The sequence below is a fragment of the Paenalicyclobacillus cellulosilyticus genome, assembly GCF_014647315.1.
In the GTDB taxonomy this organism is placed as follows: Bacteria; Bacillota; Bacilli; order Alicyclobacillales; family Alicyclobacillaceae; genus Alicyclobacillus_J; species Alicyclobacillus_J cellulosilyticus.
Map to the genome: position 1 here is coordinate 1 of NZ_BMOY01000007.1, position 57,671 is coordinate 57,671.

Annotated in this window: 51 protein-coding genes and 1 pseudogene; 31 read left to right on the forward strand and 21 right to left on the reverse strand. The window is 62.5% G+C overall.

The features are described from left to right. Positions 1 to 121: 121 nt before the first annotated feature. Positions 122 to 1,279, reverse strand: coding sequence for a radical SAM protein (locus IEX97_RS03340; protein ID WP_188881137.1), 1,158 nt, complete (start codon positions 1,277 to 1,279; stop codon positions 122 to 124). Positions 1,280 to 1,582: 303 nt separating this feature from the next. Here IEX97_RS03340 and IEX97_RS03345 point away from each other — a divergent pair, with 303 nt between their 5' ends. The 9 genes from IEX97_RS03345 (at position 1,583) to IEX97_RS03385 (ending at position 12,115) form a co-directional block, all read left to right on the forward strand. Then, positions 1,583 to 2,062, forward strand: coding sequence for a flavin reductase family protein (locus IEX97_RS03345; protein ID WP_188881138.1), 480 nt, complete (start codon positions 1,583 to 1,585; stop codon positions 2,060 to 2,062). A gap of 18 nt (positions 2,063 to 2,080) precedes the next feature. Beyond that, a complete protein-coding gene (locus IEX97_RS03350) occupies positions 2,081 to 3,043 on the forward strand; it encodes an NAD-dependent epimerase/dehydratase family protein (protein WP_188881140.1) in 963 nt (320 codons plus the stop codon). A gap of 238 nt (positions 3,044 to 3,281) precedes the next feature. After that, positions 3,282 to 4,607: an ABC transporter substrate-binding protein gene (locus tag IEX97_RS03355; RefSeq protein WP_188881141.1), complete on the forward strand. Its 1,326-nt coding sequence runs from the start codon at positions 3,282 to 3,284 to the stop codon at positions 4,605 to 4,607. A gap of 260 nt (positions 4,608 to 4,867) precedes the next feature. Next, on the forward strand, positions 4,868 to 5,725 hold the full coding sequence (locus tag IEX97_RS03360; RefSeq protein ID WP_188881199.1) for a carbohydrate ABC transporter permease: 858 nt from the start codon (positions 4,868 to 4,870) through the stop codon (positions 5,723 to 5,725). Positions 5,726 to 5,734: 9 nt separating this feature from the next. Then, the gene (locus tag IEX97_RS03365; RefSeq protein WP_229776346.1) at positions 5,735 to 6,574 is read left to right on the forward strand and encodes a carbohydrate ABC transporter permease; all 840 of its coding nucleotides are present in this window, start codon (positions 5,735 to 5,737) and stop codon (positions 6,572 to 6,574) included. 10 nt (positions 6,575 to 6,584) lie between these two features. Beyond that, entirely contained in the window at positions 6,585 to 8,663 is a 2,079-nt protein-coding gene (locus IEX97_RS03370; protein ID WP_188881142.1) for a glycoside hydrolase family 65, read from the forward strand. Between the two features lie 102 nt (positions 8,664 to 8,765). Then, positions 8,766 to 10,547, forward strand: coding sequence for a sensor histidine kinase (locus IEX97_RS03375; RefSeq protein WP_188881143.1), 1,782 nt, complete (start codon positions 8,766 to 8,768; stop codon positions 10,545 to 10,547). Between the two features lie 10 nt (positions 10,548 to 10,557). Next, on the forward strand, positions 10,558 to 11,316 hold the full coding sequence (locus tag IEX97_RS03380; RefSeq protein WP_188881144.1) for a response regulator: 759 nt from the start codon (positions 10,558 to 10,560) through the stop codon (positions 11,314 to 11,316). Beyond that, positions 11,285 to 12,115 carry a helix-turn-helix transcriptional regulator gene (locus tag IEX97_RS03385; RefSeq protein WP_188881146.1) on the forward strand — a complete coding sequence of 277 codons (831 nt, stop codon included), beginning with the start codon at positions 11,285 to 11,287 and terminating at the stop codon, positions 12,113 to 12,115. Before IEX97_RS03380 ends, IEX97_RS03385 begins: the two co-directional genes overlap by 32 nt. A gap of 2 nt (positions 12,116 to 12,117) precedes the next feature. Here IEX97_RS03385 and IEX97_RS03390 read toward each other — a convergent pair whose 3' ends face one another. Both IEX97_RS03390 and IEX97_RS03395 read right to left on the reverse strand, forming a co-directional pair. Beyond that, on the reverse strand, positions 12,118 to 12,693 hold the full coding sequence (locus IEX97_RS03390) for a Uma2 family endonuclease (protein ID WP_188881148.1): 576 nt from the start codon (positions 12,691 to 12,693) through the stop codon (positions 12,118 to 12,120). Positions 12,694 to 12,805: 112 nt separating this feature from the next. Then, positions 12,806 to 14,107, reverse strand: a complete 1,302-nt coding sequence (locus tag IEX97_RS03395) for a PucR family transcriptional regulator (RefSeq protein ID WP_188881149.1) — start codon at positions 14,105 to 14,107, stop codon at positions 12,806 to 12,808. 410 nt (positions 14,108 to 14,517) lie between these two features. On the opposite strand from IEX97_RS03395, the gene ald reads away from it, so the two are divergent. From ald to IEX97_RS03435, 8 genes are all read left to right on the forward strand, one after another. After that, a complete protein-coding gene (ald, locus tag IEX97_RS03400) occupies positions 14,518 to 15,645 on the forward strand; it encodes an alanine dehydrogenase (RefSeq protein WP_188881151.1) in 1,128 nt (375 codons plus the stop codon). Positions 15,646 to 15,662: 17 nt separating this feature from the next. Continuing rightward, on the forward strand, positions 15,663 to 17,075 hold the full coding sequence (locus IEX97_RS03405) for an aspartate aminotransferase family protein (RefSeq protein WP_188881152.1): 1,413 nt from the start codon (positions 15,663 to 15,665) through the stop codon (positions 17,073 to 17,075). Positions 17,076 to 17,183: 108 nt separating this feature from the next. Then, entirely contained in the window at positions 17,184 to 18,104 is a 921-nt protein-coding gene (locus IEX97_RS03410; RefSeq protein ID WP_188881153.1) for an NAD-dependent epimerase/dehydratase family protein, read from the forward strand. Positions 18,105 to 18,161: 57 nt separating this feature from the next. Beyond that, positions 18,162 to 18,920, forward strand: a complete 759-nt coding sequence (locus IEX97_RS03415; protein WP_188881154.1) for an SDR family NAD(P)-dependent oxidoreductase — start codon at positions 18,162 to 18,164, stop codon at positions 18,918 to 18,920. Positions 18,921 to 19,004: 84 nt separating this feature from the next. Further along, the gene (locus IEX97_RS03420; RefSeq protein WP_188881155.1) at positions 19,005 to 20,465 is read left to right on the forward strand and encodes an APC family permease; all 1,461 of its coding nucleotides are present in this window, start codon (positions 19,005 to 19,007) and stop codon (positions 20,463 to 20,465) included. After that, positions 20,462 to 21,295: a polysaccharide deacetylase family protein gene (locus IEX97_RS03425; RefSeq protein WP_229776328.1), complete on the forward strand. Its 834-nt coding sequence runs from the start codon at positions 20,462 to 20,464 to the stop codon at positions 21,293 to 21,295. The genes IEX97_RS03420 and IEX97_RS03425 overlap by 4 nt, the downstream gene beginning before the upstream one ends. 81 nt (positions 21,296 to 21,376) lie before the next feature. Beyond that, positions 21,377 to 22,339, forward strand: coding sequence for an agmatinase (gene speB, locus IEX97_RS03430; protein WP_188881156.1), 963 nt, complete (start codon positions 21,377 to 21,379; stop codon positions 22,337 to 22,339). 80 nt (positions 22,340 to 22,419) lie between these two features. Beyond that, on the forward strand, positions 22,420 to 23,892 hold the full coding sequence (locus tag IEX97_RS03435; RefSeq protein WP_308426178.1) for a CoA-acylating methylmalonate-semialdehyde dehydrogenase: 1,473 nt from the start codon (positions 22,420 to 22,422) through the stop codon (positions 23,890 to 23,892). A 45-nt stretch (positions 23,893 to 23,937) separates the two neighbouring features. On the opposite strand, the gene IEX97_RS03440 is transcribed toward IEX97_RS03435, so the two are convergent. The 3 genes from IEX97_RS03440 to IEX97_RS03450 form a co-directional block, all read right to left on the reverse strand. Then, the gene (locus tag IEX97_RS03440; RefSeq protein WP_229776330.1) at positions 23,938 to 25,101 is read right to left on the reverse strand and encodes a DUF2264 domain-containing protein; all 1,164 of its coding nucleotides are present in this window, start codon (positions 25,099 to 25,101) and stop codon (positions 23,938 to 23,940) included. 100 nt (positions 25,102 to 25,201) lie between these two features. After that, on the reverse strand, positions 25,202 to 26,401 hold the full coding sequence (locus IEX97_RS03445) for an MFS transporter (RefSeq protein ID WP_229776332.1): 1,200 nt from the start codon (positions 26,399 to 26,401) through the stop codon (positions 25,202 to 25,204). Further along, entirely contained in the window at positions 26,380 to 28,005 is a 1,626-nt protein-coding gene (locus IEX97_RS03450) for an MDR family MFS transporter (RefSeq protein WP_188881157.1), read from the reverse strand. Before IEX97_RS03450 ends, IEX97_RS03445 begins: the two co-directional genes overlap by 22 nt. A 198-nt stretch (positions 28,006 to 28,203) precedes the next feature. On the opposite strand from IEX97_RS03450, the gene IEX97_RS03455 reads away from it, so the two are divergent. The 4 genes from IEX97_RS03455 (at position 28,204) to IEX97_RS03470 (ending at position 32,821) form a co-directional block, all read left to right on the forward strand. Further along, a complete protein-coding gene (locus IEX97_RS03455; protein WP_188881158.1) occupies positions 28,204 to 29,160 on the forward strand; it encodes a hypothetical protein in 957 nt (318 codons plus the stop codon). 281 nt (positions 29,161 to 29,441) lie between these two features. Then, complete coding sequence (locus IEX97_RS03460) at positions 29,442 to 30,143, forward strand: response regulator transcription factor (RefSeq protein WP_229776334.1); 702 nt, start codon at positions 29,442 to 29,444, stop codon at positions 30,141 to 30,143. A 1-nt stretch (position 30,144) separates the two neighbouring features. Continuing rightward, positions 30,145 to 31,413, forward strand: coding sequence for a sensor histidine kinase (locus IEX97_RS03465; RefSeq protein ID WP_188881159.1), 1,269 nt, complete (start codon positions 30,145 to 30,147; stop codon positions 31,411 to 31,413). Between the two features lie 139 nt (positions 31,414 to 31,552). Further along, on the forward strand, positions 31,553 to 32,821 hold the full coding sequence (locus tag IEX97_RS03470; RefSeq protein ID WP_229776336.1) for an aminopeptidase: 1,269 nt from the start codon (positions 31,553 to 31,555) through the stop codon (positions 32,819 to 32,821). Positions 32,822 to 32,945: 124 nt separating this feature from the next. Here IEX97_RS03470 and IEX97_RS03475 read toward each other — a convergent pair whose 3' ends face one another. Further along, on the reverse strand, positions 32,946 to 33,407 hold the full coding sequence (locus tag IEX97_RS03475; protein WP_188881160.1) for a hypothetical protein: 462 nt from the start codon (positions 33,405 to 33,407) through the stop codon (positions 32,946 to 32,948). A 12-nt stretch (positions 33,408 to 33,419) separates the two neighbouring features. Further along, complete coding sequence (locus IEX97_RS03480) at positions 33,420 to 33,899, reverse strand: hypothetical protein (RefSeq protein WP_188881161.1); 480 nt, start codon at positions 33,897 to 33,899, stop codon at positions 33,420 to 33,422. A gap of 236 nt (positions 33,900 to 34,135) precedes the next feature. On the opposite strand from IEX97_RS03480, the gene IEX97_RS03485 reads away from it, so the two are divergent. The 3 genes from IEX97_RS03485 (at position 34,136) to IEX97_RS03495 (ending at position 35,952) form a co-directional block, all read left to right on the forward strand. Beyond that, positions 34,136 to 34,975, forward strand: coding sequence for an arginase family protein (locus IEX97_RS03485; protein ID WP_188881162.1), 840 nt, complete (start codon positions 34,136 to 34,138; stop codon positions 34,973 to 34,975). A gap of 254 nt (positions 34,976 to 35,229) precedes the next feature. Then, positions 35,230 to 35,421 (forward strand): hypothetical protein, encoded by a 192-nt coding sequence (locus IEX97_RS03490; protein ID WP_188881163.1) that lies wholly within the window; start codon positions 35,230 to 35,232, stop codon positions 35,419 to 35,421. Positions 35,422 to 35,628: 207 nt separating this feature from the next. Then, positions 35,629 to 35,952, forward strand: coding sequence for a thioredoxin family protein (locus IEX97_RS03495; protein WP_188881164.1), 324 nt, complete (start codon positions 35,629 to 35,631; stop codon positions 35,950 to 35,952). A gap of 136 nt (positions 35,953 to 36,088) precedes the next feature. On the opposite strand, the gene IEX97_RS03500 is transcribed toward IEX97_RS03495, so the two are convergent. Both IEX97_RS03500 and IEX97_RS03505 read right to left on the reverse strand, forming a co-directional pair. Beyond that, the gene (locus tag IEX97_RS03500) at positions 36,089 to 36,556 is read right to left on the reverse strand and encodes a TlpA family protein disulfide reductase (RefSeq protein WP_188881165.1); all 468 of its coding nucleotides are present in this window, start codon (positions 36,554 to 36,556) and stop codon (positions 36,089 to 36,091) included. A 13-nt stretch (positions 36,557 to 36,569) separates the two neighbouring features. Beyond that, positions 36,570 to 37,103 carry a peroxiredoxin gene (locus IEX97_RS03505; protein ID WP_188881166.1) on the reverse strand — a complete coding sequence of 178 codons (534 nt, stop codon included), beginning with the start codon at positions 37,101 to 37,103 and terminating at the stop codon, positions 36,570 to 36,572. Between the two features lie 454 nt (positions 37,104 to 37,557). Between IEX97_RS03505 and IEX97_RS03510 the strand changes: the two genes are divergently transcribed. Further along, positions 37,558 to 38,397 carry an aldo/keto reductase gene (locus IEX97_RS03510; RefSeq protein ID WP_188881167.1) on the forward strand — a complete coding sequence of 280 codons (840 nt, stop codon included), beginning with the start codon at positions 37,558 to 37,560 and terminating at the stop codon, positions 38,395 to 38,397. 71 nt (positions 38,398 to 38,468) lie between these two features. Here IEX97_RS03510 and IEX97_RS03515 read toward each other — a convergent pair whose 3' ends face one another. Then, positions 38,469 to 38,660 carry a hypothetical protein gene (locus IEX97_RS03515; protein ID WP_188881168.1) on the reverse strand — a complete coding sequence of 64 codons (192 nt, stop codon included), beginning with the start codon at positions 38,658 to 38,660 and terminating at the stop codon, positions 38,469 to 38,471. Positions 38,661 to 39,102: 442 nt separating this feature from the next. Between IEX97_RS03515 and IEX97_RS03520 the strand changes: the two genes are divergently transcribed. Together IEX97_RS03520 and IEX97_RS03525 are read left to right on the forward strand one after the other, a co-directional pair. Then, entirely contained in the window at positions 39,103 to 39,687 is a 585-nt protein-coding gene (locus tag IEX97_RS03520) for a DUF4850 domain-containing protein (RefSeq protein WP_188881169.1), read from the forward strand. A 75-nt stretch (positions 39,688 to 39,762) separates the two neighbouring features. Then, the gene (locus tag IEX97_RS03525) at positions 39,763 to 40,575 is read left to right on the forward strand and encodes a hypothetical protein (RefSeq protein ID WP_188881171.1); all 813 of its coding nucleotides are present in this window, start codon (positions 39,763 to 39,765) and stop codon (positions 40,573 to 40,575) included. Between the two features lie 62 nt (positions 40,576 to 40,637). Here the strand turns inward: IEX97_RS03525 and IEX97_RS03530 are convergent, their stop codons facing one another. From IEX97_RS03530 to IEX97_RS03555, 6 genes are all read right to left on the reverse strand, one after another. Next, positions 40,638 to 41,750, reverse strand: a complete 1,113-nt coding sequence (locus tag IEX97_RS03530) for a small ribosomal subunit Rsm22 family protein (RefSeq protein ID WP_188881172.1) — start codon at positions 41,748 to 41,750, stop codon at positions 40,638 to 40,640. 228 nt (positions 41,751 to 41,978) lie between these two features. Continuing rightward, positions 41,979 to 42,815 carry a carbohydrate ABC transporter permease gene (locus IEX97_RS03535; protein WP_188881173.1) on the reverse strand — a complete coding sequence of 279 codons (837 nt, stop codon included), beginning with the start codon at positions 42,813 to 42,815 and terminating at the stop codon, positions 41,979 to 41,981. Next, positions 42,812 to 43,696: a carbohydrate ABC transporter permease gene (locus IEX97_RS03540; RefSeq protein WP_229776338.1), complete on the reverse strand. Its 885-nt coding sequence runs from the start codon at positions 43,694 to 43,696 to the stop codon at positions 42,812 to 42,814. The genes IEX97_RS03535 and IEX97_RS03540 overlap by 4 nt, the downstream gene beginning before the upstream one ends. A gap of 149 nt (positions 43,697 to 43,845) precedes the next feature. Continuing rightward, entirely contained in the window at positions 43,846 to 45,117 is a 1,272-nt protein-coding gene (locus IEX97_RS03545) for an ABC transporter substrate-binding protein (protein WP_188881174.1), read from the reverse strand. Positions 45,118 to 45,269: 152 nt separating this feature from the next. After that, positions 45,270 to 45,926, reverse strand: a complete 657-nt coding sequence (locus IEX97_RS03550; RefSeq protein ID WP_188881175.1) for a helix-turn-helix transcriptional regulator — start codon at positions 45,924 to 45,926, stop codon at positions 45,270 to 45,272. Positions 45,927 to 46,425: 499 nt separating this feature from the next. Next, positions 46,426 to 47,544, reverse strand: coding sequence for a LacI family DNA-binding transcriptional regulator (locus tag IEX97_RS03555; protein WP_188881176.1), 1,119 nt, complete (start codon positions 47,542 to 47,544; stop codon positions 46,426 to 46,428). Between the two features lie 216 nt (positions 47,545 to 47,760). On the opposite strand from IEX97_RS03555, the pseudogene IEX97_RS13510 reads away from it, so the two are divergent. Then, positions 47,761 to 47,862: pseudogene (locus IEX97_RS13510) on the forward strand (MBL fold metallo-hydrolase); the annotation flags it as partial. An 8-nt stretch (positions 47,863 to 47,870) separates the two neighbouring features. Here IEX97_RS13510 and IEX97_RS03560 read toward each other — a convergent pair. After that, positions 47,871 to 48,485 (reverse strand): spore coat protein, encoded by a 615-nt coding sequence (locus tag IEX97_RS03560; RefSeq protein WP_188881208.1) that lies wholly within the window; start codon positions 48,483 to 48,485, stop codon positions 47,871 to 47,873. A 173-nt stretch (positions 48,486 to 48,658) separates the two neighbouring features. On the opposite strand from IEX97_RS03560, the gene IEX97_RS03565 reads away from it, so the two are divergent. Further along, entirely contained in the window at positions 48,659 to 49,804 is a 1,146-nt protein-coding gene (locus IEX97_RS03565; protein ID WP_188881177.1) for an MFS transporter, read from the forward strand. A 62-nt stretch (positions 49,805 to 49,866) separates the two neighbouring features. On the opposite strand, the gene IEX97_RS03570 is transcribed toward IEX97_RS03565, so the two are convergent. The 3 genes from IEX97_RS03570 to IEX97_RS03580 all read right to left on the reverse strand — a co-directional run bounded on the left by IEX97_RS03570 (position 49,867) and on the right by IEX97_RS03580 (position 52,955). Beyond that, the gene (locus IEX97_RS03570) at positions 49,867 to 51,561 is read right to left on the reverse strand and encodes a glycoside hydrolase family 9 protein (RefSeq protein ID WP_188881178.1); all 1,695 of its coding nucleotides are present in this window, start codon (positions 51,559 to 51,561) and stop codon (positions 49,867 to 49,869) included. A gap of 213 nt (positions 51,562 to 51,774) precedes the next feature. Next, positions 51,775 to 52,182, reverse strand: coding sequence for a Fur family transcriptional regulator (locus IEX97_RS03575; RefSeq protein WP_188881179.1), 408 nt, complete (start codon positions 52,180 to 52,182; stop codon positions 51,775 to 51,777). A 32-nt stretch (positions 52,183 to 52,214) separates the two neighbouring features. After that, complete coding sequence (locus tag IEX97_RS03580) at positions 52,215 to 52,955, reverse strand: rhamnogalacturonan acetylesterase (RefSeq protein ID WP_188881180.1); 741 nt, start codon at positions 52,953 to 52,955, stop codon at positions 52,215 to 52,217. A 181-nt stretch (positions 52,956 to 53,136) separates the two neighbouring features. Here IEX97_RS03580 and IEX97_RS03585 point away from each other — a divergent pair, with 181 nt between their 5' ends. Further along, a complete protein-coding gene (locus tag IEX97_RS03585) occupies positions 53,137 to 54,288 on the forward strand; it encodes an oligogalacturonate lyase family protein (RefSeq protein ID WP_188881181.1) in 1,152 nt (383 codons plus the stop codon). A 363-nt stretch (positions 54,289 to 54,651) separates the two neighbouring features. Continuing rightward, positions 54,652 to 57,600, forward strand: a complete 2,949-nt coding sequence (locus IEX97_RS03590) for a cadherin-like beta sandwich domain-containing protein (RefSeq protein WP_188881182.1) — start codon at positions 54,652 to 54,654, stop codon at positions 57,598 to 57,600. Positions 57,601 to 57,671: the final 71 nt, after the last annotated feature.

Consider the following 57,671-nt stretch of genomic DNA (forward strand, 5'->3'; position numbering starts at 1 on the left):
GCAGCGGGCAGCGGTCAGCGGTCGGGCAGCGGGCGACGACGGCCGGGCAGCGGGCGACGGCGGGCAGCGGGCAGCGGGCGGCGGGCGATTCGGGCCGCAGGTGGCGTGGCGACCGCTGCATTCAGTAGATGTGCTCCATGATGCTGTAAAGGGTCACCCTGGCCGGGTGGACGAACCACAGCGCCTTTTGCCAGCGCGCGAGTTCTTGCGCCAGTTCGTGCGGCGGCATCGGCTCAATGCCTGCCGCGCGCATCTGCTCCCGGTATGCAGGCAAATCCGGCTCGACGAACGGCGAAAGGTAGACCACATCCTCCGGCGCAAACGGCACGGCTCGCAGCACCTCGGCAGTGTGCTCCAAATGCGAGTCCGCAAACCGCCTGCCGCCCGCGCCGACGAGCAGGATGACGCCGACCTTCAGCCCGGCCTCCTTGCAGCGCCGGATCACGCCGATGGCCTCCTCCGCCTTGCCCGGCTTCTTGAGCAGCGCGCGCAGCTCGTCGTCGCCGGTCTCCAAGCCGATGTAGACGGCCGCAAGACCGGCTTGCCGCAGGGCGTTGAGTTCCGACACCGGCTTCATGCCGGCGTGGAACGTGTCCATGAAGGTGGCGATGTCAGGCGGTACGTCGGCGAGTTCCTGCCGAATCTGGCCGAGCGCGCGTAAAAGCCTTGCCGAGGGCGCGATGATGGCGTTGCCGTCGCCGAGGAAGATGCCGGTTCTGTCCTTGAGGCGCGGACCGAAAAACTGGCGGATGCGGGCGAGGTGGCTCGCCAGCTCCTGGTCCGTTTTGATGTGAAACGGCCTGTCACGGTAGAAGTCGCAAAACAGGCACCTGTTGTAGGAGCAGCCTTCGGTGACCTGGACCACGACCGCCTTGTACTGTTCCGGCGGCAAAATGCTGACGGGGAGGTACACCTGCCGGAATGCCGCGTTGTCTTCCGCCAGCTTGGCGGGGGTCCAGGCGGACAGCTTCGGCAACCAGCGTTGTCGGACGGGTTCCGGGCTGATGGCGACCGCCGCGAGGGCCTGCTCGTAGATCTCCCGTACGGTGCCGGACTTCTCCTCCGGCCGCAGGTCACGGTAGCGCCGTCCGGCGAGCCCGTGCGCATCCGTGGTGTCCACCAGGAGGGCGCGATCGTCAAGTCCCCGCCGGATGGCGTACGTGGGCGCGGTCACCCAGAGCCAGCGCCCGGTGCGGTCGAAGTACATCACTCGTTCGCCGGCCATCACGCGCAGGCCGCGATCTCGCTCCTGCACCGCCGTCTTTTGCACGGTTTGCATGGGGGTCACCTCGCCGCTCAGGATACCCTGCCTTCATCCATCATAAAGGAACGGCATGCTCGCCGGCAGTTCGTATTGGACCAAGGTCAACCGGTCCGTCCGGACCATGGGGCAAGCGCAGGGATCGAGGCCGGGCGGCGCGGCCATGCTTGGACCATCCTTGGACAAACCGGCCGGATGGCGGTAATCTAAGGGTGGTGCGTGGGATAGTCTACCTGGGGGAAGGGCGCTGGCACCCCTGGGGAAACGCCTGCCTGTCGGCGGGCGGGTGGATGCAGCAGGACCATCAAGGAGGGTACCCAAATGGACGAACAAGCGAAGAAGACCGCCTTGCGCGGCATCACGTACGGTTTGTACGTCATTGGCACGAAGATCGGCGAGGATGACGTGAACGCGTTCACCGGCAACTGGGTGACGCAGACCTCGTTCTCGCCGCCGCTCGTCGCCATTGGGGTCAAGAAAGGGACGACGTCCTGCGACGGGATTCTCACGAGCCGCGTGTTCTCCGTGAACATCCTCGAATCTGGGCAAAAGGATCTGGCGTTTAAGTTCTTCAAACCCATTTCCCGCGTCGGCAACAAGTTCGACGACGTGGAGTTCTACACCGCGACGACGGGCAGCCCCATCCTCAAGGACGCGCTGTCCTGGTTCGAGTGCAAGGTCGTGGACGTCAACGAGCGGGGCGATCACGTCCTGGTCGTGGGTGAAGTGGTCGACGCGGGCGTGCACCGCGAGGGGACGCCGCTCACGCTGCGCGAGACCGGCTTGTTCTACGGCGGTTGAGCGGGGAGGGGCCATCGTATGCGCGTCGTCATCATCGGGGGCAGCGGCCACATCGGCACCTACCTGGTGCCGCGCCTGGTGGCGGACGGCCATGAAGTCGTGAACGTCAGCCGCGGGCAGCGGGAGCCGTACCATCCTCACGGGGCGTGGCGAAAGGTCCGGCAGGTGCAGATGGACCGGGCCGAACTCGAACAAAGGGGCCAGTTCGGCGAACGCATCCGCGAGCTGCGGCCGGACGTCGTCATCGACCTCATCTGCTTCACGCTGGAGAGCGCGCGCCAATTGGCGGAGGCGCTGCGCGGGCAGGTGCAGCACTTCTTGCACTGCGGCACCATCTGGGTGCACGGGCCGAGTGTGCGTGTGCCGGCGACGGAAGACATGCCGCGCCGTCCGTTCGGTGAATACGGGATTCAGAAGGCGAAGATTGAGGCGTACCTGCTGGAAGAGGCGCGCCGCGGCCGATTGCCGGCGACGGTGCTGCATCCTGGGCACATCGTCGGCCCGGGCTGGGCGCCGCTCAATCCGGCGGGCCACTTCAATCCGGAGGTGTTCGCCCGGCTGGCGCGCGGAGACGAAGTGGCGTTGCCGAATCTGGGCATGGAGACGGTCCATCACGTGCACGCCGACGACGTGGCGCAGGCTTTCCAGCAGGCCATTCGCCACTGGAGCACGTCGGTGGGCGAGAGCTTTCACGTCGTGTCTCCGGCGGCGGTGACGCTGCGCGGCTACGCCGAGGCGGTGGCCGGGTGGTTCGGCCGCGAAGCCAACCTGCGCTACCTGCCGTGGGAGGAGTGGAAGCAGACCGTCTCATCCGAGGAGGCTCAGGCCACCTGGGACCATATCGCGCACAGCCCGAACTGCAGCATCGACAAGGCGCGGCGGCTCATCGCCTACAACCCGCGGTACGAGTCGCTCGACGCGGTGCGTGAAGCGGTGGATTGGCTCGTGGCGCACGGCGTGATCCGCATCCAAGCCGGTTGAGCAAACGGCAAGAGACGCGCGCGACGCATGGGCGTGACCGAGCGGGGAGTCCGCATCCCGCTCGCCACGCCTGTTTTTTTGCCAAAAGCACCGAAAAGCATGCTGAATCAAACATGGAAAACATGTGCAATCCGAAAAAGTTGAAAGACAAACACCCGAAGAAAGCGCATTCATCCAACGCCTGGGCCATGTTACGTTACGATTGCAAGCACAATCTGCATGAAATGAGGGGGTTCAGATGAAGCGATCCACAACCTTCGTCGGCGTCGCTTGCATCGGGTTATCCTTCGCCACGGTCTTTGGCGCGTCAGGTTCGGCCTTGGCGGCGCGCAAGGCTGTCCAGGCGCACCAAGCCGTGCAAAAGAAACAGGCGATCACGTTGACCATGATGTGGTGGGGTGACCCTTCGCGGGCGGAACGGATCCATCGGGTGATCCATGTGTTCGAGCATGAACACCCTGAGATCCACATCGTGGGGCAATTCACGCCCTTCTCAGCCTACTTCGACAAGCTCAACACCCAGTTGGCCACGCAGACCGCGCCTGACATCTTCTCTCTCGGTTCCAACATTAACGATTACGCGAACAAAGGCGTGCTGCTCAACCTGAATCCGTACGTGGGCAAGGTGTTGGATGTCAGCGGGGTACCCAAGAACTTGCTGACGTACAACACGTTCAACGGCCACCTCTACGGTGTGCCCTCCGGTGTCAACGCGTACGCCATCATCGCCAACAAGAACGTGTTTCAAAAGGCGGGTATTCCGCTGCCCAAAGACAACTGGACATGGAACGACTTCGAGAAGATCTGTGTGACTATTCATAAAAAATTGGGTAATTCCTATTATGGCGCCTACAACGACGCGGGTACCGGCGATGCGTTCGGCGTCTTTCTGGCACAGCGCGGACACGTGCTTTACGACGCGAAGACCAAGAAGGTTGGATTTACGCTCAAGGACGCGGAGGATTGGTTCACCTTCTGGAGCCGGCTGCAGAAAGAAGGCGCTGTGCTGCCGCCGGACTTGCAGAGCTCGAATCCGAACAACGCCGGCACGTCGCTGGTGGAATCGGGTAAAGTCGCGATGCAGTTCGCACCGGCCAACCAGATTGGCAGCTTTCAGGGTTATACCAAGGACCGGCTTGTGTTGTTGCCGGTTCCGGTCGGGCCCAAAGGACACGGGACATCGCTCGGCGAAAGCCAGATCCTCGTCGGGTACGCCAAGACCCAGCATCCGAAAGAAGTCGCGGAATTTATGAACTTCTGGGTCAATGACGCCAATGCCATTCAAATCATGGGCACGAACATCGGGGTGCCTGTGACGGCCAAGATGCGGGCGGTGTTGAAGAAACAAGCGACCGCGTCCGACCTGCAGCTCTACAACTACTGCGACCAGGTCGCCAAGTATCCTTCTCCCTCGACGCCGGTGTACAACATCCCTGGCCTCAATGAGTGGGCGAACGATCTGTCGGACATCAGCGGCAAGGTGGCCTACGGACAATTGACACCTGTCCAGGCGGCGCAACAACTCCTGGCGGACGCGCAACAAGTGGTCGCATCGAACCAGTGACATCGCATCCATAAGCCATTTTGGCGTTTGCGGGCAGGTACCGGTTGCTGCAAGGAAGGGTTGCGCAGGACGGCGGGATGGTTCGGCGGCGAAGCCGGCGGCGGAGCCGGCGGTGCGCTGCCGGCCCGGGTATCCCGCTGTCCCCACATCACGAGAAGGGCGGTGTGCGGCAGGTGGCCATCTCCTTGGAACGTTCCTTGGCTCGGCCACGCCGGCGAAGTGTGCGCTCGCTGCAGGAAGCGGTGGCGGCCTATGCCTTCATGTTGCCGTGGTTGGTTGGGTTTTTCGGTTTGGCCGTAGGCCCCATGGCCGCCTCCTTGTACTTGTCGTTGACGGATTACAGTCTCTTGGCACCGCCGCACTTCATCGGTGTGGCCAACTATGTACGGATCTTCACGCAGGACCCGAGTTTCTATCAATCGTTGCGGGTGACCACCCTGTACGTCCTGCTTTCGGTTCCGTGCCGGCTGCTGTTCGCGTTGGCCGTCGCCATGGCGCTTGACCAAGGGATTCGCGCGGTGGGCTTGTACCGGACCATTTATTACATCCCGTCGCTCATGGGCGGGAGTGTCGCGGTGGCTTTGGTGTGGAAGAAGGTGTTCGGCTACGACGGCGTGTTCAACCACTTTCTGTCGCTCTTCGGATGGCAGGGCATGGATTGGGTCGCCAATCCGAAGACGGTGCTTTATACCATCGTCGGCTTGTCGGTGTGGCAGTTCGGTTCGGCGATGCTCATCTTTCTGGCGGGATTGAAGCAGATTCCCGCCGAATTGTACGAGGCGGCCAGTGTGGATGGCGCTTCGCGGGTGCGGCGGTTCGTTTCCATCACCCTGCCGCTGCTCACCCCGACCATTCTGTTCAATCTGGTCATGGGCATCATTTCATCATTTCAAAACTTCACATCCGGATACATCATCGGCGACGGGCGCGGGGGCCCGCTGCAATCCACGTTGTTCTACACGCTCAACCTGTACCTGCAGGGATTTTCGTATTTCCACATGGGGTACGCGGCCGCATTGGCCTGGGTGATGCTGATCATCCTGGCGCTCTTGACCTGGTTGTTGTTTGCGACCCAACGGTACTGGGTGTTTTACTTCGACGGACAAGAAAAGGGATGATGGCACGTGCTGGCTAACGGATGGCGCTTGGAACGGGTGGTGCTGCAGGTCTTGGTGTCCGTCGTGGCCGTGGCGATGTTGTATCCTGTCTTGTGGTTGCTCAGCAGCTCGTTGAAGCCCTCCTATGACATCTTTACCGACCCAAGTCTCTGGGTGCACCACCTCACCTTTGCGAACTACGTATCCGGCTGGAAGGGCATCGGCGGATACACGTTCGCGCGTTTCTTCCTCAACTCCACGGTGGTTGCGGGGCTGTCGGTGGCGGGGAACGTGCTTGCCTGTTCATTGACCGCCTATGCGCTCGCGCGCTTGCACTTCCCGCTGCGGCGGCTGTGGTTTGCCCTGGTGGCCATGACCATGATGCTGCCGTTTCACGTGACCCTCATCCCGCAGTACCTGATTTACCATGAGCTTGGCTGGATCAACACCATCCTGCCGCTCGTGGTGCCGCACTGGCTGGGCGGGGACGCGTTTTTCATCATCATGTTGGTGCAGTTTATGCGCGGCATTCCCCGGGAATTGGACGAAAGCGCCCGCATCGACGGGTGCGGGGTGTGGGGGATCTTCGCCAAAATCGTCTTCCCGTTGTGCGTCCCGGCGGTCATTACCACCATGCTGTTCACGTTTTATTGGGTATGGGACGACTTTTTCAGCCAGATGATCTACTTGAACGACGTGAGCCGCTTCACGGTGCCGCTCGGGCTCAATTCGATGGTCGATCAGTCCGGAAACTCCAATTGGGGCGGTTTGTTCGCGATGTCGGTGCTTTCGCTGTTGCCGGTGGTGGTGCTGTTTTTGGCTTGTCAGCGTTACTTTGTGGAAGGTATCGTCACGACCGGGTTGAAATGAGGGGATGCGCATGCATGCCGGGATAGACCGCTTCGCATTGGTACGGCGACACAATCCGGTCATCCGCTCGGTCTTGCCCTTATCCCCGTTGTCGGTCGGCAACGGGGAGTTCGCGTATACGGTGGACGTCACCGGGATGCAGAGCTTTCCCGAGGCGTACCGTTGTCCGCTGGGGACGCAGGCGCAGTGGGCATGGCACACATCGGACGAGGCGGAGTCCTATACCCTCGCCGATGTCGATCTCACCATGCTGCCGACACGGGGGCGTACCGTCGGCTATCCGCTCTACCCTGGCCGGGCGGAGGCGGCCTATCACTGGCTGCGCCAGAACCCGCACCGCGTCCAACTGGGGCAGATAGGGATGAAGTTTTGGTTGGCAGACGGGCGAGCCGCGACGGTCACGGACCTCTCTCATGTGCACCAGGTCCTCGATCTCGTCTCCGGCGTCATCCACAGCACGTTTCGCGTCGCGGGCGAACCTGTGCAGGTGCGGACGTGCTGCCACCCGGCGTCCGACCAAATCGCGGTGCGCATCGCTTCACCCCTGCTGCGGGATGGCAGATTGGTTGTGGAAGTCCGCTTTCCCGATGTGCACGTGGCGTCCGCGGATTGGCGGGAAGCCATCCGGCCGACGTGGGACCGTGCTGATTTACATCACACCGCGGTGCACGTGCTCTCCCCTGGTCATATCCAGTTTGTGCGCACGTTCGGACGCGACGGCTACCGGATGCACGTCCGCTGTGCCTGCTCGCGGCTGGATCGACTGGCCGATCACGCCTTTTGCATCCGGCCCGTGCCGGGGGAAGAAGCGTTCGAGCTGGTGTTCGGGTTTGCGCCCCTGGGCGCGGCGCTCGAACTGGCTCCGGCGGCGGACATCGAGCGGCTCTCGGCGGCACACTGGCAACATTTTTGGCAAACGGGAGGCGCGGTCGACCTTTCCGGAAGCCGCGACGAACGGGCGGGTGAATTGGAACGGCGCATCGTGTTGTCGCAGTACGTCACAGCGGTGCACTGTGCGGGATCGATGCCGCCGCAGGAGACAGGGCTTGTGTACAACAGTTGGTTCGGCAAATCGCATCTTGAAATGCATCTCTGGCATGCCGCCCATTTTGCTCTGTGGCGCCGGCCGGAGTTGTTGTTGCGGAGCATGGGTTGGTATGAACGGATTCTGCCCGTTGCACGGGCCTTGGCGCGCGCACAAGGGTTTGCCGGTGCGCGCTGGCCGAAAATGGTGGGGCCGGACGGCCAACAGAGCCCGTCCCCCATTGCTCCGCTTTTGATCTGGCAACAACCGCATCCCATCGTCCTCGCGGAACTCTGCTACCAGACGGCATCCGAGCGCGAGGTGTTGGAGCGTTTTTGCAGCCTCGTCCTGGAAACCGCCGCCTTTATGGCGGATTTTGCCGCCTGGGATGAAGCGCGCGGGTGCTATGTGCTGCCACCCCCGCTCATCCCTGCCCAGGAGGTGCACGACCCACGTGACACCTTCAACCCAGCATTCGAGTTGGAGTACTGGCGGTACGGTCTTGTCATCGCGATGAAGTGGTGCGAGCGGTTGGGCATGCCGGTTCCCGAACGTTGGCGACAGGTGTGTGCGCGTCTCGCCAGGCCGCGCGTGCACGCAGGTCTCTATCTGGCGCATGAGCGCTGCCTGGAGACATTCACCCGCTGCAACCGGGATCATCCCTCGCTGCTTTTTGCCTGCGGCCTGCTTCCCGGGGAATTGGTGGACCGCGCGGTGATGCGCGCCACCCTGGCGCGCGTCTTGGCGGTGTGGGATTGGGACAGCGCATGGGGATGGGATTTTCCGGCCATAGCGATGACCGCGGCGCGGCTGGGGGATCCCGCCCTGGCGGTGGACATCCTGTTGCTGGACGTCCCGAAGAACACGTATCTGCAAAACGGGATGAACTATCAATCCGATTCCCTCTTGGCCTATTTGCCTGGTAATGGCGCGCTGTTGACCGCGGTGGCGATGATGGCGGCCGGTTGGGACGCGGATTCGGCGCAAGCGGATGCCCCCGGGTTTCCGCATGACGGCAGATGGACGGTGCGGTATGAAGGATTGTGTCCGCTGCCGGCGTTCTGAACCGATACACAGGTGCGGGCCACACACGAATCGGGCGGTTGGAAGAAGCGCGGGACCCGCGGCGTGTGGCGCCAAGACCTGCGCCCGAAGGAGAACCTGCCGATGTTCCATTCGTTGAAGACCAAGATTGCGGCCACGTACAGCGCCATCATCGTGTTGTCGTTTTTTGCCATGTTCCTCTTGGTCTATCGCGCGTCCCTGTCCATCCTGCGCAACGAGATCGAGTACGCGGCGACTCAGGCCATTCATGAGTACGCGGCGTATGTCGGTGACACCATGGACCAGATCTACAACTTGGCCGGCGTGATCTTGAACAGCCAGACCATCAAGGTCTGGTACGCGCAAACGCGCGCCGGGCGCCTCCCGCATAACCGGCAAATGTTGCTCAACCGGACCGTGAGTCAAGAGATCACGCTGATTGCCAACAGCTACCCTGTGGTCGACGCCATCGCCGTACTCGGGAAGGATGGTCTGTACATCGACGAAAACAACCATATCGTCCTGCACAGCGGGTATGAGCACACCGCGTGGTTCAAAGCGTTTCGCACCCATGCGGCGTACTGGATCCCGGTGTATGACAACCAGGGCAGGCGGTATCAACAGGGGGACGTGATCAGCTTCCTCGTCCCCATTGGAACGTTTGAGCCGACGCATGCGCAGAGTGTGCTCAAAATCGACATCCGGGTCGGCACGTTCCAGGACCTGTTGACGCAGCCCCAGTTTCGCATGTTGGCGGTCGAGGACGTGTTTCTGCTCAACCACCAGGGGGTGTCGATGTTATCCAACCGGTATCCGGGAGATGCCGGGCTGCGCCGGAGTTTGGAAGAAGCTGTCCACAGCGAGGCGCAAAACGGGGTCATGTACGTATCCACACACCGGGGCCGCTACATGGTGATGTACGACAAGCTGCCGACCAGCGGCTGGACGGTGGCCGCCCTCATTTCGGAGGCGAGGATCTTCTCCAGCCTGGACGAGCTGCGGCAGCGGATTGTGCAGATGACGCTCCTTCTCTTGGGGTTGACCGTCGTGGTCTCTTTCCTGCTGTCGTACCGGATGACGAACGCGTTGAGCCGGCTGGTGCGGGCGATGCGGTTGGTCAAACGCGGCGGGTTCGAACCGGCCGAACACCTCCTGGCACAGACGCCCTTGCCGCGCGACGAGATAGGGGTGGCGACGGAAGCGTTCCTGGAAATGGTCCAAGAACTGAAGGAACACATCCGCCGGGAGGTGGAGTCGCACGCGCTGCGCCAACGGGCCGAATACAAGGCGTTGTTGATGCAGATCAACCCGCATTTTTTGTTCAACACCCTGGAGATGATGAGCAGCCTCGCGCTGCAGGGCCGCACCGAGGACATCCTGACCGTCATCGAAGCGATGGGCAAGATGCTCCGCTTCTCGCTGCGCAGCGATTCCGATCTCGTCGACATTCACGAGGAACTTTCCTATATTGATCACTACCTGGCCATTCTGCAACTCCGTTACAAGGAGCGGTTGCAGATTCACAAAGAAATATCCGCAGACCTGGGGCACGTGCGCGTCATCAAATTTCTTTTGCAGCCGCTCGTCGAAAACGCCGTGAAGTTCACCTTGCCGTACCGGCCGGTGTGCCAGCTGCGCATTCGGGTACAGGCGGAGGACGGGCTTCGCGTCGAGGTGAGCGACAACGGCATCGGCATGCCGCCCGAGCTGGTCCAACAATTGGCAGACGGGACGTACCTCGACGAACTGTGGAGCACCGGGGAGCAGCGGATCGGGCTGCGCAACGTGCTGGGTCGCTGCCGGATGCACTACGGGGAAAGGTTTCACTGTCATGTGGCTTCTTCCCCGCAGCACGGGACGTCCATCACACTGGTCCTGCCGGTTGTGCGCGATGCATCAGGTTGACGAAAGGGGGGTGAGGGCGTTGTACAGGGTGCTGCTCGTGGACGACGAGCCAGAGGTCTGCACCGGCCTGGCCATGAAGATCGACTGGAAGACCTTGGGTGTTGAGCTGGCGGGTACGGCGTATGACGGAGAAGAGGCCATCGCGCGCTTGGAGCGGGAGGACGTCCACGTCGTCGTCACCGACATGCAGATGCCGCGGCTGCACGGGGTGGACCTGTTGCGTTGGTGCCACGAGCACCGGCCGCAGATCAAGCTCATCGTCCTCACGGGATACGACGAGTTCGCCTATGCGAAAGCCGCCATCCAGACCGGCGTGCAGGACTTTCTGCTCAAACCGGTGGTGCGCGAAGAACTGATGCAGGCGCTCCAGCGCGCGGTGGAAAGGTTGCGGGCCGAGTCGGACGCGCAAGGCGCGCTCGACGCCTACCGGCGGCTGCAGCGGGAGCAGTGGGTCCTCATGGTGGCGAAACACGGCTTCGCCGAGGCGGGCGCGGAGTCCACGGAAAGCGGCGCGCAGGTGCCGGAACGGCTGAAGGCGGAGCCGGTGGTGTTTGTGACCGTGTCGCCGCGCGGGCTTGTGCTCGCGGGGGGTGATGACGCGGTGCGCCTGCGCCGCCTCACCTCCGTTTGCCGGGCGTATGCGGACGAGCACGCGGATGTGTGTCAGTTTTTCGCGGACCCGGGCCGCGTGTTTCCACTTCATCGTGGTGGCGGACGGGCACCGCGCGTGGGTCAGCATGCTGCTGCGGCGCCTGTCGGCGGAGTATGAAGAAAAGTGGATTGTCGGGGTGGGCCATCCGGTACAAGGCCTGGCCGAGTGGCAGAAGGGGTGGATCTCGTCCTGGGTCAACTGGGGTGTACACCAGGCGAGCGGCGGCCAGGGTGACGGGATCTTCCCTGCGCGCGGCGCGGACGAGACTTGGGGTGAGCGGGAGAAAAAAGGATTTCGCCTGGCATTGCTGCGTGGTGACGCCGGCGCGGCGAGATCGCAGATCACGGCCAGTCTGTCGCGCGCACTGCTTACGTCGCCGGCCCATTTTGCGCGCATGGTGTTTCGGCTGTTGCTCGAGATTGAGGAGTACGCGGTCGCGGCCGGGGTGGACCTGCAACCCGCGCTGCAGCTGTGGCTGCAACCTGACCGGGTGTGGCGGATGTACTCTGTGCAATCGGCCAGCGACTACCTGATGTCCTTGGTGAACGAGGTGTTGCAGGAGGTCGCGAACCGTGTCCGGAAGGTGAAGAGCAGCGAGGCCTTGGCTGCGGATGTCCGGCGTTTCCTCGAGGAGAACTACATGTACGACTTGACGCTGCAGGATGTGGCGGAACGGTATCACTACAACGTGTCCTATTTTGCCGAGGTGTTTCGCCGGGCGACGGGGAAGACGTTCGTGGAGTACCTGACCGAGATACGAATGCGTCACGCCGCCGAGCTGTTGCGGGACGAAAGCATCAGTCTGGCGAGCGTGGCCGAGCTGACCGGTTTTGCGAGCGTGAGCTATTTCAGTTCGAAGTTCAAGCGCTGCTTCGGGGTCACCCCGTCCGAATACCGGCGGAAACTGCAGTCATGAGGTCACGCTTCCGCCGGGAAGATGTGGTTCAAATCCACGGTCAAGCCTGGAAACATCTCGACCATGATCACATCCGGCACGCTGTAGACCGCCGGGGCACCGTACGCCCCGTCGCGCAGCGTGAACGATTCCACCGTGCGGTAGAGCGGATCGACCAGCCAATACAGCGGCACGCCCGCCCGCTGATACAGATTGAATTTTCGAACTTTGTCGTGGCGGACGGATGCGGGGGAGAGGATCTCGATGACCCACTTCAACTCGCCGGCGATGCAGTTGCCCATTTGATACGCTTGACACATCACAAAGACATCCGGTTGCACGACGACGGGTATGTCCTCCGGCCGCATCCCCGGCTGCACGAACAGGGCCACGTCGCGCGGCGCGTGGTGCGCCCGGCATGAACCGTCCTTGAAGTACGCGCGGAGGATGTCCTCCAGCGCCTCGGATACATCTTGATGCGCCGGAGATGGGGAGGGAGCGAGCGAGAACAACTGGCCGTCGATCAGCTCCCACCGTTCGCCTTCCGGCAGTGCGCAGAAGTCTGTATACGTGAAGCGGCGGTTTTCGAACGCTCCCATGGGTCTGCCTCCCTGTGCCACGGGCGGTCTTGCACGTTACCTTGATTGTAACAGAGACGAGGTGGGGGAAGGAGCGCTTCCACGCGCGCGCGTGGGTTGGGGTGCAGCAAACCTACACCCCGCCCCGTTCCTCGCGTTGTTGGTGGTACAGGTACGCATACACCGCCAGGTGCACGCTCAAGCGTTGGACGGGATCGTCCAGATTCGCGCGCAGCAGCCGCTCGATCTGCAGGAGGCGATGGTAGAGTGTCTGCCGGTGAATGTAGAGCCGGTCGGCCGTCTGTTGTTTCGAGCGGTCGCAGTCGAGATAGACCTTCAGGGTGTGCAGGAGTTGGGTATGGTTCTGGCGGTCGTACTCCATCACGGCCGCCAGTTCCGCCTGGGCCAGCGCCAGGATGTCATCGTGGCGAGCCAGGGGCGCAATCCAGCGGTAGACGCCCGCGTCCTCGTAGAACATCATGTCCTGTCCGCATAACTGGGCGAATGAGCTGGCCGCGACCGCGGTGCGGTAGCTGTCGCGGATGCGGTGTGTGCCGCCTGCCCGCCCGGCCGCTTCTTGGCCTACGCCGACGTGGAGTGCGTCCGGAAAGCCGTGGTTGCGCAAGGCATGCCGCAGGTCTTGCATGGCAGCTTGCATGCGCGGACGCCATTGGGCAGGGGTTCCGTCCATTTCCAAGAGGGCGATGCTGCTGTCCAAGCGAATGGAAAGGAACACGCGCAGGCGCTGGTGCTGAAACGACTCGCGCAGAATGGAGGCGAGTTCGGTCTTGCGGTCCACCCACGCCTCCGGGAGATCCTGCTGATTTTTCCCCTGGGTCAGGCGGAGGACGGCAATCCGGTACCTGCGGTCTGGCTTGAGCCGCATGCCGGCGCCGAACCAGGCTTCTCCCTCTTCATCTCCGAGGATGAGCCGCTCCAACCAATCTTGTTCCGAGAGCATCTGCCGTTCTTGCAAAAAGATGAGCTTGTGCAGGTCCTGCGTGATGTCCACAAACCGCACCTGGACCGGGAAGACGATGAGCGGGAAATGGTGTTGCTCGGCCAGATGGCGCACCGAGGCGGGGATGTCCGCCAGCACGGTGCCCAGTTCCACGCACAAGCCGCTGGCGCGTCCTTCGATGAGCTGACGCACGTACTGAAGAAACTTCTCCTCACTCTGGCCGACGCCCGCGCCCGTCGACAGCACGAGTTCACCGCCGTGGATGAGCGCACGGGCGTCGGCGACGTCCAGGATGTGCACCCAGCGCACCAAGCGGTCGAGACCGTGTTCCCCGGCAATCACCCGCGCTTGTGCGAACAGAGGCCGTTCCAAGACGTCGCGGACGCGCAGGAGTCCGCAGGACGGAGCGGGATCACCTTCCCGCAGCGGCTGGTGTTGACGTGCAGGTGTAAGCGATTCGGCATGAAAGCGCATGCAAGATTCCTCCTTGCCTTCTTCCGTTTGCAGGCGTGTGACAGACAATGATACGGTGTTCTTGATATGAAATATAACACATATGAGCGGAACTCAGTTTGAATCTGGCGATATCCGGATTAATAATGTAATACTTTATTACATAACCACGTCCGGTGTGCAAGCGGTAGGCAGGGACGGATTGGCTTGCAACGGCAAGGATTCCCTAGCGTATCCGCTGTATACGGCCGAATTTTCCCTGGACTGTGGCGGCAGGGGCTCGATAACATGTATGACATATCCTTCTCTTCATATTACATCTTGTACGATTACAACACGAGCGAAATCCGCGATGATCCGAAGTAATCGGAGCCCATGGGCTCTTCGCCGCCGACGACATCCCGGCACCGGACGGGAGGGGGATGAAATTCATGCGGATTGGTGTGCCGAAGGAACGCAAGGTTCGCGAGTATCGCGTCAGCTTGACGCCGGCAGGCGTTCAGGCGCTGGTGGCCGCCGGGCAGCAAGTGTTCGTCGAAACGAACGCGGGTGCCGGCAGCGGGTTCGCGGACGATGACTACCGGCAGGCGGGTGCCATCCTCTGCGACCGCGAGGAAGCGTGGGCTGCCGACATCGTGGTGAAGGTCAAGGAGCCGCTCCCTGAAGAACACCGGTTCTTCCGGGAGGGGATGATCCTCTTTACCTATCTCCATCTGGCAGCGGCACCCGATTTGACGCGGGCGCTGTGCGACGCCGGGGTGACCGCGGTGGCGTACGAGACGGTGCAGTTGGAGGACGGTTCGCTGCCGCTATTGGCGCCGATGAGTGAGGTGGCAGGGCGGATGTCGGTACAGATTGGCGCCCGACTGCTGGAAAAGGAGTACGGCGGTGCCGGTGTGCTGTTGGGCGGCGTACCCGGCGTCCCGCCCGCCAAAGTGGCGGTGATAGGTGCGGGCACGGTCGGAACGCAGGCAGCCCGCATGGCGGTCGGCATGGGGGCGGACGTGACGGTGCTCGACATCAGCGCGCAGCGGTTGGGACGCCTCGATGAGGCGTTCCAAGGCCGGATCAAGACCGTCATCTCCAACGCCTACACGGTCGCCGAGGCGGTGCGCCAGGCCGACCTGTTGATTGGCGCCGTCCTGGTGCCTGGCGCTCGTGCGCCCAAGATTGTGAGTCGTGAGATGGTCGCGCAAATGCGGCCGGGATGTGTCGTGGTGGATGTGTCGGTCGATCAAGGCGGATGCATCGAGACGATTGACCGGGTGACGACCCATGACGATCCCACGTATTTGGTCGACGGCGTCGTGCATTACGCCGTGGCCAACATACCGGGCGCGGTGCCGCGCACTTCGACCCTCGCCTTGGCCAACGCCACGCTGCCTTACCTGCTTCAACTCGCGATGCACGGAGAGGAAGCCATCCGCCGCCACCGCCCGTTGCGGAAGGGTCTCAATGTGTACCGAGGGCACGTCACCGCACCGGGCGTGTCCGAAGCGCTCGGGGTGGCGTACCACGACCCGGAGACGCTGTTCGCGCAGACCATCTTTGCGGTGTGAAAGGGGAGGCGGGTTCCATGCGTTCTGAAACGGCGAAGGACGCAGACACACAAGGTGCCACTGCGGCGCAGCGGTGGTTGGAACAGGACCGCCGGTACGTGTGGCACCACATGCAACCGTACGCGGCGAGCCGGGATCCCATGATTGTGGTTCACGGTGAAGGGGCCACCATCACGGACATCCACGGGAACCGCTACATCGACGCCATGTCGGGGCTGTGGTGCGTGAACCTGGGCTACTCGGAGCGGGAGCTTGCCGAGGCGGCGTACCGGCAGCTGGCGGAGATGCCGTATTACCCGCTCACCCAAAGTCACCTGCCGGCCATTCGGTTGGCGGAAAAACTCAACGCCTGGTTGGGCGGGGAATACAAAATTTTCTTTTCTAACAGCGGATCGGAGGCGAACGAGACCGCGTTCAAGCTGGCGCGCCAGTACCATGCCCAGCGCGGCGAGCCCGGCCGGTGGAAGGTCATCTCCCGGTACCGGGCGTACCACGGCAACTCCGGGGCTGCGCTCGCAGCGACGGGCCAGGCGCAGCGGAAGTACAAGTACGAACCGCTCGCTCCCGGATTTGTGCATGTCCCGCCGCCGTACTGCTACCGTTGCCCGTTCGGCCAAGCGTATGGCTCGTGTCACCTCGAGTGCGCGTCGGTGTACGAACAGGTGATGGAGTGGGAGGGGCCGGAGACCATCGCGGCCGTCATCATGGAACCCGTGATCACCGGGGGCGGCGTGATTGTCCCCCCGCCCGAGTACATGCGGCAGGTGCGGGAGATCTGCGACCGGTACGGGGTGCTGCTCATCGTGGACGAGGTCATCTGCGGCTTCGGGCGATCCGGTGAGCGGTTCGGCCACCACAACTTCGGCGTTGAGCCCGACATCGTCACCATGGCCAAAGGGATTACGAGCGGCTATCTGCCGCTGTCGGCGACCGCGGTCCGGGCGTCATTGTTTGAGGCGTTCAAGGACGACGCACCGTACGCCCATTTCCGCCACGTCAACACGTTCGGCGGCAATCCGGCGGCGTGCGCCCTGGCGGTGCGGACGCTCGAGATCATGGAGGAGCGCCGCCTGGTGGAGCGGGCGCGCGAATTGGGCCGTGCGCTGTCCGCGGCGCTGGTGCCGCTCGCCGCGCACCCGAACGTGGGAGACGTCCGCAGCTTCGGCTTTCTCGCGGGTATCGAGCTGGTGGCGGACAAGGAGACCCGGTCGCCCGCACCGGCGGCGTTCGTCAACCAGGTGCTCGCAGGCTGCAAGCGGCGCGGGGTCATCATCGGGAAAAACGGGGACACGGTGCCGAATCACAACAACGTATTGACCATCAGCCCGCCGTTCGTCGTCAGCCGCGAGGAGTTGGACCAGATTGTCCAGGCGGTCACAGAGGCGGTCCACGAGGCGGCGGAAGGAGCCGGGCCGTCCGGCGCAAGCTGAAAATCATCCGCGAGCAGTCGGGTGAATCCGGCACAGGTTGGACCGCGCACGCGGGCCCGCCCGGACGACGGGCACCGCGTGCCGCGGGCGATGGAGGGAGGGCTGCGTTTGACGACGCTCATCACGGGCGGATGCGGGTTTGTCGGCGCCACCCTGGTGCGCAAGCTGCGGCAGCAGGGAGAAGAGGTCGTGAGCATCGACCGGCGCTTCACGGAGGGCAACACAGGCGACCCAGGGCACCATTACTACCAGGCGGACATCCTCGACGTGGGCCGGTTGGTGGAGTTGATGCAGCGCCACCGGGTGGCGCGCGTCATCCACACGGCGGCCATCAGCCACCCGGTGGTGTCGCGCGAGGTGCCGTACCAGACCGTGATGGTCAACGCCCTGGGCACGGCGGCGGTGTTCGAGGCCGCCCGTGTCGCCGGGGTGCGCCGGGTGGTGAATTTCAGCTCGGAGTGCGCGTACGGCAACAACCGCGATGAGGGCGTGGTGTTCGAGACATCCCGGCTGCTGCCGACCACCCCCTACGGGGTCACGAAGGTGTTCACGGAGCACTTGGCGCGGGTGTACAGCGACCTGTACGGCATGGAGATTCCGTCGCTGCGTCCCGGTTGGATCTACGGCCCGGGCCAGTTCATGCAGTGCTACCTGAAGACGATGCTCCGCAACGCCATCGACGGTGTGCCGACCGTGGAGGAGCAGGGCGGCGAGTATCGGTTCCAGTACGTCCATGTGGAAGATGTAGCGGACGCGGCTTGGCTAGCCGCCACGGTGCCCGGCGTCGGGGCGGAGGTGTTCAACATTACGGCCGGTGTGCAGCACAGCTACTGGGAGGTCGCCGCGGAGGTGAAGAAGTTGTTTCCGGACGCCGTGATCGACATCGGTCCTGGCACCATCGACGTACTGGACGAAAACGGGGTGTTCGACATCACGAAGGCACAGCGGGTTCTGGGGTGGCGTCCCCGCTACGACTTGGCGTCCGGCATCCGCCAGTACGCGGCGTGGCTGCGGGAGCACCCGTACTGAAGCGGTAGTCAGCGGCCGGGGCGGGAAAGGTGGAAGCAGGGAGAGGAAGGTGAAGGCATGGCGGCATCGGTACACCGCGAGGCAGCGGGACGGCGCACGGTGGTGGTGACCGGCGCGGGCAGCGGCATTGGACGAGCCGTGGCGCTGGCGTTCGCGCACGAAGGGGCACACCTGGTGCTCAACGACCTGCCCCAGCAGCCGGGCATCCAGGCGGTGGCGGAAGAGGCGAAGGCGCTGGGGGCTGTCTGCGATCTGCGCCTTTGCGACGTGGCGGACCCGGACGCGGTGCGGTCGATGTTTACGGGGCTTGCGCGAGTGGACGTGTTGGTCAACGCGGCGGGCTATTTGCGCGAGGCGCCGTTCACCGAGATGACCGATGAGGAATGGGACCGCATGATCCGGGTGCACCTGTACGGGACGTTCCACACCTGCCGGGAGGCGGCCCGGATCATGAAAACCCACGGCGGCGGGCGGATTGTGAACATCTCGTCCGACTTAGGGCAGATTGGGTGCGAACGGTTGGCCCACTACGCGGCTGCAAAAGGCGGCGTGATTGCGTTGACGAAGAGTTTGGCGCGGGAGCTGGCGGGAGACGGGATTTTGGTCAACAGCGTGGCGCCGGGCGCCACCCTCACCCCGCTCGTCGAGCAATTGGGTGAGGCGTACATCGCGGAGGAGGCGGCGCGGTACCCGCTCAAGCGCTTGGGCCGACCGGAGGAGATTGCCGCGGTGGTGTACTTCTTGGCTTCCGACGGCGCGAGCTTCATGACAGGTCAGATTGTGGGGGTCAACGGCGGCGGCGTGATGATGGGCTGAATTCCCTCGCCGCGGCCGCGCGCGGCAGGAAAAGGACGAGGAAACAAGGACGAGATAGAAGCGCTGCGAAAGAAGGTGATGCGGGTGAACATCGCGGAATTTCTCGGGTACGACCGGCACGGCACCATCCAGGAGATTCCCACCACGCTCAACCGGAGCAAGCTGGGAACGCTGGGCGTGTCGCTGGCGGCGCTCGGCTTCAACGCGCCGGCGTGGGTGGCCGCTTCCTCGATGTCCATCTTGTACGGCATCGTGGGCACCGCGGCGCCGTTGACGCTGCTCATCGCCTACGTGTTTCCGATGCTGGTGTTGGCGCTGGCGCTTGTGTATCTGACGCGGCTCGCGCCGAGTGCGGGCGGCATCTTCACGTTCGCGTCGCGGTTTCTCCACTCCGACGCGGGCACCATCCTCGGCTGGGCGTACGTGGTCATGGCGGCGACCGTCACGCCGATGACCGCGGTGATTGGCGCCGAGTACATCCAGGCGCTCATTCCGGCGCTCAAAGGCGGGGTGCTGGCGCAGGTCATCGGGACGGTGATGGTCCTCACCTTTATGGTGGTCAGCCTGCGGGGGATTGAGATCACAGCCCGCGCCGCGGCGACGTTCCTGGTGTTCGAGGTGGGCGTGGTCGTCGGGCTGGGGCTCCTCGGCATCCTCCACCCGGACATCGCTCATCCGTCGTTCTCCAGCCTCTACTCCGTCTCAGCGGCCGGAGGATGGGGTGCCGTCGGCCGGGGCGTACTGTTTGGTTTGTGGATGCTCGCCAATTTCGACTCAGCCATCAACTTCATCGAAGAGGCCAAGGTGCCCGTGCGGACCATCCAGCGCTCGCTTATCTTGGTGCTCTCGGCCGCGTTCGTGATCTACAGCATCGCAGCCATCGGCTGGCAGTTCGCCATCCCGGTGGATCAGCTGGCAAAGATTGTGGAGAGCGGCGATGGCGGGCCGATTGCGGCGGTGGCGCACAAGTACCTGCCGAACTGGCTGAACTGGATCGCCGTCTTCGTCGTCATCACTTCCGCCTCCGCCGGCTTGCAGATCTCAATGACTTCCGGGGCGCGGGCGGCGTACCGCATGAGTCAGGACGGGCACCTGCCGGCGGTGCTCGGCCGAGTCAACGGCAAGAAGGTGCCTTGGGTCATCACGGTGCTCATCTCGGCGTACGCCGTCCTGCTCGTGTGGCTCAAACCCCTCGCCGACCTGCAGTGGTATTACGATGTCATCACCATCACGTTGGTGATCTCGTACATGACGGCGCTCATGGCGTTCATCGCGGTGACGTTCCGGAAGCGGCCGCTGGGCCAGGCGCTCCTCGTCAACATCCTGCCCGCGCTGTCGCTGTTGGTGCTCGCGTACATCGGATACACGGCGGGTGCGGTGCCGGCATCGCCCGGCGATTTGTACAACGCATGGTATATGGGTGGCCTCGTCGTGCTGACGGGCGCGCTGTGGGTGTGGTACGGGAAGCGGTCGCGGTCCGCACCGCCCCCTGCGACAGGGGCCCATCCGATGCCTGCGGAATCCACGGGGAGTGAGGCGCCTTGACGTGGTTGAAAGGGTATCGCATGGCGGTGGCGCTGTGCTTCGACGTGGACGCGGAGGCGGGTTGGGTGACCGATCCAACCAACCGACGGCGGCTGTCGCTCCTCTCGGCGGCCGCCTTCGGGCGGCGCGTGGGGGTCGGGCGCATCCTGGAGTTGCTCGCGAAGCACCAGCTGCGAGCAACGTTCTTCATACCCGGCTACACGGCCGAGATTGACCCGGACGTGGTGCGCCGCATTGCAGCCGCGGGCCACGCGGTCGGGTGTCACGGGTATCACCACGAGCGCACCGACACCCTCACCTGGGAGGAGGAGGACGACATCCTGCGCCGGTCGAAAGCGGTGCTCGCGGCGCTGACGGGCGCCCAACCCATCGGGTACCGGGCGCCGTGGTGGGAGCTGACGCCCCAGACCCTGGTGTTGCTCGACCGGCACGGGTTTTTATACGATAGCAGCCTCATGGGCCTCGACCGTCCGTACTTGGTGCGGGTTCCGGAGACGGATCGCACGTTGTTCGAGATCCCTGTGACTTGGTTGCTCGACGACTGGGAGCAGTTTGCGTACAGCGCTGTGCCCGCGAGCGGCTGTGTCATTGAGGAGCCGGATAAGGTCTTCCGGCTGTGGAAGGCGGAGTTCGACGCCCTCTGTGCGGCGGGGGGAGTGTTCACCCTGACCATGCACCCGGAGGTCATCGGACGGGCCTCCCGGATCCGGATGCTCGATGACCTCATTCAAGCGATGAAGCAGCATCCGGGCGTGTGGTTTTGCACGCTGGACGAATTGTACGCCGCGTGGTCCAGCGGCGAGGTGGAGGCACCGGTGTTCGACTACTGAAACCGTAGCCACCGCCTGTGACGCGCAAGCGGGATGCTTCGCCCGTCCGGCTGCGGAAACCGGCGATCTGAGACAGAGGGGATGGAAGAGACCGTGGCATCCGACATGATGCGTTATCCACGCTTCGAGGGCATCCGGACGTTCATGCGGCTTCCGTACGAGCCAGCGCCGGTGGCATGCGATGCGGTCATCCTCGGGGCGCCGTTCGATACGGCGGCCAGTTTTCGGAGCGGCGCGCGCTTTGGCCCGGAAGCCATCCGCCGGATTTCTTCCTTGCTTCGTCCGGCCAACGTCCATCACCGGGTGCGGCCGCTCGATTGGCTGCGGGTGGTGGACGGCGGTGACGCCATGGTCATCCCGGGCAACACGTCGCGCAGCCATGACCTGATTGAAGCAGCGGTGTCCGGCTGGGTCAGCCAGGGCGCGGTGCCAATCACGCTTGGCGGCGATCATTCCATCGCGTTGGCGGAATTGCGCGCGCTGGCGAAACACCACGGTCCGCTGTCGCTAATCCATTTCGACGCCCACGGCGACACCTGGGACGAGTATTGGGGTGAGCGGTACACCCATGGAACACCGTTTCGCAGGGCGGTGGAAGAGGGGCTGTTGGATCCGGCGCGATCGACGCAGATTGGCATCCGCGGGACGGTGTATGACCCGGACGACATCGAGGAAGGCAGGCGCCTGGGCTTTGCGGTGTGGACCATCGACGAGGTCCGTCAGCGCGGCCTGGACGGCGTCATGACGGCGGCCCGCGAGCGAGCCGGGCGTGCGAAGGTGTTCGTGAGCTTCGACATCGATTGCCTGGATCCGGCGTACGCACCGGGGACGGGGACGCCGGAGATTGGGGGATTCACCACCCATGAGGCGCTGGCGCTGGTGCACGGCCTCAAGGGTCTGCACCTCGTCGGTTTTGATGTGGTGGAGGTGCTGCCGGCGCTCGACGTGGCGGAGATCACGGCATTGGCCGCGGCGACAATGGTGTTTGAATTCCTGAGCCTCCTGGCGGCCGCGAAACGGGACGCCGCAGGCCAACCCGGTTAGCGGCGGGCATCGTGCGCGTGCAGGCCGAACATGGAGAAACCGCGTGGATAGCAGATGATGTGGAGGGAGCGTGGGTGACCATGCATATTCAGATGAAGTCCGCGCCCATTTTGAAAAACTTCATCGGCGGGAAGTGGGTCGAGTCGAAATCCACGGTTCGGGAGGTGGTGTTCAATCCGGCGCTCGGGGAGCCGTTGGCCGAGGTGCCGCTGTCCACGCGCGAGGACGTGGCGGCGGCGGTCGCGGCGGCCAAAGAGGCGTTTCGGACCTGGAGCCGCACACCGGTGCCGAAGCGGGCGAGAATTTTGTTTCGTTTTCAACAGTTGCTGGTGGAGCACTGGGACGAACTTGCCCGGCTCATCACCACGGAGAACGGCAAGAGCTACAAGGACGCGTACGGCGAGGTGCAGCGCGGCATCGAGTGTGTCGAGTTTGCCGCCGGCGTCCCGACCTTGATGATGGGGTCGCAGTTGCCGGACATCGCCACCGATATGGAGTCGGGGATGTACCGTTATCCCCTCGGCGTCGTCGCGGGCATCACCCCGTTCAACTTTCCGATGATGGTCCCGGCCTGGATGTTCCCGCTCGCCATCGCCTGCGGCAACACGGTGGTGCTCAAGCCGTCGGAGCGGGCGCCGCTGTCCGCCAACCGCCTGGCGGAGCTGTTCGCGGAAGCCGGTCTCCCGGACGGGGTGCTCAACGTCGTCCATGGCGCGAACGACGTGGTCAACGCCATGTTGGAGCACGAGGACATCCGGGCCATTTCGTTCGTCGGATCGCAGCCGGTGGCCGAGTATGTGTACCGGAAGGCGGCCGCGCACGGCAAGCGCGTGCAGGCGTTGGCCGGCGCAAAGAACCACACCATCGTCATGCCCGACGCCGATCTCGACCAGGCGGTGAAACAGATCATCACGGCGGCGTTCGGATCCGCGGGTGAGCGTTGCATGGCCGCTTCGGTGGTGGTGCCGGTCGGCTCCATCGCCGACGCCCTGGTGGAGAAACTGGTGCGGGCGGCGGATGAAATCAAAATCGGCAACGGATTGGACGAAGATGTTTTTCTTGGCCCCGTCATCCGCGAGGCACACAAAGAGCGGACCTTGCGGTACATCGAGTTGGGCGAACAGGAGGGTGCGCTGCTGGTCCGCGACGGGCGAAAGGACGAAGCGGTGCGCGGGCCTGGGTATTTCGTGGGGCCGACGATTTTCGACCACGTGCGACCGGGGATGAAGCTGTGGACCGACGAGATCTTCGCGCCGGTGCTGTCCATCGTGCGGGCGAAGGACCTCGATGAAGCCATCGCGATTGCGAACCAATCCGAGTTTGCCAACGGTGCCTGCATCTTCACCCACGACGCGCGCGCCATCCGCAAGTTCCGGGAAGAGATTGACGCCGGCATGCTCGGGGTCAACGTCGGCGTGCCGGCTCCGATGGCGTTTTTCCCGTTCTCCGGATGGAAGAAGTCGTTCTACGGGGATCTGCATGCCAACGGCCGTGACGGGGTGGAGTTCTACACAAGGAAGAAAATGGTCACCGCCCGCTACGACCACCTGTGAACGACCGCCTGTGAGGTGCCGCGTGGATTCCACGAAGCGCATCGTTTACTCCGCCAACGCATGATCCGCCTGGAGATCCGCCCCGTTCCACAGGGCTTTCGCCGTCCATGGGACGGGCGGATGGGCCCAAAACGGGTCGTCCGGGGGCAGGCCGAGCGGGAGCAGGCCGGTGGTGCACAGATACAGGCTGCCGGTGGAGATGTAACCTTCGGCCAAGCCCGGTTGATGGCCGCAGAGGCCGATGCGCAACCACCCGTCCTGGTCGAACGTGCCAGGGGCGTGCAGCGTCCGTTGGAGCACCGCCGTCAGTGCGCACCGTACCTGCGCCGGTGTGACTTCCGGCGGCAGGAGGCGCAACAGCGCCATCTGCGCCAGGGCATGGAACGCGCCCAACCGGTACGTGATGGACCGCCCGAGGGGCGGGTACGATCCGTCGGGGCCAATCAGCCGCTCGAGCACGGCCGCGTATCGCTGCGCCCGGCGGAGGATGGGTTCGCGCAGTGCCGCCCAATCCGGGTGGTGGTGCGCCATGCGCAGCGTGATGTCGACGAGCATCGGGTGGATGACGAAGCTGTTGTAGTAATCCCAGTGGAAAGATGGCCCGTCGCCGTACGCCCCGTCTCCCACGTACCACTGCTCGAACTGCCGCAGGGCGTAGTCCACCCGCACCTGGTCCCAGTCCTGGCCCATGAAATGCAGGGCCGTCTCGATCATCGCGGAGAACAGCAGCCAGTTGTTGAATGGCGGCTTGCGGCCGTAGCGCGTGGCTTGAAGACAGGCGATGATCTGCCCCTGCACCCGCGGCGTGAGTTTGTGCCACAGCTCGGTGGGCGCCCGCAGGATGGCCTGCGCCAAGAACGCTGTGTCGACGATGGGCTGACCCCCTTCCGTAAAGTTCATGAAGTCGGGCGAACCCGGATCGGTCGCCGCGTCCAGCGCCTCGCGCGCCAGCGCGGCATAGTGCTGCCGGCGTTCCTCCTCGTCGCCGGTCAGCCCGTGCAGCTCCAACCAGGGTGCCGTGCCGACCAAGGTGCGGCTGAACGCCTCGAGGTGCGTGTAACGGGCGCGATCGCGCTCCCTTGCCTCGACGGGCATGCGTCGTTTGAGTTCCCGCGCCGCCAGGGCGGACAGCACCGGGTGGATGATGCGCAGAAGCGTATCCAGCCAGAGACTGCGTTCCGTCAGGCCGGGCGAGGAGGGATGCGGCATGGGGGCAACCTCCTTGCTCAAGGTGGTCGTCACCGTGTCACAGAGAGACTTTTCATGTTCGTGGATGATAACACAACCTTCAGGTCGGCGGGAGACGCTTTCATGCCTCCGTCGGCTTCGCCGTTTGCTCATGTTCCTTCACCCACCCAAGCAGCAGCGACGAGACCACCACCAACCCCATCGGCACAAAGAAGATGTGCGGCGAGTAGCCCGGGATGAGGTTCGGGGTGAGATAACCGAGCAGGGATGCGGTCTGCGACAAAAACAGATAGAGCGAGCTGCCAAAGCCGGTCCGTGTCAGGAACATGCGCTGCACGTAACTCATGCCCACGCTGTAGAGCACCGACACATAGAACGAATGCACGGGCTGCATCGCCACCAGCCAAGGCAAGGCGGGATGCAGCGCGTACACCGCGTACACGCCGAAGCCCAGCGCGGCGGCGATCCGGATGACGCGCACGGTACCGTAGCGCGCGGCGGCGTACCCGGCCACCGTCATCCACAGCAGTTCGAAGATGGCTTGGACACTCCAAAGGTGAGAGACGAGGGCCGGACTGTGGTAAAGGGCGTCGACGACGAGCGGAAAATAAAGGCCGCGGATGGCGTCGCCGCACAACAGGATGAGCAGGGCGAAGATGCCGATCCACTGAAACGGGATCGCGGACTGCGGCAGCGGGCGGTAGCCGCTGGTGCGCTCCCGGTACCCTGCAAGCAGCAACAGGATCAATGCATAGCTTACGAAGTTTCCCCACAACACCCCGGCGAACGAGACGGCGGTGAACAGCTCGGCGCCGAGCAACAGGCCGAGAAAGAAGCCGCAGCTCATCATCGCGCGCAGCCAGACGATGGCCATTTCCGCGATGGCGGGCGCTTCGACCGTGAAATGGCTGCGCGCCATGGCGAACAACTGCCCCATGATGACCCCGGCCGGACTGGTCGCCAGGACCATGGCGCCAAGCGCCGTCAGAAAGCTGTCCGCATGCAGGTACCACAACAGCCCTGCCATGCAGAGAACCGCGGCGAGGATGGGCAGGGTCCGTTTGTGCCGCACCCTGTCGCTGGCGATCCCGGTCCCGAGCGTCACGGCCATATCGGTGAGGAGCGATACGGAGACGAGCACCGATACCTGCAACTTGGTCAGCCCGACGTGTTGGGCGAGATAGATGGCATTCATCGGGCGCAGGATGCCCTGGGCGCATCCGTACGCCAGCATCGCCGTGAAGAGGCGCCAGCTGCCGGGGATGCGCAAGAACGCCCGCACATCCTGCCCCATGCGTGTCAAGTGCTCTTCACGCCCCATCCGTTCACACCGTTCGCCGCCGGCTCAGCTCGCTGCGGCGATCCGCTGCTTTTCCCGGGCCCGCCTGGCCCCCCTGCACCGCCCGATCCACGCCCTCCGGTTCCCCCGGGGCCCCCGGCCTGCGTGGCGAGCGCCTGCTTGTGCGACGGCATCAGCAGCGTCAACACGAGCGTGACGACGGCCGTGCCGAGCACCATCGCGAAGACCGTGTGCAGCCCGCTGGCCAAAAACGCGTGCACCCGGGTCAGCAGAGCGCCCGTCAAAATATGCCCGCCCCCGGGCTTCAGCCACTGGTTGACGTTCATCGCCTGTTGCCGGTAGGGTGCCGGAATGTGCGCCTCGGCATAGCGGGTGAGGGCCTGGTTGAAGTACGTGCCGTAGACCGCCACACCGATGGTCTGGCCGAGCGAGCGGACGAACGTGCTCGACGCGGTCGCGGCGCCGCGCAGGTTCCAGCCGACCGCCGCCTGCACGAGCACCGTGATGGGCGTGGTGCAGTAGCCCATGCCGAGGCCCACCACCACCATGATGGCCGTGAACCACCAGGCGGGCGCGTCCACTTCCGCGCGGCTGAGCCAGGCCGCGCCGAGCGTGATGAGCACGCCGCCGATGACGGCCGTCGTCTTCGATCCGATGCGGTACATGAATCTCCCGGCCAGGGTGCTGCCGATGGGCCAGGCGATGGACATCGGCAAGAGCGTGAGGCCGGAGTTAGTGGCGCTGAAGCCCAAGATGCCTTGAATCCACATCGGCAGGTAGGCGGTGATGCCGATGAGCACCGCCGCGCTGAAGAAGCCGACCAGGTTCGACATGGTGATGACGCGCATGCGGAACAGGCGCAGCGGCAGCATCGGCTCCGGCGCCCTCGCCTCGATGGCGACGAACAGCGCGAGCAGCGCCACCGCCCCGGCGAACAGGCCGATGAGGGTGGGCGAGTTCCAGGCGTATTTCTGCCCGCCGCTCAGCAGGGCGTACAACAGAAGCGATGCGCCGGCCGTGAACGTGGCTGCGCCGAGATAGTCGATGGGCCGCCGTGCGCGATGAAACGATTCATGCAGCGCCACCCAGACAAGCAGCAGGGAGACCGCGCCCACCGGCAGGTTGATGAAGAAGATCCAGCGCCATGTGACGTGATCGACAAAGAAGCCGCCGACCAGCGGTCCGATGAGGCCGGCGATGCCCCACACAGCGCTGAACAGCCCCTGCATCTTCGCCCGCTGTTCCCCCGGGAACAAATCGCCGATGATGGTGAACGTCACCGGCATCACAGCTCCCGCGCCGATGCCCTGGAAGGCGCGGAACCAAATGAGCTGCGTCATGGTGTGGGCGAGACCCGAGAGCATCGAACCGAGCACGAACAGGACGACGCCGATGGTGAAGACCACCTTGCGGCCGTAGAGATCGGCCAGCTTCCCGTAGATAGGCGTGGTGACCGCCGTCGTCAGGGTGTAGATGGCGAACACCCAGCTCATCAGGTCGAGCCCGCCGAGGTCCGCGACGATGCGCGGCATGGCGGTGCCGACGACGGTGACGTCGATGGCCACGAGCAGGGTGGCGACCATCATGGCGACGGTGACCAAGACGCGGTTGGTCGTTCTCTGCATGACTTTCCCTCCGCCTGGATGCCGGATGCAGTCAATCAGGTCCATGATAGCAGGTTTCCGGAGGCGGCGACAGCCGTGCGCTTCATCGGGTGAGGGGGGCACCGGGTCGCTTGCAGGGATGGCGCTTTAAGGCCGTTTTAAGCGAGGCCCTGTAGATTGCACATCAGAAGGACAGCACGAGCGCAGGAGGTGCGGGAGATGATACGGTGGAACAAGAACCAGGCCTTGGCGAGCGCGTTGGCGGCGTGCCTGGCGACCGGGTTGGTGAGCGCGCCTGCGGTGTGGGCCCGGGGCGCGGCGGATCAGCAGGCGGAGTTCACCGCGCACTATCAGCACAACCAGCAGTTGGAGGCGCAACTGCTGCAGCAAGCCGAAGCGGGCAACGTCAACAACGACACCATCGCCAAGCTCAAGGCGACCATCGACACGCTCAACCAGCAAATCGCCGCCTTGTACGTGGCCGAACAGGCGCTGGCCAACGCCGAGGCGACCATCCCGGCGGAGCAGCAGACCAACGCGACGCTGCAAGCCTTGTTGCAGCAGAAAGCCAAGCTTGAGTCGCAGATCAAGTCGGATCAACAGGCGAGCAAAGGAAACAAAGGGAACCATCGCGGGGCGCAGGCGCGCGCGGATCTGCAGAATCGCCAGGCGCTTATGGCGCAGTTGAACCAGATCAACTTCCAAATCAAGCAATTGCAGCGCCAGGCGTCGCAGTGGCAGAAGAAACCGTTGGCCGGGGCCCTGCAGGAGCTGCAGTCGTCCATCTTTCACCTGCAGGCGGCGGTGATCCACTACACGAATCTGTGGATCCAGCTTGAGAAACCGCAGGCGTCCGCGTCCGTCCCCGCCAGCATCACCGGCTTGGCGTACGTGGCGTCCACCGTCACCGTGCCCGCCGACGGGTCGGCGCCGGTGACGGACGTGGTGGCGGCGCAACCGACGGTGAAGGATGCAGCCGGCAACGTGCTCAGCGCCAACGGCGTCTACAAGCTGTCCGGGCCGTCCGGCGCGAAAGGCGTCAGCATCGATCCGACGACGGGCACCATCACGGTCCTGCCCGGTGCCACGCCCGGCGTCTACACCGTGACCTACACGCAGGGCAAGGTGTCGGAGAGCGTGACCATCACCGTCACGGCGCAAGCCGCTGCCCAATAACGCGCACGCGCAGCGTCCCGGCGTATGGACGCGTCCGCGGCGCGGTATGTTCAAAGTGTGCCGGTTCCATTCCCTCGTCCGGTGAGGTGAACCATCCCCCCGTTCCCCTCGCCGCGAGGGTTGGACCTCCTGCGGCGGCCGCTTTGCCTCCCCGTATCCCAGCGGGCCGCGGCAGGGGGGCATAGATGCTCCTTGATGCACAGGTGGCGCGTCGCCCAAATCTGGCTGGTGACCAGGGCGCGCGCCATTTGTGCGTTATAATGAAAGCGGAGGGGAGACGGGTGCGCATCTTGCTGATGGACGACGAAGCGGCGTTCGCGCGCGCGCTGCAGCAAAGCCTGCGCGAACACCACTACGAGGTCGACGTGGCGCACGACGGGGAGACCGGGCTCGACATGGCCCGCACGGGCACCTACGACCTGCTCATCGTCGACGTGATGATGCCCAAGCTCTCCGGGTACGACGTGGTGCGCACGCTGCGCCAGGAGAAAGACTCGACCGCCATCCTCCTGTTGACCGCCAAGGACGGGGTGGAGAGCCGCGTCGAAGGCCTGGACGCGGGTGCCGACGACTACTTGGTGAAACCGTTTGCACTCCCTGAGTTGCTGGCCCGCGTGCGTGCGCTCACCCGGCGCAGCGGCGCGTTCATGGGTGCGCAGAGCCTGCAGTGCGGGGCGCTTTGCCTGGACTTGGTGACGAGATCGATCACGCTGTTCGGCGAGCCGCTGCATTTGAGCGGCAAGGAGTTTCAACTGATGGAGCTGTTCATGCGCAACCCTGGCCGCGTCCTGCCCAAGGTGCTCATCCTGGAACGGGTCTGGGGCTACGATACGGCGGCCGACGTCAACGTGGTCGAAATCTACGTCCACATGCTGCGCCGCAAGCTGGCGGCACATGCGCAGAAGCTCGGGCGCACCGCGGCGGACGGCCTGCCGGTGATCGAGACGGTGCGCGGTGTCGGCTACATGTTGAAGGGGGCATGACATGTTTTCGAGCGCCCGCGCCAAGCTGACCCTGCTCTTGACCGGCTTGGTCCTGTTGCTCTACATCTTGACAGCTGGTTCCATCTATCTTTGGATGCAGCGCCTCACCGTCGAGGACGAGGACCACATCCTGCTCACCACCGCGCGCCCGTTGGCGGCCAATGTGTTGAACGCCCTCAACCACGGCCAGTTCCCACAGCTGTTCGTCGACCTCAAACGCCTGGAAACCCTCTATCCGAAGGTGTCGGCCATCGTCCTGCGCGATGCCCTCGGCCACGTGCTGGCCGGAACCAACCCGAAGGTGGCTAAATCGCTGCCTTATGCGTACTCCCTCGACAAGCAGACCACCTATGTCCCGGACGATCACGCCTGGTACCGGGTCATCAGCATCCATTTCACCAACCAGTACGGCCAATCGGAAGGATGGTTGCAGCTGGCGCTCAACGTCAACCACGACGTGGAATCGCTGGCACGGCTGCGGCAGGTATTGCTCTGGGTCGGCGTGGGCGGGGTGGCGCTGGCGCTCGCGGCCGGATTTTTCGCCTCGCACCGCGCCTTGCAGCCGATTGCCCGCTCGTGGCGCAGGCAGCAGCAGTTCGTCGCCGACGCGTCGCACGAATTGCGCACGCCCATCGCGGTCATCCAGGCGAATCTCGACGTCGTGCTCGGCCACCTGGAGCAAACAGTGCTCGACAACCTCGAATGGCTGTCGGCCATCAAGGAGGAGGCGCGGCGGCTGGCGCGCCTGACCGACGACTTGCTCACGTTGGCGCGCGCCGACTCGAACGAGATCGCCATCCAACGCGCGCGGGTGCCGCTTGTCCCCGTCCTGCGCGAGGTGTGCGAAGCCATGTGCCCTTTGGCCGAGGCGAAGGGCCTGCGCTTGCAGGTCGAACTGCCGCCGCCCGGGCGGGAGGGGGAGGCGGTGGTCGTCGGCGACGCCGACCGGCTGCGGCAGCTGTTCGCCATCCTCATCGACAACGCCGTTAAGTACACGCCGGAAGGCGGGACGGTGACGGTGCGCCTGGTGCCGCACGGGCGGTTTGTGCGCGTGCACGTGCAGGATACCGGCATCGGCATTCGCCGTGACGAGCTGCGGCGCATCTTCGACCGCTTCTACCGCGGGGACCAGGCCCGGGTGCGCGCGGCAGGGGGAGCCGGGCTGGGGCTGGCCATCGCGCGCTGGATTGTCCAGATGCACCGCGGTCGGATCACGGTCCGCAGCACGCCGGGGCAGGGTTCGGAGTTCACGGTGGTGCTGCGGGCGTAAACGGGTTGCGTCGACCGCCAGGGTTCTGGCTATGATAAGGGATGGGTTGCCAGGGGACAGGTGGCCGTCGCTTTCGCGCCTCGGCCCGCTGTCTCTCAAGACTCGCGCGCGATGGATGGGAAAGGGGCAGGTGGTCTTCGTGGCACAAGCGCCATGGCACGGCGATTTGGCGGTGCAGATGCGAAAATACGCGGAGCTGGCGGTGCGGGTGGGTGTGAACCTGCAGCCGGGCGAACACCTCATCATCGGCTACGGCATCCGGCCGGTGTTGCCCGACCAGGTGCCGTTTGCCCGGATGCTGACGGAGGCGGCGTACGACGCGGGGGCGAAGTTCGTCCAGGTGGACTGGGGGGACGAGCACTGGCTGCGCGAGACGGTGCGGCGGGGCGCGCTCGACACGCTGGAGGCGCGGATTCGCTGGCAGTTGGAATGGGTCGAGCGGTTGTCGGAGGAGGGCGCGGCGTCCATCGGCATGCCGGCCACCGACCCGAAGCTGTACGACGGGATCGATCCGGTGCGCGTCACGCAAGCGGAGCGGACGATGAGTGCGGTGTTTCGCCCGTTTACCGACAAGCGGACAAACTACGAGTACAGCTGGACGCTCGTCTCGGCACCGACGCAGGCTTGGGCGGACGCCGTGTTTCCGGAGTTGCCGCGGGAGGACCGGTTTACAGCCCTGTGGCGGGCCATCCTCCGGGCGGCACGGGCGGACGGAGAAGACCCCGTCGCCGACTGGGAGCGGCACATTGCAACATTGCAGCGGCGGGCCGACTGGTTGAACCGTTTGTCCATCCACAAGCTCCACTACCAAGCCCCGGGGACCGACCTGTGGGTGGAGCTGGCGCCCCGCCACATCTGGACGGCGGCGAGTCACAAGACGCCGCGCGGGGTGCGGTTTGTCCCGAACATGCCGACGGAAGAGGTGTTCACGTCACCGCGCAAAGAAGGCGTGGACGGGACGGTGACGAGCACCATGCCGCTCAACCACCACGGTTCGGTCATCGAGGGCATCCGCCTGCGTTTCGAGGGCGGGCGCATCGTCTCTTATGAAGCAGACTCCGGCCAGGAAGCCTTGGCGAGCATCATCGAGGCGGACGAGGGCAGCCATTACCTTGGGGAAGTGGCGCTGGTGCCTGTGGATTCGCCCATCGCGCAGATAGGGCGGCTGTTTTACAACACGCTGTTCGACGAGAACGCCTCGTGCCACCTCGCCATCGGCAGCGCATACCCGCTCGTGGAGGGCGGGCATGACGTGCCGCGGGAGCGCTGGGGGGAGCTCGGCCTCAACACCAGCCTGATGCACGTCGATTTCATGATCGGCAGCCCGGAGCTCGACATCGACGCGGTCACGGCGGACGGAAAGACGGTGCCCATCTTCCGGGCCGGCCGTTGGGCGACGCCGGTGTGAAGACGAAGACGGACGGGCGTGGCGCTGCCGTTGGGACACGGCGGCGCCGCCTGACGCCGCGGTACAGAGCGGGGGTTCGGTGAACGGTTGCCAGGGATTCGTTCCCGTTGGCACGGCCCGGCCTTTATTTCTCCTGCTTGTGCTTGCGGCGCTGGCTGCCTTCCACGACGCGCAGGCGGCGCAGACCGTACTTCTCGAACTCTTCACCGTACTTGTCCGCCAACTCCCACCGCTTCTCGTGCATGGTGGTGGTGAACGCGGCCACCGGACCGACCTCTTCCATCACGTCCCGCTCGGCGAGCCGCAGCGCCAAAAGCTCCCAGAAGCTCTCGTCCTCATACTCGTCGACGAGGCGCATGAGCTTGTCCTCCACGTCTTGCCGGACGTAGTACGTATCGTTTTCCTCATCGTATTCGACCATATCCTCGGCGGAGAAATCGCGGCTGTGCGCAAGGATGTACTGCTCCAGCTCCTCGTACGCCACGATGCGATCGCTTTGGTCCCGCGCGGCGTTGGCCATCCAGTTGCCGAGATACACCAGTTCCACCAGGCGGCGGAATTGCTCCTCACTGAGTTCCAAGTGCATCGCGATCCCCTCTCAGCTCTTCTTTTTCGCCTTGCCGCCATGGAACACGAGGCGGACGTGATCGAGCCCGTGCTTTTGGAACTCTTGCTCGTACTGTTCCTTCCGCCGCCAGAGCTTGAGCTCCAGTTCTTTCGTCATCTCTTGATCCGGGCCGACCGTCGCCATGACATCCCGGTACGCCAGATGGTGGGACAGCACGTCCCAAAACGTCTCCTCGTCGTACTCGTCGATGAACGGCAACAGGACTTCCTCCATCGCCTGGTTGGCGTGGTAGCCGCCGCAGTTGTCGCAGTATTCCACCCAGTCCTCGGCGCCGAACTGGTGCGCCAACGAATAGATGTAATCCGCCACGTCCTGCACCGCTTCCCTGCCGTCCTCGTTGGCCGCAGATCCGTTCAAGATCCACTCGCCGAGGAAGATGAGCATCAGCAGCTTGCGGTACTGCTCCGGAGTCAGCTCAATCTGCATCGTTTCACCTCGCCGCAAAGCCATCGCATGTCACCCGCACATGTATTTTAAAGGTACATCAAGTTTCGCGCACAGAAAAGGCTGGCACACCCCGGGCGGGTTTCGCCAGCCTGTGTGGGTGTCCCCGGGCCACCGTTGTCCCGCCCGCCCCGGCGAGCTAGACTGAAAAAGGAAGCAACGTGGAACGCTGAACGTGCACAGTGGCGGATGAACAGGGGCGCATGCCCTGCTTGCAACATTCCGGAAGGAAGGCGGCAGCGATGTTCGCTGGACACGGTGTGACGTTTCTGCGCTTCGACGAGGCTTTGGCTCCCCCACGACTTTGCACCCATGTGCCGGCGGAATGGTTGGACTGCACCGACCTGCGCGGCACGCATGGTTTCTGCGATCCATCCACAGCCCGCATCCTTGCGGAACGCCTCGCCCGCCGGCGTTACCGGGGCGTGACGTTCATCGGCAGCGGTGCCTACCACTATGTCACGTACCTTTTGCTGCGGGAAATCCAGGACCCGTTCGCCTTGGTCTTGTTCGATCACCACACCGATATGGCGGTTGGCCCATCTTCCGCTTCAGACCTGAATCCGGCGTTCGCCTTTGATCCGGCTGCCGGACCGGCAACGGCTTTGGAACCGCACACGTGGCTGCACTGCGGCAACTGGGTGCGGGCGGCGTTGCAAAATCTTCCTGCGTTGCAACGGGTGGTCATCGTCGGCGCGCGCCGTGAAGATGAAGCGCGGCGGTTGGACCCGCGGGTGACGGTGATTTGGGAGGAGGAATTGGGCGCCAGCGGCATGCCGGTGGCGGCGCTGTGGCAGCGCGTGCGCCGGGTGCTGCGGGGATGGCCCATCTATGTCAGCATCGACAAGGACGTCCTGGCGCCCGCGGATGCCATGACCGATTGGGATGCGGGCAGCATGCGTCTCGTGGCGCTCACCGCTTGGCTGCGCCGCTTGATCACGAAGTATCCGCTGGTTGGCCTTGACGTGTGCGGCGAGTGGCCCGCAGCACCGTCCGAACTGTGGCAACCGCACGTCCGCACGGCGGTTTTGCACAACGAACGGGCCAACCAGGCCATTCTCGCCGCGGTGAAAGCAGGATGATCCGCAGCCGGGCGGATGGGAGCCCGGCGAAGGGGCAGGTTTGACGCCGCGCAGGGCACGAAGAAGAATGGGTGCGGGAAGAAGGCGAGATCGCAAGAAAAATGAAGGGATCATGCAAACGGGAGACCTGACGGCTGATGATGCACGCTTACACTTGCGGTGTTCTTCGCTTACATGCCGGATGGCTGACTTTGTCAGTTCTCTCCTTCCGGGGGTACCATGAGGCCAAGAAGGACGGAAGGAGGCCATGCAACATGGCGAAGCACGTAGCGCAAGGTTTGAAGATGGCGATGCAGTTCCTCAAGGAAGCCTTGTTGGCGCAATCGGCCGGTGTCCCCAACAAAGAGGTACCAGGCACGCATCTGTTGACGCCTTCAGGGTTGCCGTTCGCATGGAAGGACGCGCTCGGAGAACCGGCGGATGAGGTGCGCAAGTACTGCGCTTGATCTCCCCTTCTCCCTCCCTCAGCGTGAACGGGGCGGGTGCAACCGCCGACGCCGCACCGCAGCCTGGTGCGCCTGCCCGTCTTCCGCTTCTTTTTTCCCCCTATATCGGATAAACCAATCCAGTGCACTCCCGGTCTGCTCCAGACTGGCTCCCGGATGCCGGTACGGGTATAATGGCGGTAGACCTCTGCGACGGTGGTGAGCGACATGCAGGAACTGCGGACGGAAGAGGAGTTTGCGGCATTCGTCCAGGAAGGGCGTGCCGTGGTGGAGTTTTACGCCACGTGGTGCCCTGACTGCAAGCGGATAGAGCCCTACTTGGATGCGTGGGCTGCACGTTTCCAAGACCAGTTCAAAATGGCGCGCTTGAATTTCGAACATGTGCCTGAACTGTCCGAGCGGCTTGACATCCGCGGCATTCCGACCTTCTTGGCGTTTGAGAACGGCCAATTGGTCAGCCGCCTGTACAGCCGTGATGCGAAGAGCAAAGAAGAGGTGGAGGCTTATCTCGAGCAGGCGTACAACGGTTGAACGCGCAACGGATGCAGACCCGAGACGGCGTGTGAGAAGACGGCGTGTGAGGAACACGAAGCCAAAAAAAGGGGGGCAAAAGCCCCCTTTTCGCGTATGCGCCCGACGTGCGCCGGTGTACGCGACGTGCGGCGCGTCACGTCTCCGCCAGGCCGAGCAGTTGTTGGATCTTCGGCCGCAGCTTCTCAAACCCTTTGTCGCCCGCGGTGCGGAAGAACAGCTTGCCTTCTGGATCAAAGAGGAAGAACGCCGGCACGTACTCGTTCTGAAACGCCTTGGCCACCTGGTGCAGGTTGTCGATGGCCACGGGGTGGGTGATCCCGTAGCGCTGGATGTCCGCCTGCACCTTCGCCACGTCCGTGTCTGCCTCCTGCCGCGGCATGTGCACCGCCACGGTTTTCAGGCCGTGCGGGGCAAACTCGTCGCGGTAGGTGATGAGCGACGGCATCGTCTCGTGGCAGATGTGGCAGCTGACCGCCCAGAAATGAATCAGTGCCGGCGCCCCGGCGAGGGACGCGGCAATCTCCGCCGCGCCCTGGTCTGTGTTCAGCCACTGGGTCGCCCCGTCGAGGGGCGGCAGCGGCGATCCGAGGCGCATGGGCATACCGGTTCGCTCCTCACAGCGTCGGCTGACCCGGGGTCCAGTTGGCCGGGCACATCGACCCGGTTTGCAGCGCCTCGAGCACGCGCAGGGTCTCATCGACGCTGCGGCCGACGTTCAGTTCATGCACCACCTGGTAACGGAGGATGCCTTCGGGATCGATGATGAACAGACCGCGCAGCGCCACGCCCTCTTCCTCAATCAGCACGTCGTAGGCGCGGCTGACCTCCTTGGTGATGTCGGCTGCGAGCGGGAACGAAAGCGGCCCCAGACCGCCCTTGTCCTCCGGCGTCTGAATCCATGCCCGGTGCGAGTACACGTTGTCGACGCTCACACCGAGGACCTCGGCGTCGAGATCGCGAAATTCTTGAATGCGTTCGTTCATGGCGCGGATCTCGGTCGGGCAGACAAAGGTGAAGTCGGCCGGATAGAAAAACAGCACCAGCCACTTGCCGCGGTAATCGGAGAGGGACACCGTCTCCTGCAGGGTTTCCAGGTTCTTGGTGCTCTTCATCTTGAAATCGGGTGCGGGACGACCTACGAGCGGCATATCGGTTCCTCCCTTGCCAGGATTGGGTTGGATTTAGACCCAATCTAAATTGTACAGAATTCAATCCTCGCATTCAAACGCACGGTGCTGTTTTCAAGGCAATTTCGAGGAAAGCGTGTGTACAATATCGGTACACCCAGCCTCTCACGGAGGCATGGATCCCCCCTTTCATCCAGGACCCCCCGATTGTCCCGGCGGCGGGATCACCCGCCGCCCGCGGGCGCGGGCCTGCGTACCGAGCGTGAAGCTTGGCCAAGCAGGTTCCCATCTGCCACGATACCCACAGGAAGATGAAACCATTCCGGGGTAACCGCGTAGATTCATGGTTGCGCATTCGTGCGGTGCATCCATGGCCGTCACACTTGCAAACAGGCGGGCAGGTCCACGTTCCTTGGGCCCTCGATGTGATATCCTTGGAACGGGAACGAGAAGAACCTTTTGCAGGAGGTTGACCATGGGCGTTCGCATTACGAACATTGCCGATTGCGTGACGTTGAACAACGGTGTGAAGATGCCGTGGTTTGGACTCGGTGTCTACAAGGCGCAGGAGGGCGAAGAGGTCGAAAACGCGGTCCGTTGGGCGCTGGAGATGGGGTACCGCAGCATCGATACGGCGGCGCTTTACGGGAACGAGCGGGGTGTCGGCCAAGCCATCCGCGATTCGGGCATCCCGCGCGAAGAGGTATTTGTCACGACAAAGGTCTGGAACTCCGATCAAGGGTACGAGTCGACCCTGCGAGCCTTCGAGGAGAGCCGGCGCCGCCTCGGCTTCGATTATGTCGACCTGTACCTCATCCACTGGCCGGTCAAAGGGAAATATGTGGAGACCTGGCGGGCGCTGGAGAAGCTTTACCGAGACGGCTGGGTGCGCGCCATCGGAGTGAGCAACTTCCAGATCCACCATCTCCAGGACATTTTTGCGGTGAGCGACATCATTCCCGCGGTCAACCAGGTGGAATACCACCCGCGCCTCACTCAGAAGCCGCTGCACGCATTTTGCCGCGATCACGGCATCCAGCTGGAAGCCTGGAGCCCGTTGATGCGCGGTGAGGTGCTCGGGCATCCGACCATCGTTGAAATTGCCGAGCGGCACGGCAAGACGCCGGCCCAGGTGGTGTTGCGCTGGGATGTGCAGAACGAGGTGGTCACCATTCCGAAGTCGGTGCGCAAGGAGCGCATCCGGGAGAACGCCGACATCTTCGACTTCGAGCTGACGGAGGAAGAGATGGCGCGGATTGACGCGCTCAACGAGAACCGCCGCATCGGCGCCGACCCGGATAACTTTAATTTTTGATAAGGAATCCGGGCGGGGCAGACGCAAGGGATGTGGACGTACCGGAAGGTGGACTGCCCCGCCCATGGGTTTCACAGCAGTTGTGATTTTTCCATCTCTGCTTGGATTTCTTCGAAACTGAATTTCTCGCCAATCACTTGAGCCAGAGGAATATCCGCTACGTCATCCTGGCGTTCCGCAGCCAACCTGATCATTTCTTCGTCGATGACCTGCTCGATGGCCTCTTTATACCGAAGGGTATCGGTGGAAACACGCTTGCCCATGAAGGGTCCCCCTGAAACGAAGCGCATCGCTGCGAACGTGCATGAAACAAAACGGACGTCATATGCGTCTATTCAAACAGGGAATGAGTGGCCCACGTTCAAGCGCGTTGCGGAAGGAGAGGCTGCGGGATGAACGTCGGCTTGTTGGTTGCCATTGCGTTCGTGGCGGTCGCTGTCTTGGCACTTGCCGTGTTGTCGAAAGAGTACCGGTGACGGGATGCGTATGGGAAAAACGGTGGGTCGCATGACATGGTGATGCGCGCCATCCAAGTTTGCCTCGTATGGGCGGCGGCGTTGGCGGTACTGTTCCCGGCGTCAACTCGAGTGGTAAGCCAAGCTGCGGCCGCACGGTCTTTAGCCCCAATATTGCCGGGTGGAAATCCGGTTCGGCCGGCACCCATTTCCAGGCCTGCGGCTGGTGGAGAAAGGGTGCCTGATACCTGTGGTCCTCATCCACCCTGTTTACGCATCCACACCGCCGCAGATACCGCACCTGCCGCGGACCGTGGCGGTGGTGTTGCCGCCATCTTTGGCGAAAACGTGCGCGGCGTACGCCCTCCCGCTCGGCCGTTCCTCGTACTACATCCTCGCGCCGCGCGGGTTGCAAAGCCATGCAGAAGTCGGGATGGACGGATCGTACGGCGTCAGCTTGCGCGGAAGGAACATCGAAGTGGACTTCGATTCCACCGGTGCCTGCGCCGGTTGTGCCTTGTACGCTGCCGCAGTGTACTTCCCCTCGGTGCGTTCGGAAGCGCGCAAGTACGGGTGGCGCGGCACGGTGCTGCTTGAACGTCTCCCGGTGCGTGCGGTGGCGTGGAACGCGTACCTGATGCTGTGGGGAGGCGTAGAGCGGGACGGCAGGCGTGCCGCAGGCTTCGCTTACTACCAGCCCGGATCGTCCCATCATGAAGTGGTGTTCGTGGAGGGGGCCGTAGTGGCTCCGGCCAGGCAGGTCCAGCAGCTTGCACCATGGTTGTTCGCGAACGCGTTCAGCCAATGGCACGTGCCGGCAGGGCGGGCGCGATGAACGGCGCCAGCCAGACACGACGTGTTCAAGCGTGATCGACGGAGACGGGACGATGTTCCAAGGGGGATTCTCCGGATGTTACATAGAACGTTCGCACTCGCGGTGCTTGCGGGTGGACTCGTGATCGCTGTCACCTTGACGGTCAACCACGGGAAGGAATTTTCCGCCATAGCAGCCGTGCCCCGCATAGCCATGGCCTCCTTTGCGGGCGGTTCTCATGCCGCGGCCAAGTCCATCCAGCCTGCGTTACACAGCGGCTACGTCACCGGCACGATCGTCGGGCTCAACTTTGCCCCCATCGGGTCCCCGCAGTCATTCCTCTGGTTGCGGCGCATGTGGTTGCGTGTCGACCGCAATGGGGGGTCTCAGGTGGAGAATCCCGATCCGAACCTTCCCTTCCGTGTAGGTGAAGTGATTGCAGTGAAGTTCACCAAGCCCATCCCGCCCGGCATCATCACGCCCCGGGTGGGCGACATGGTGGGTGTGGGCTACACGGCGGATGCGTCCGCCTTCATGGCGAAGACGCCTGTCGTGACCGGCGAATGGGACAAGTACGTCGGCGGGCTGAGTTGGATCTGGCTCACGGAGCCGGTGTCGGGACAAGTCGTCCGGCCAGGCGAAAGGTTGCACATCGCCGGTTTTGTGCCTGATCCAAGCCTGTGGGGCAAGTTCGTTCACATCGATCTCTTGGCCGGGTTCCTCAAGGTATCGAATCCATGGATGCAGGCGCAGATCCAAATCGGAAAGGACGGCGTGGTCGAGGCGGACGTCCAGTTGCCGGCAGGGCGTTTGCCTCACCTGCACGGCCGCGCGATCACGTTGGAGATGCAGCCCGAGCTTCGCCAAGGTCCCACCGCACGATGGCTGTTGCTGCCCGGGCAAGGCTGATCCGTCCTGCGCGTCGCTCCACCGTCCTGCCCGGGTGGAAGGACCGTCACCCCTTCATACCGTCACGGGTCATGCCACCCGTCCCCCCAGCGGGCGTCGCGGGCACGGCGAAACGCCGCCTTGTCCTTGCGCGTGACGACCGCCTCCCGCAGACCTTCCGCCGTGCACACGAGCAGGCGGATGTGGCCGGATCGGACCTGCGGGTGGCGCAAAATGCGTCCCGGCGGGCGCGCAGCCGGGACGCGGCCGCCGCTTGCCCCTTCCTGCGCTGCGCGCTCCGGCCCGCCGGCTGAACCGCTCTCCGCCGGGCGCGCCCGCGAGCCGGCAGGGTCGTGGTCCGCGCTGGCCGATCTCGCCCACCGCTGCCATAACTCGGGCTTGGCGGCGGCGAGAAACGAGAACTTCTCATCCTCGTACGCGAGTTCCCCCTGTTTCACGTGCCGGTGAACACGGGAGCGGGCGACGCGCGCCGCGAAGTGGCACCAGTCCGCCGCGGGGAGGGGGCAGGCGCCATCGTGCGGGCAGGGGGCAAGGATATGGGCGCCGAGCCCGCGCAACCACTCGCGCGCTTTCCGAACGCGCGCGAAGCCGGCCGGCGTGCCCGGCTCGATGATCACCAGCACATCCTCCGCCATCTCCCACAGGGTTGCCATCAGCACGGCCTGTGCCGCGTCCGCCAGCTCGCCCAGCACGTACGATGCGAGGACGAGTTGGTGCGGCGACCCGCGCCATCCGGGTGCGCCGATGTCCGCCTGTTGCCACACCGCCGCGCGCAGGGCGGGGTGGGGGCTGTGCACGGCCAGGCGCTGTCCCACCGCCATCATGGCGCGATCGCGCTCGTAGGATGTCACCGTCTGCACCTCGGGCCAGACGCTCACGGCGGCCCAGGCGGCGGTGCCGGGACCTGCACCCACGTCGGCCACGCTGCGCGGCGTCCAACCCGGGATGACGTCCTTGACTTGCTGCAACGCGGCGTGCACGGCAGCGAAGGTGGCCGGCATGCGGTAGGCGATGTATGCCAAGGCGTCGGCCTCCGAGGTGATGAACGAGCATCCGCCGCCTAAACCGCTGCGGTACCGTTGGGAAAGCGCCTGAACGTGGGGCGCCAGCCGCGAGGGCGGCACATGCGCCAACACAGAGTCAATGGCGGTGCGCAGTGGGCTGTCGAGGTCCATCCTGGCTCACCCCTGGTTTACCCGCATGTGTTTGGATAGCACATACAGTACCATACCCAGCCTGCGGCGGCGACTTTGGTGCTGCCGCGGTTACGAACACGGACGCATCCTGGCCGCGATGGGGGCGGGGGATGCAGGTCCGGAGCGAAGGATGAGCGCAAGCGGAGCCAGGGAAAGGCGCCTCACCGCCGCGATGGGAGCGGGGGAAGGGTAGCGGCGGGCCGTCCGTCACTCGCGGACGGCGCCGTTCACGATGCCAGCGAAGATGTAGCGTTGCAGGAAGAGGTAGAGGAGCACCGCCGGGATGGCGATGATGATGGAAGCCGCCAGGATGAGGTTCCACTGTGCTGAATACGGGCCTTGGAAGCGCAGCAGCGCCGTCGACACCACACCGAGGTTGACCGACGGCATATAGAGGTACGGCGAGTACAGGTCGTTGTAAATGGCGATGGTTTGCAAGATGGCCACCGTCACACTGGCGGGCGTCAACAAGGGCAAGATGACGCTGCGGTAGATGCGGAAATAGGACGCGCCCTCCAGCATGGCGGCTTCATCCAACGAGACGGGAATCTGCCGGATGAACTGCAAGTAGATAAAGATCTGCACCGCGCTCGCGCCCAGGTACAATAGCACCATCGACCAGCGGGTGTCGAACAGGCCGAGGTTTTTGACGATCCCGAACGTCGCCACCTGCGTCGTGATGGTGGGGATGAACATGACGAACACGTACGCGCCGAGCACCAGGCGTTTGAGCGGAAACTCGAACCGTCCGAGCACGTAGGCGACCATGGTCCCGAGAAGCACGTTGCCGATGACCGCGAGCACGATGATGGTGAACGTGTTGAAAAACGCGTTGCCGAGCGCGCCGCCCGTCCACGCGGTCACGTAGTTCGACCAGGCGGGGTGGCTGGGAAACTGCAGGATGCCCAGATTGATGTAGTCTTGATCGCTCTTGAGCGAGTTGGCCACCGCAATGTACAGCGGAAACAGGACGCAGAGGACGGAAAACACTAAGAACACGTATTTCACCACGTCCCATACGGTGTCGTGCCATGCCCGCTTCATGCCGCCTCCCTCCTTCCGCCAAGCAGCCACTGTTGGATGGAGATGACGATGAACACGATGATGAGCAGGACGATGGCCATCGCCGAGGCCAGGCCGAAGTTATGGAACGTGAACGCCACGTTCATCGTGTTCGTCAAGAACGTCGCCGTCGGCGGCGAGGCGTTGGTCATGACAAACGGGATGTTGAACGCCTCCAGCGCACCGGAGACCGTGAGCAACAGGTTGATCTGGATGATGGATTTCAGGTTCGGCAGCGTGATGAACCACAGCGTTTGCCAGCGGCTGGCCCCGTCCAGGCTGGCCGCCTCGTACATGTCCTGCGGCAGCGATTGCAGCGCCGCCAGGTAGATGACCATGTTGAACGGAAAGTATTGCCAGAAGGAGACGAACGCCAGCGACCAGTTGACCACCGCGTCGTTGCCCAACCAGCTGGTCTCCAGGTGCGACAGGCCGAGGTGGTTGAGCAGGATGTCGAGCGCGCCGTTGTCGAGGTACATGAACTTGAAGATGTAGACCACGGCCACCGAGTTGAGGATGTACGGCACGAACAGGATGGTCCGAAACAGGTTGCGCGCCCGGATACGGGAGTTGAGCACCAAAGCCAGGATGAGGGCAAAGATGTTTTGGACAATGCCGCCGACAAAGTAGCTGAAGTTGTGGGCGAACGCGCCGAACAGCGCCGGGTTCTTAAAGATCTGGACGTAGTTGTTGAAGCCCACCCAGGTGAACGTCGGGCTCAGTCCGTCCCATGACGTAAAACTGTAGTAGATGAGCTTGAAAAACGGGTAGATGGAGAATGTGACGAGCAGCGCCAACGGGATGAGCAGAAAGCTGATGATGAGGACCGCCTTCTGCGTCCGGTAGCTCCAGTGCAACGACACGACGTCACCTTCCTTCGCTTCACTCAAGGTGTCGTCCCACACGGGCGACACCCGTTGGATGCAGGGCGGGCCACCCACGGGTTGAACCCGTACCGGGTGGCCCGCCTGCGGCCTGTTCATCGGGCTTTGCGGGGTATCGCACGCCCCCATCAGTAGCCGAGCATGCTCTTGGCGTTGGCCCACGCTTGGTTCAACTGCTTGAACGCCGCCTGCAGGCTCGGCGCGTTCAGCACCGTCTGCGTCGCGCCGCCGCCGGTGATGTCAATCTGGGCCGCGTTCTCCAGCTTGGTCAGCTTGTCCGAATCCGGAACCGCGGTCAGCGTCTTCCAGGTCAGCTTCTGGAATTCAGCCAGCTGCGGCACGTTCGACTTCTGGCCTTTGATGATGGGGATGCCGCCCGCGTAGTTGGCGAATCCAGAGTCAAGCAGCATCCATTTCACGAACGCCTTCGCGGTCGCGATGTGCTTGCTGTGCTTGTTGACCGCGTAGCACCAGTCGGGACCCATGATGGCCACGTTCTTGCCGTCGTTCGACGCCGGGAACGGGAAGAAGCCCACGTCCTTGCTCGGCGCGCCGTCCGCGATGATCTGCGGCACCGCCCAGTTGCCAAGGAACATCATGGCTGCCTTGCCTTTGGCCAACAGGACCTTGGAGTTGGCCCAGTTGGTGTTCTTCCAGTCTTTCTCGGCCCAACCGTTCTCGATGATCTTGCGGGCGATGGCAAGTGCCTGGCCTTCCGGTGTGTTCGTCGAGAACGGCGCATTCGACTTGACCAGTGTGTTCATGTAGTTGGCGTCCTTGGCGATGAGGTCCGGCAGGCTGTTGCTCCAGTTGGACAACGGCCACTTGTCGGTGTAGTTCATCTCGATGGGGATGATGCCGGCCTTCTTCAGCTTCGCGCAGTCTTGGTAAAACTCGTTCAGGGTCTTGGGTGGCTGCGTGATGCCCGCTTTGCGGAACGCCGCTTTGTTGTACACGATGCCGTTGACGTTGGCGAACGACGGGATGCCGTACACCTTACCCTGGTACGAGTCCCAGTCTTTGAGGTAGATCTTGTTGTCCAGCCCCAGGTCGTCGAGCGGTGCAAAGTAGGTCGGCAGTTGGTCGCGGGTGATGTTCGGCAACACGAGCATCACGTCCGGGTACACACCGCCGTTCATCTGCGCCTGCACCGTGCTCGTGTCGACGAACGTCTGCCACTGCACGTGCGTGCCCGGGTACTTCTTTTCGAACTCCTGGGCGTACTTCTTGAGCATGCCGTTCGCCTGCATGTCGGTGCGGTTGGTCAACACGGTGATGGTGCCGGTGATGGCGTCCTTGGCCGACGCGTTGTTGCGCGTCGTTTGCGCCACGAACACGCCGCCCACGACGACCAACGCCGCGGCGCCCGCAGCCACGCCGCCCCAAACCTTGTTTTTCATCCATGGTTCCCCCTCTGCATCGTGATCGCGCGATGGAGCGGTTGCGCGCTCCCGCATATGGAGATGGTAGAATCCAGGCGAAAGCGCCACCATGTCGAGGTCGTGCAAGTTTCTTGTCCAATCCCAACCTCACGGCTCCCATCCCGGGCCGGTTACGACGCGTGCAACCGGTACTGGCGGGGTGTCATGCCGACCACCCGCTTGAACAGCTTGTTGAAATAGACCGGGTCCGGATACCCGACGCGTTCGCCCACCTCGTACGCTTTGAGCGATGGATCGCTGGCCAACAGCCGTTTGGCCATCTCGACCCGGACGTGCGTCAAGTACTGCATGATGGTCATGCCGGTCTCCGCCTTGAACACGCGGCTGATGTAATTGGGGCTCAGGTACAGTCGGCGGGCGATGTCCCCGACGGTGAGCGGGGCGTCGTATTCCGCTTCGATGATGGCCTTGACCTGGGCTGCGAATCTGCCGCATCCTGGGCGCACGCGGTCGGACGCTGCCGGTGGCGCCGCTGCCAAAGGCGGTGTGGCGGCATTCCGCTGCGTCGCAGGGGACGGTTCATCCAGCACGGGAGTTATCTTGGATGGTGAATGTTGCGCCGCGGCGGCGATTGGATGCATTGCGGCGGCAGCTTGGAGCGCGTGTAAACAGCGGCGGGCCACATCGGATGCCGGCACCCCCTCCGCCTGGGCCGCCTCGATGACCCGAGCCAAGTGCTGAATCAGTTCAAGCACCCAGGGAGCAGAAGCGTTTGCCTGCGCGGGATCGCTTTCATGGGGCGTCAGCCGGGTGCTCAGCGCGGACATGCTGTCGGATCCTCCTTTGCTCGTTCGGCGGGGCCGCACGCGGCCTGCCACAACACCGTCTCCACGCCGCTCCAACGGCGGGCAACCGTCTTGCTTGTAAATTGATGCAAACATTATCAATCAAATCGGTTGACAAAGCTAATATTAGCATAACATCATGCAAACGCCAAGCTGGCGAGGCAGGTTCGCAGGAGGCGCATGGATGTCCAGATGATGGAAGGTAAGCGAAGGGCGGGCTCTGGCGGGTTTGTTCAGGCGCTGGGGTGAGAAAAGGAGGGGCCAAGGCGGCGCAGAATGGAAGCAGCGCGGGTGCAGGTGGGGGTGCAGGTAGGGGGAGCAGACAGCGCGGGTTGGAGGCCAGGTACCAGGCCGAGGTGCCGTCGCGGCATGACTGCGGCGCGGCAGGGAGGCCGAGGTGTCGTCGCGGCATGACCGCGGCGCGGCAGGGAGGCCGAGGTGCCGTCACGGCATGACCGCGGTGCGGCCGGTCGTGTCGTGGTCAACCACCCGCGACCGGCTCGGGTTCGGCATGGGCGTGCACGGAGGCCACCGACTGGCGATGCACCGATTCGGCGCGCAGAGACACCCGCTCTTTGGGTGCGTCCGGCCGTTGGGCGCGGCGCAACAGCATTTCCACCGCCCGTCGGCCGAGATCGTCCTTCGGCACATGCACCGTGGTGAGGGATGGTGTCGCCTGTTCTGCCTCCACGATGTTGTCGAAGCCGGTGATGGAGAGTTGCTCCGGTACCCGGATGTCCAGAGAGCGGCAGATGTCGAGCACCCCGAGCGCAATCTTGTCGTTGGCGCACACCCAAGCGGCCGCGGTGCCGTTTTCCGCACTGCGCATCGACCGCTCGTGCAGCACTTCCTTGAGCACGCTGCGATCCCGCCCGTCCATCAGGGGGCTGATGTGTTGGAGGCGCGGGTCTTCCTCCACCGCCAGGCCGTGTTCTTCCAGCGCCAAACGAAATCCTAACCAACGCTCCTGAAAACTGCGGGAGAAGTGCGCGTCGCCGACAAATTGCAAGTGCCTGTGCCCCGTTTCGATGAGATAGCTCGTCATCCGGTATGCGGCGTCCAGGTTGTCGACGAACACCGTGTCGCAAGGGAACGAAGGGTCTTCGTGATCGACCATGACCACCGGGACGTCCATCCGGCGCACGGTGAGCAGCATGGCGGACGAGATAGCGCCGACGACAATCGCGCCGAACAACCGGTGCGAGTTGATCACCTCCGCCAGGTGTTCTTCCAGGGTGTCGGTCGCGATGAACACAGGCAGACCTTGCTGCGTAAGCGCGTCGTGGATGCCGTCGATGATCCGGCCCCAGTACGAGGAGTGCACGCTCTGCATGCGGATGTTCGACATCAGGACCATGACGGATTTCTTGTTGCGCTTCGACCCCGTCTGGGCGGGAGGCTGGCCACCGTCCGCCGCGCGCTGGTACTTGCGCTTGACCCGCTGTTGATTGAAGTAGCCGAGTTCAGCCGCGATGCGCAGGATTTTTTCCCGCGTCTGCTCACTGACGCCGGGCTGCCCGGAAAGCGCCTTCGACACGGCGTATTTCGATACGCCGGCGGCGGCTGCGATGTCGTCCATGGTCACTGTGCGCGCGGGCATTTCCACCGTCACTCCCAGTCCGTTTCTCATCATGCCCGAAGCTCTGCGGCCATTCTACGCCATGTCCGGGAGGCTCGGCAACGGATGAGACGTGCACTTCCTTGTCTTAAGCGGACCGGTTGTGGGCGGATGGGGGTTGGTTCGAGCGGATCGACAGTCCTTCCATATATCCGTATACTGAGGCGGAGTGGATGGGGTGGCGAGAGGAGCAGGTGCCCAGGGCATACCCCTGGGCACGTGGCGTTTCTCGACGTCAGAGACCGGACGCTCAGCGCGGGCGACGCCTTGCAAACGCATGGCGGCGTCGCCGTGGCCGGCACACGGCATCACTGATACGCGCCAGCCTGCATCTGCGGTTGCGGTGCCGGAGCTTGGAACTGCTGGAGCATGGTCTGGGTGGTCTTCTCAAGCAGCGTCGGCACCTGATAGTAGCCTTTCTGATTCATGTAGTTCCACATCTCGTAGCTCATGCGGTCACACTCGAGCGCGCCCTGCACCAGATACTGGCGCCACTCGGGATCGATGCATTCCTGGGCGAGCATCATGCCCGTCGCCGCACCCTGTTTGTGCAGGTTGAGGACAATCCCGCAGATGGAGCGCTCGCTGATCTGGCCATTGAGCGCGGGCGCGGGCATGCTCGGTTGGCGCAATCCGAGCTTCGGTTCGGTGTTCATGTGGAATGCTTGGCTTGCCTGCATCATGCCGTCCGTCATGGGCGCGGCGTGCTGGGTGCTGGCCGCGCTCTGCTGCAGCAGATTGACACCGTGTGTGTACGCGTTGTACATTGCATGTGCCTGTTGGTCGAGCATGGTTTTGAGCTGCGGGTCCTGGGCGAGGGTCGCGAGGTGCGACACCAACTCGATGGCAGCCGCTTTGCTGGAGAGGGCTTCGTTCATGACGATGATCTCGTGCGCCCCGAAGCGTTGGCTGCCGGCCATCATTTGGTTCACGTGGATCGCCTCCTTGGCAATATGGGACAACATGATAGGGTGCGCCCGCCCTGCGGCGCGGTATCTGGAAGGGGGTCCAACCTCTTCCGAAGGTAATGTGTCCGCGCGCCAAGGAGGCTATACGCGGTGGTGAGGAAGCGCTTGCGGAAAGGACGAACGCTTGCATGACCCCGTTGCGGCGATTGGGCATTTGCAACATGCTGTACTTTCTCAGCTCCCAGTTCGCGACCATCTTCATCAATATCTACATCTTCCAGGATTTCCACTCCTTGCGGGTGAACGGGGCGTACATGGCCGTGATGTACGCGGCGTGGATCCTCGCCTTCACGGCGGGCAGCAAGCTGGCGGGCCGGTCGCCGCGTGCCAACCTGCCGCTTTCCGCCCTCTGCGGTTCGCTCAGCCTTGCGCTGCTCATCGTCCGCCACGGCAGCCGGTTGTGGATCGATCTCGCCGTCGGGGCGATGCTGGGCATTGGATCAGGATTTTACTATGTGGCGTACAATTTGCTGCTATATGCGTTTTCCTCGTCGGGGGCGCGCGGACAGTCCATCGCGCGCTTGGGCTTGTTGACCAGCTTGGTGGCGGTGGCGATGCCGGGCGTGTCTGGATTCGTGGTGGACCGTCTCGGGTTTCGAGCGGCATTCCTGCTTGTCGTCCTGCTGTACCTGGCGATTTTGGCGCTTTGCCTCGGTTTCCCGCGCGTGGAGGTGCCGCGGGTGCGGCTGCGGGACGCGTGGTGCGTCCCGCACGGGTTTGGCACGTTCGCGCTCGCGATGCTTTCCACAGCCTGGTATTTCCACTTTCTCCCCTTCGCCGCGGGGGTGATGGTGTACGCCCACGGCAGTGGTGTCGCCGGGGCCGGATGGCTGAACAGCCTGTATGCAGGTCTGACGCTTCTCGCCAACATGCTCATTGGCTATGGCGTGAAATCCCGCCAGGACGCTCACCGCCAGCGCTGGGCGTGGGCGGGCGCGGCAGCCGCGACGGTGGCGACCGCCCTGTTGTTCCTGCCGAATGGCAGAAGCCTGCTCGCGTTCAACCTGCTGGTGAGTGTGGCCAATCCCCTGTTTTTCAATTTGACGACAGCGCAGCAGTTCGATGCTGTCGGCCGTTTGTACGCCAATCCAGCGGTGGGTTTTTACGTCCGCGAATGGTTGTACACCATGGCCCGCGTCGGGCTGTTCAGCTATGTGGCCTGTTTCGGGTTGGCGCCGGGCAGCGCCGCATACGATGTGTTCATCGCGGCGCTGTGCCTGGCGCCGTTGTGGACAGTCTACTGGAACCGGAAGGCCGCCCGGGCCGCAGGTTGACGAGGATGATCCGGGAAGAAGCCGGCAGCAGGCTTCGGAGAACTTGGCAACCTGCGACCGTGTCATCCGGCCGGCGTGAACCAGGCGGCGGCCAGCGCAAACGCCAAGGGTGAATTCCAATAGATGGCGATCTCGTTGGTGGCATAGCTGCCTGCGTGATCGAGGTAACACTTGGCCGGCGGCCGTCCTGCGAGGTGCTGGCGGGCCGCCTCGTCCTGCAGGCCGCGGTTCGGTCCGCCCGCGAGCAGGCCCGGTACCGGCGCTTCGACGCCGTCGGCGACCGACGGCCGGTGGTGGGGATGCTGCACGGGTCGGCTGCCAAAGCCGGTCACGTAACACTGGCCGAGCGGGTTCAGGCCGAGCAGATAGTCGAGGTGGTGGCGGGCCGCTTGGGCATACCGTTCGTCGCCGGTCAGGCGGTGCGCCAGAAACAGGTGCATCGCCCGGTTAGCGGCCTCCATGTTGCTGCCCCAGATGAAGTCTTCTTCCCGAAGGGAATGGAGGTAACCGCTCTCCGTGGTTCGCCCGGCGAGGTGGTCCGCCAGGGCGAGGAAGCCGGCGCGGAGTTCATCGGCAAACGGCCATTCGTGCGCCGGTGCGGGTGTGAGCCGCGTGCCGCCCGCTTCGTCGTCCTCCAGGCCGGCGGCAAACAGGCAGGCGATGGCACCGTATCCGCCGACGTCCGCCCAGCCAAGGCCGTACGGGTTGAAGACGCGTCCGTTGCAGAGCGCGATCGCGGCATCCTGATACTCGGCGCGGCCGGTGGTGCGGTAGAGCTCGACGGCAGCCCAGAAACGCTCGTCCGCGTCGTTCGGGTCGCCATACTCGCCGGTGAACACGTCGGGCGGGTTGCGGAAGCCGGGCACCTCAGGGTGGGCGGCCAGCCAGGCCCATGCATGTTCGGCCGCCTGCAGGCAGCGGCGGGAAAACGCGGGGTCGTAGGGTCGATAGAACCGGGACGCCAAGGCGAGCACGGCGGCAAAACTCGCCGTGGCCGTCGCCGAGATGGGCGAAAAGTACCATTCGTCCGTATCGTCTTCCGGCATGACGGTAAGGCCGGGAAACCGCTTTGTGGTCACCTTGTGGTGGACGCCTCCGGTCGCAGGGTCTTGCATCTGCAGCAGCCACAGGAGCTCATAGCGGCACTCGGCGAGCACGTCCGGGAGGCCCTGTCCGCTCTCCGGGATGTTCCATGACACCTGGCCGAGGGCAGGGGCGAAGGCGTAGGCGAGGAGCAGATCGGCCACCGCCTTGGCGCCGGGTGCGGTGTACTTGCCGTAGTCGCCCGCGTCATGCCAGCCGCCGCGGTGCGGCCGGCGTGCATCGAGCCAACCCCCGTCCGGGTTGGGGAGGCGGGCGTCTGCCGTGTGGCAGGCGGCGTGGTGCCAGGGCCCGGCATGGGACGAATCGAGCGCCATGCCGCAACGCTGGAAGTAGAACGCCTTGAAGACGGCTTTCGTGATGTCGGTGAGCACGTCGGCGCCGACGCGAATGACCGGTGAGGTCCCGACGCCGTCGACCGTGAGGCGGTAAGCACCGGGTTGGGAAAGGGCGGTCAGGTCCGCATGCCAGACTTCATCGCCCGAGGTGGCGTCCGCGATGGGGCCGGTGAGTTCACCTTGGAACACAACGCGGCCGGTTTCGCTTTCGGTGACACAAAACGTGCGGGTGTTGACGGGTCCCACCACGGCTGCCACCTTGCGCTGACCGGGGAGGTAGCCGATCTGGTTGACATGGATGCGGGATGATTCGGACAAGGGGATGGCTCCTTTCGGTTCAGGCTCGTCGGTTTCGGTCATCGCCGCACGAGGCGCCGCGGACGCGTGGGCGCGCAGGCGCGCGGGCGTTGTGCCGGACGCGTGGCGTTGTGCCGAAACCGCTTCCGGAAACGAGGGCGCTGAACATCATCATCTGCATAAAAAATCCACGGCAGGCTGAGCGTTGAAGTCCCAGCAAGCCTGCCATGGGTTTCAAGAACCGCGTACCGGCGCGGATTGCTGCCGGCACGCGGGGCACAGTCCCGTCAGGTGAAGTTCCATCCCGTGCACGACATATCCGGTCTCCGCTTCAATCCGCTGCACGATGTCATCCGGCACGTCCACGTCCGCTTCGGCGATGGCACCGCAGCGCACGCAGACCACGTGTTGGTGATCTTCCATCCGGCCGTCGTAGCGGGTGATGCCGTTGCCGATGTTCAGCTCGCGCACCAGACCGTGATCGGTCAAGTACTTGAGGGAATTGTAGATGGTTGCGTATGCATACCGTTCCCCGCGTTGGGCGAGCATCTCCATGATGTCGCTCGCCGTCGGATGGCTCTTGGAAGATCGGATGACCTCGAGCACGGCACGGCGCGGAGCGGTCAAGTTCAGCGGTTGCACGGCCATCCCCCCAATCCACACGGTCGGTATCTTCACTCTACACCAAATGAGGTCATGTGCTCAAGGATATTGGGCAGAGATGGGCGGTCCGTCCGCAGATACGCTGCCAGAGGCAATTGTAGTTCCTGAATTGCGTCTGCAACCAGCGCTGCAATGACGAGCGCGCCATACTCGTTGAAGTGCGTGTTGTCTTGAATACCCTCTGGGTAGTTTGCGTGTTCGCCGGGTTGCAACCAAGTAAATAGCCGCTTGGAGCGTTTGTTACCCAATTGGACATAGAGTTTTGCACTTAAGGAACACAAGTCAATCACGGGTACATTTAGCCGCATGGCCAACTGGCTTGCAGCATCCGGGTAATCACCGTGGGTGGAAGTGAACAGACCGTCCTCGGAAAAGGATCGACGCTCGACTGGTGTCAGGAGAATGGGCTGTCCTCCTTGTTGTCGGAAACGAATCAGAAACTGGGCTAGACATTCTTGATAGGTGGTAAACGGATCGGCATATCGCGCTGGATCCGGTTTGGCGTCGTTGTGACCAAATTGAACGAAGAGATAATCACCCTGTTGCATTTGTTGGAGAATCGGTTCCAATCTCCCCTCAGCTAAGAAGCTCTTCGAACTCCGACCGCACACAGCGTGGTTATGAATCTCCACAGCATTGGTAAAGCAGTGGTGGAACATCTGGCCCCATCCTGCCATAGGTGCGTGTTCAGGTGGGTATGTGGCCATGGTCGAATCGCCGGCCAGGAATACATGAATGAGACGAGTGCTCATGCTCATCACCCTCCTGTCGTGAATGTTTGTGTCTGGATTTGGAGTGCTGATTCGGGGATACATATGCGGGAACAGGTAAGTGAATTTTTGGATAGGCGTTCTAGATGCAGTAATGATACAATATAAACAAAGAGGATTCGAGGATGAATTGTGGAAATAACGTGCGGAAAGGGGCTGAAACATGGCGAAAGGATCCCGCTTTCCCGCTGAATGGGTTTCGTACACAGACCCTGTAACAGGGGTTTTGGTCACCCAGCTCACGCGGTGGAAGGCGCACAACCATCACTTGTATTTCACGGAGAATGGTTGTTACGCTGAAGGACAGCGGTTGTTGTTTGTTTCTGATCGTTTTAACAGTGTCAATTTGTACAGCATCGATTTGCGGGATGGAGAGATTATTCAACTAACCGATCTCCAGAGTGATGCGGATGATTTGGCGGTGTGTTTGAATCCCTCAGGCACAAAGGCGTATTACCGCCATCGCCATCAAGTCATTTCACTTGATCTGGTTACATTGGACGAAACAGTGCTCTATGAGTTAGCGGACAATGGGTTCCACATTGGACAACTTAGTTGTTCCGCTGACGGGCAGTACGTGTATACCACGTTAACAGAGAACCTGTCACATCGCTTCCGTGTGGATCTGGCGAATGGTTACGTTGGCCATCGCGAGATGATGGAAGCGAGACCGTTGTCCAGGATTATAAGAATTCCTACCGCTGGAGGTCCGGCAGATGTCGTTTTGGAAGACAACTGTTGGTTGGGGCATGTCAACTTGTCGCCGACGAATCCGGAACTGCTAACCTTCTGTCACGAAGGTCCATGGAACTTGGTGGACCATCGGATTTGGGGACTCAATGTTCGAACGGGACAGACATGGATGATCCGGCCGCGCAAGCAGCCGCATGAAATGGTCGGCCATGAGTACTGGTCAACCGATGGAACGTTCATCGGCTATCATGGGTTCCGTGAGGATGGAACCGGTTTTGTGGGCCGCATCCGGCCGGACAATACGGAAGAAGAGGAAATTGAATTCCCTTTTCGTAATTGGCATAGCCACGCCGATGATGCGTTCTCTCGTATTGTCGTGGACGGTCGCGCCCCGTTGACCACCCTATTGATCTGGTACCGGTGTGACGATGGACGTTTCTCTGAACCAAGAGTACTTTGTGAGCATCGCTGCAGCTTCCATGTGCAAAAGGTTCATGCACATCCACGGATTTCTTCGGATGGTAAGAGACTTGTGTTTACCAGCGACAGGAATGGATATGCGAATGTTTATGTGATTGAACTGCCGGAGGATGTTTCGGTATTACCAACGCATACCGCGTAGTTCCACGACAAATTGAAGTTGTCGCTGAACCTGTGACTTGGCGCTGGTCCGTTTGGATCTCATTCCTCGTGTATATAAAACCTAAACGTCTTGCAAAAAAATCGAGATAAAACACTCAATAACAGATCAATTCTGTTTTAATAATAGTACATGAAAATAAATGAACAAAAAATAAAATCGATAAAATAATGGTATATAATATACAATCTGTCTCGTAGTAACCCTCTATCTTTTTGGTATCCCGTATGTGTGGGAGGGGATGTGTGCTTAGTCTGGTCCTCGCTACTTTAGTTCTGCTTTTGTGTATTTGTCGTAAGTACGGAGACAGTGCGTGGAGAAGTTGTGTTAAATGGGAGGTAAGCAATGAAAAGATCTTATCATTCGGTAAAAAGGCGGCAGCCGCGAGCCAAAGCGGTACGGTTATCTAGTGCGGTGTTTCTGTCTGCAACACTTGCGGTATTGCCTGGCATCAATGGCTTTGCCCGCGCCGATTCGAGCGACCAAGTGCCGGATATGCATTTAGCAGGGCTTACACTGATAGGTTTGACGTCTGCAGGGACGGCCGTTCCCTTGCAGACAGACCAACCATTTACACCGAGCGATGTGGGGTATACCATCACGGTTCCTAGCGAAATTCAGTCCATTGAGGCAGTGCCTTCCGTAGCCGACCCGAATGCAGTGTCGATTGTCGTCAACGGTACGATGGTACAGAATGGTCATGCGTCAACGCCCATCTCCCTGGTTCAGGGTCAGACCAACACATTTGGAGTCTCGGTTGTGTCAAAGGCGCCCTTTGCCAGCCACTCCTATGTGTTTACTGCGTATCGTGAAAAGGCCACGGAGCACCTGTTACACAGCCTCAGCATCCAAGGAGGTACGCTCGGGACGGAATTTGCACCGCGGACGTTGTCTTACTCGACTAGTGTGGATTACAACCAAACCAGTATCCGGGTGACAGCCGCACCGGTTTCGCCGTCGGATACGGTCACGGTCAATGGAATACCGGTCGCCGCTGACGGTTCTGCAACAGTACCATTGCAAGAGGGCAACAATAGCATTCATGTCACTGTGTCTTCGGCAGACCCATCTCAGGGAAGCACAACCTACACTTTATCTGTGTACCGTGCCACACATGATGAATTACAAAACCTCACTACGAACACAGGTGTGGCGATTCGTCCGTTTACACCAACCAATCGTACGTACGAAGTGGATGTGGCCAAGGATACGACACAAATTCAACTGACGCCGACTGCATTCGCATCCGACGCCTCCATCACGGTAAATGGGCAATCCATTCAAAGCGGCCAGCCGTCTCAGTCTTTGCCTCTCAAACCCGGAATGAATACGTTTGATGTAAACGTCAACGGTAAGACCGATTATACGGTCGCGGTCTATCGCGATCCGGGTGATGGGCATGTGCATGTTATTGATAATGGAAGTACAGTTACGATTCGCACCAGAGAGATCGTGGCTACCTTCGACAAGTCTTCATCTGTTTTAACTGAGCTTCATAAACCGGGAGACCGCGACGTTCTAGGGAAAGGTTATGGTTATTTCTTTTTAAACCCCACATATCAAGACGCAACGACCGGAAAATTCACGACGTTGAATTGGAGCCCTGGCACAGGGGATGCCAGTTTTCACATCGCCTCTCAAAGTGATGACATGGTTGATATATATTTCACGTTTGACAACAATACGCCGAACGATTCGCCCACGCGGAAGGGACCTATTGCTTACGAGCTGCACTTCGTTTTCCGTAACGATCAACCTGGGTTTTATGTCTACATCACCGCGCACATGCCAGAGAATGAGGCCTCTCTAACGCCGGGAATGTTGAATTGGGATACTGGGCAGGTCCGCTGGTCGATTCGTGCAGATGCGCAGCTATTTAAATACGTCCAGAATGAAGGACAGGCGCCCGATATGTTACCCAGTCCGGAGCAGGTCACGTCTCGTTACCAAGTCATGGACGCCACGTTCAGGCAACCGGATGGAAGTGCCTATACCAAATACCAGGACGTGGTGAGTGAGGCATATCAACACGTATTTGGCCTTTTAGGGCAACATTACGGCCTATGGTTCATCAAGGGTGGCAACGATTACACGAACGGACTTCCGAACGCCATTGAAATTGGCGCTCATCAGACGGATACCACACCCATCGTAAACTGGGCGCCATCGGCTGCACATTATGGCAGAAACGTGGGGCAACCTGCTCCTGGGTGGTCCCACATCTGGGGTCCCATCTTTGTTTACCTCAACGAGGGCCACGATTTATCGGCGATTTATCGTGACGCGGAAGATCAGGCGCGCGCACAAATCAGCCAGTGGCCTTACGCTTGGCTGACCAACCCGTTGTACGCAGTTGACGATCGCGGTACTGTCAGCGGAAAACTGACGATTACAGGCCATGTACCATCTGGTGGAGCGACAGTGATTCTCGCGCCTCCCAATACGAACACAGCGTCTCTGCCAGATCCAAACGTCGTGGTCGATCCGAACAAAGACTGGCAGCAAGAGGCGCTTGGGTACGTCTATTACACAAGGACCGACGCCTCGGGGCATTTTACTCTTCGGCATGTCCGTGCCGGAACATATACACTTTGGGCGTATCAGACTGGAACCTGGCAAGAATATGAGTACGATGGGGTACTGGTCCTTCCCAATCAGGAGACCGACTTGGGCAATCTGGTCTGGAATTTAAAACCAGAAGGCCATCTGCTCTGGCAGATTGGAAAGTTCGACCGGACGGCGGCGGAGTTCCGGTACGGTAGTCAATATCGCCATTGGGGCAACTGGTTGCGCTATCCTTTCGACTTTCCAAATGGGGTCAATTACTACGTCGGGCAAAGTGATCCGTCTACGGATTGGAATTACGTTCAGCCCTTGAATAAAACTCCGGGGGAACCGTATAACCTGCTGACCGTATTCAGCAACGATCCCGCCATATGGAATGTCCACTTCAAAGTCGCCGAGGTGCCGAAGGATAGTAAGGGTGTGTTGACGGTCGCCATTGCAGGACAAAGGTCACCAGATATCAAATTTGTACTCAATGGGACCCAGTTGGATGAATATAGCACGTCCTTGTCCGATTCCACGATGCCGCGCGTCGGGATTCAGGGTAATCTATATACCGTCTTGCAGATACCGTTTGACTCGTCCTTGTTGCATCCGGGTTCCGATAATGTGCTGTCTCTGATTCCTGGGCGGTCGCTATTGAACGCGCAAGGGCAGAGAGTCACCGATTACTATTCTTCCATATTGTATGATGCCTTGAGGATGGACCTGGTTCCCGTGCAAAAGTAAAGTGTTAAAACGTCCTGGTGTCCATCGTGCCAGATGACCGGCACCAGGGCGTCTCGTGTTTGAGTATCTGG

Coding starts and splice junctions, on each gene's coding strand:
- IEX97_RS03340 (WP_188881137.1), bottom strand. CDS start 1,279: ATGCAAACCGTGCAAAAGACGGCGGTGCAGGAGCGAGATCGCGGCCTG.
- IEX97_RS03345 (WP_188881138.1), top strand. CDS start 1,583: ATGGACGAACAAGCGAAGAAGACCGCCTTGCGCGGCATCACGTACGGT.
- IEX97_RS03350 (WP_188881140.1), top strand. CDS start 2,081: ATGCGCGTCGTCATCATCGGGGGCAGCGGCCACATCGGCACCTACCTG.
- IEX97_RS03355 (WP_188881141.1), top strand. CDS start 3,282: ATGAAGCGATCCACAACCTTCGTCGGCGTCGCTTGCATCGGGTTATCC.
- IEX97_RS03360 (WP_188881199.1), top strand. CDS start 4,868: ATGTTGCCGTGGTTGGTTGGGTTTTTCGGTTTGGCCGTAGGCCCCATG.
- IEX97_RS03370 (WP_188881142.1), top strand. CDS start 6,585: ATGCATGCCGGGATAGACCGCTTCGCATTGGTACGGCGACACAATCCG.
- IEX97_RS03375 (WP_188881143.1), top strand. CDS start 8,766: ATGTTCCATTCGTTGAAGACCAAGATTGCGGCCACGTACAGCGCCATC.
- IEX97_RS03385 (WP_188881146.1), top strand. CDS start 11,285: ATGCTGCTGCGGCGCCTGTCGGCGGAGTATGAAGAAAAGTGGATTGTC.
- IEX97_RS03390 (WP_188881148.1), bottom strand. CDS start 12,693: ATGGGAGCGTTCGAAAACCGCCGCTTCACGTATACAGACTTCTGCGCA.
- IEX97_RS03395 (WP_188881149.1), bottom strand. CDS start 14,107: ATGCGCTTTCATGCCGAATCGCTTACACCTGCACGTCAACACCAGCCG.
- ald (WP_188881151.1), top strand. CDS start 14,518: ATGCGGATTGGTGTGCCGAAGGAACGCAAGGTTCGCGAGTATCGCGTC.
- IEX97_RS03405 (WP_188881152.1), top strand. CDS start 15,663: ATGCGTTCTGAAACGGCGAAGGACGCAGACACACAAGGTGCCACTGCG.
- IEX97_RS03415 (WP_188881154.1), top strand. CDS start 18,162: ATGGCGGCATCGGTACACCGCGAGGCAGCGGGACGGCGCACGGTGGTG.
- speB (WP_188881156.1), top strand. CDS start 21,377: ATGGAAGAGACCGTGGCATCCGACATGATGCGTTATCCACGCTTCGAG.
- IEX97_RS03435 (WP_308426178.1), top strand. CDS start 22,420: ATGCATATTCAGATGAAGTCCGCGCCCATTTTGAAAAACTTCATCGGC.
- IEX97_RS03440 (WP_229776330.1), bottom strand. CDS start 25,101: ATGCCGCATCCCTCCTCGCCCGGCCTGACGGAACGCAGTCTCTGGCTG.
- IEX97_RS03445 (WP_229776332.1), bottom strand. CDS start 26,401: ATGGGGCGTGAAGAGCACTTGACACGCATGGGGCAGGATGTGCGGGCG.
- IEX97_RS03450 (WP_188881157.1), bottom strand. CDS start 28,005: ATGCAGAGAACGACCAACCGCGTCTTGGTCACCGTCGCCATGATGGTC.
- IEX97_RS03455 (WP_188881158.1), top strand. CDS start 28,204: ATGATACGGTGGAACAAGAACCAGGCCTTGGCGAGCGCGTTGGCGGCG.
- IEX97_RS03465 (WP_188881159.1), top strand. CDS start 30,145: ATGTTTTCGAGCGCCCGCGCCAAGCTGACCCTGCTCTTGACCGGCTTG.
- IEX97_RS03475 (WP_188881160.1), bottom strand. CDS start 33,407: ATGCACTTGGAACTCAGTGAGGAGCAATTCCGCCGCCTGGTGGAACTG.
- IEX97_RS03480 (WP_188881161.1), bottom strand. CDS start 33,899: ATGGCTTTGCGGCGAGGTGAAACGATGCAGATTGAGCTGACTCCGGAG.
- IEX97_RS03485 (WP_188881162.1), top strand. CDS start 34,136: ATGTTCGCTGGACACGGTGTGACGTTTCTGCGCTTCGACGAGGCTTTG.
- IEX97_RS03490 (WP_188881163.1), top strand. CDS start 35,230: ATGGCGAAGCACGTAGCGCAAGGTTTGAAGATGGCGATGCAGTTCCTC.
- IEX97_RS03495 (WP_188881164.1), top strand. CDS start 35,629: ATGCAGGAACTGCGGACGGAAGAGGAGTTTGCGGCATTCGTCCAGGAA.
- IEX97_RS03500 (WP_188881165.1), bottom strand. CDS start 36,556: ATGCCCATGCGCCTCGGATCGCCGCTGCCGCCCCTCGACGGGGCGACC.
- IEX97_RS03505 (WP_188881166.1), bottom strand. CDS start 37,103: ATGCCGCTCGTAGGTCGTCCCGCACCCGATTTCAAGATGAAGAGCACC.
- IEX97_RS03510 (WP_188881167.1), top strand. CDS start 37,558: ATGGGCGTTCGCATTACGAACATTGCCGATTGCGTGACGTTGAACAAC.
- IEX97_RS03515 (WP_188881168.1), bottom strand. CDS start 38,660: ATGGGCAAGCGTGTTTCCACCGATACCCTTCGGTATAAAGAGGCCATC.
- IEX97_RS03525 (WP_188881171.1), top strand. CDS start 39,763: ATGTTACATAGAACGTTCGCACTCGCGGTGCTTGCGGGTGGACTCGTG.
- IEX97_RS03530 (WP_188881172.1), bottom strand. CDS start 41,750: ATGGACCTCGACAGCCCACTGCGCACCGCCATTGACTCTGTGTTGGCG.
- IEX97_RS03535 (WP_188881173.1), bottom strand. CDS start 42,815: ATGAAGCGGGCATGGCACGACACCGTATGGGACGTGGTGAAATACGTG.
- IEX97_RS03545 (WP_188881174.1), bottom strand. CDS start 45,117: ATGAAAAACAAGGTTTGGGGCGGCGTGGCTGCGGGCGCCGCGGCGTTG.
- IEX97_RS03550 (WP_188881175.1), bottom strand. CDS start 45,926: ATGTCCGCGCTGAGCACCCGGCTGACGCCCCATGAAAGCGATCCCGCG.
- IEX97_RS03555 (WP_188881176.1), bottom strand. CDS start 47,544: ATGCCCGCGCGCACAGTGACCATGGACGACATCGCAGCCGCCGCCGGC.
- IEX97_RS03560 (WP_188881208.1), bottom strand. CDS start 48,485: ATGATGGCCGGCAGCCAACGCTTCGGGGCGCACGAGATCATCGTCATG.
- IEX97_RS03565 (WP_188881177.1), top strand. CDS start 48,659: ATGACCCCGTTGCGGCGATTGGGCATTTGCAACATGCTGTACTTTCTC.
- IEX97_RS03580 (WP_188881180.1), bottom strand. CDS start 52,955: ATGAGCACTCGTCTCATTCATGTATTCCTGGCCGGCGATTCGACCATG.
- IEX97_RS03585 (WP_188881181.1), top strand. CDS start 53,137: ATGGCGAAAGGATCCCGCTTTCCCGCTGAATGGGTTTCGTACACAGAC.
- IEX97_RS03590 (WP_188881182.1), top strand. CDS start 54,652: ATGAAAAGATCTTATCATTCGGTAAAAAGGCGGCAGCCGCGAGCCAAA.